This is a genomic window from Streptomyces sp. NPDC086549, assembly GCF_044746205.1.
Taxonomy (GTDB): Bacteria; Actinomycetota; Actinomycetes; order Streptomycetales; family Streptomycetaceae; genus Streptomyces.
On the sequence record NZ_JBIVBS010000006.1, the window covers coordinates 282,935 to 338,675 of the forward strand.

54 protein-coding genes (2 of these 54 cut by a window edge) are annotated in these 55,741 nt (G+C 70.6%); 16 read left to right on the forward strand and 38 right to left on the reverse strand.

Annotation, left to right across the window (positions count from 1 at the left end; genetic code table 11):
• The 3 genes in view from ACIPSA_RS21550 to ACIPSA_RS21560 are tightly spaced (at most 11 nt apart) and all read right to left on the reverse strand, a layout consistent with a single transcriptional unit that may run on beyond the window.
• Positions 1-322, reverse strand: partial view of a 3-oxoacyl-ACP reductase gene (locus tag ACIPSA_RS21550; RefSeq protein ID WP_402637340.1) — the 5' end (the start) only. The gene continues 461 nt to the left of window position 1, outside the view; the window shows 322 of its 783 coding nt (coding positions 1-322); it begins with the start codon at positions 320-322; its stop codon lies off the left edge, out of view.
• A gap of 7 nt (positions 323-329) precedes the next feature.
• Positions 330-1,694, reverse strand: a complete 1,365-nt coding sequence (locus tag ACIPSA_RS21555) for an aldehyde dehydrogenase family protein (protein ID WP_402637342.1) — start codon at positions 1,692-1,694, stop codon at positions 330-332.
• An 11-nt stretch (positions 1,695-1,705) separates the two neighbouring features.
• Complete coding sequence (locus ACIPSA_RS21560; protein WP_402637344.1) at positions 1,706-3,064, reverse strand: glutamine synthetase family protein; 1,359 nt, start codon at positions 3,062-3,064, stop codon at positions 1,706-1,708.
• Between the two features lie 95 nt (positions 3,065-3,159).
• Here ACIPSA_RS21560 and ACIPSA_RS21565 point away from each other — a divergent pair, with 95 nt between their 5' ends.
• The gene (locus tag ACIPSA_RS21565; RefSeq protein ID WP_402637346.1) at positions 3,160-3,897 is read left to right on the forward strand and encodes a FadR/GntR family transcriptional regulator; all 738 of its coding nucleotides are present in this window, start codon (positions 3,160-3,162) and stop codon (positions 3,895-3,897) included.
• Positions 3,898-3,992: 95 nt separating this feature from the next.
• Positions 3,993-4,679 (forward strand): gamma-glutamyl-gamma-aminobutyrate hydrolase family protein, encoded by a 687-nt coding sequence (locus ACIPSA_RS21570; protein WP_402637348.1) that lies wholly within the window; start codon positions 3,993-3,995, stop codon positions 4,677-4,679.
• A gap of 19 nt (positions 4,680-4,698) precedes the next feature.
• Here ACIPSA_RS21570 and ACIPSA_RS21575 read toward each other — a convergent pair whose 3' ends face one another.
• Positions 4,699-5,622: a LysR family transcriptional regulator gene (locus tag ACIPSA_RS21575; RefSeq protein WP_402637350.1), complete on the reverse strand. Its 924-nt coding sequence runs from the start codon at positions 5,620-5,622 to the stop codon at positions 4,699-4,701.
• Positions 5,623-5,692: 70 nt separating this feature from the next.
• Here ACIPSA_RS21575 and ACIPSA_RS21580 point away from each other — a divergent pair, with 70 nt between their 5' ends.
• Positions 5,693-6,820, forward strand: coding sequence for a TDT family transporter (locus ACIPSA_RS21580; RefSeq protein WP_402637352.1), 1,128 nt, complete (start codon positions 5,693-5,695; stop codon positions 6,818-6,820).
• On the opposite strand, the gene ACIPSA_RS21585 is transcribed toward ACIPSA_RS21580, so the two are convergent.
• Entirely contained in the window at positions 6,732-7,451 is a 720-nt protein-coding gene (locus tag ACIPSA_RS21585) for a helical backbone metal receptor (RefSeq protein WP_402637354.1), read from the reverse strand. The two genes, ACIPSA_RS21580 and ACIPSA_RS21585, sit on opposite strands and share 89 nt — an antisense overlap.
• 12 nt (positions 7,452-7,463) lie before the next feature.
• The gene (locus tag ACIPSA_RS21590; RefSeq protein WP_402637356.1) at positions 7,464-8,033 is read right to left on the reverse strand and encodes a helix-turn-helix domain-containing protein; all 570 of its coding nucleotides are present in this window, start codon (positions 8,031-8,033) and stop codon (positions 7,464-7,466) included.
• 375 nt (positions 8,034-8,408) lie between these two features.
• Here ACIPSA_RS21590 and ACIPSA_RS21595 point away from each other — a divergent pair, with 375 nt between their 5' ends.
• The 3 genes from ACIPSA_RS21595 to ACIPSA_RS21605 all read left to right on the forward strand — a co-directional run bounded on the left by ACIPSA_RS21595 (position 8,409) and on the right by ACIPSA_RS21605 (position 10,691).
• Positions 8,409-8,777, forward strand: a complete 369-nt coding sequence (locus ACIPSA_RS21595; protein ID WP_402637358.1) for a hypothetical protein — start codon at positions 8,409-8,411, stop codon at positions 8,775-8,777.
• Positions 8,778-8,798: 21 nt separating this feature from the next.
• Positions 8,799-9,728, forward strand: coding sequence for a 5'-3' exonuclease H3TH domain-containing protein (locus tag ACIPSA_RS21600; protein WP_402637730.1), 930 nt, complete (start codon positions 8,799-8,801; stop codon positions 9,726-9,728).
• 114 nt (positions 9,729-9,842) lie between these two features.
• Positions 9,843-10,691: a siderophore-interacting protein gene (locus ACIPSA_RS21605; RefSeq protein WP_402637360.1), complete on the forward strand. Its 849-nt coding sequence runs from the start codon at positions 9,843-9,845 to the stop codon at positions 10,689-10,691.
• Between the two features lie 67 nt (positions 10,692-10,758).
• Here ACIPSA_RS21605 and ACIPSA_RS21610 read toward each other — a convergent pair whose 3' ends face one another.
• The 3 genes from ACIPSA_RS21610 to ACIPSA_RS21620 form a co-directional block, all read right to left on the reverse strand.
• Entirely contained in the window at positions 10,759-11,535 is a 777-nt protein-coding gene (locus ACIPSA_RS21610) for an ABC transporter permease (protein WP_402637362.1), read from the reverse strand.
• Complete coding sequence (locus ACIPSA_RS21615; protein WP_402637364.1) at positions 11,532-12,554, reverse strand: ATP-binding cassette domain-containing protein; 1,023 nt, start codon at positions 12,552-12,554, stop codon at positions 11,532-11,534. Before ACIPSA_RS21615 ends, ACIPSA_RS21610 begins: the two co-directional genes overlap by 4 nt.
• 175 nt (positions 12,555-12,729) lie before the next feature.
• Positions 12,730-13,362, reverse strand: a complete 633-nt coding sequence (locus ACIPSA_RS21620; RefSeq protein ID WP_402637366.1) for a PadR family transcriptional regulator — start codon at positions 13,360-13,362, stop codon at positions 12,730-12,732.
• Positions 13,363-13,501: 139 nt separating this feature from the next.
• On the opposite strand from ACIPSA_RS21620, the gene ACIPSA_RS21625 reads away from it, so the two are divergent.
• On the forward strand, positions 13,502-15,103 hold the full coding sequence (locus tag ACIPSA_RS21625) for an amino acid permease (protein WP_402637731.1): 1,602 nt from the start codon (positions 13,502-13,504) through the stop codon (positions 15,101-15,103).
• Between the two features lie 6 nt (positions 15,104-15,109).
• Here the strand turns inward: ACIPSA_RS21625 and ACIPSA_RS21630 are convergent, their stop codons facing one another.
• Both ACIPSA_RS21630 and ACIPSA_RS21635 read right to left on the reverse strand, forming a co-directional pair.
• Positions 15,110-15,670 (reverse strand): GNAT family N-acetyltransferase, encoded by a 561-nt coding sequence (locus ACIPSA_RS21630; protein WP_402637368.1) that lies wholly within the window; start codon positions 15,668-15,670, stop codon positions 15,110-15,112.
• A gap of 150 nt (positions 15,671-15,820) precedes the next feature.
• Positions 15,821-16,912 carry a hypothetical protein gene (locus tag ACIPSA_RS21635; RefSeq protein WP_402637370.1) on the reverse strand — a complete coding sequence of 364 codons (1,092 nt, stop codon included), beginning with the start codon at positions 16,910-16,912 and terminating at the stop codon, positions 15,821-15,823.
• Positions 16,913-17,299: 387 nt separating this feature from the next.
• Here ACIPSA_RS21635 and ACIPSA_RS21640 point away from each other — a divergent pair, with 387 nt between their 5' ends.
• A complete protein-coding gene (locus ACIPSA_RS21640; protein ID WP_402637372.1) occupies positions 17,300-18,241 on the forward strand; it encodes an RluA family pseudouridine synthase in 942 nt (313 codons plus the stop codon).
• A gap of 18 nt (positions 18,242-18,259) precedes the next feature.
• On the opposite strand, the gene ACIPSA_RS21645 is transcribed toward ACIPSA_RS21640, so the two are convergent.
• The 6 genes from ACIPSA_RS21645 to ACIPSA_RS21670 form a co-directional block, all read right to left on the reverse strand.
• Positions 18,260-19,735: a cytochrome P450 gene (locus ACIPSA_RS21645; RefSeq protein ID WP_402637374.1), complete on the reverse strand. Its 1,476-nt coding sequence runs from the start codon at positions 19,733-19,735 to the stop codon at positions 18,260-18,262.
• Positions 19,736-19,793: 58 nt separating this feature from the next.
• Positions 19,794-20,414 (reverse strand): GTP-binding protein, encoded by a 621-nt coding sequence (locus ACIPSA_RS21650; protein WP_402637376.1) that lies wholly within the window; start codon positions 20,412-20,414, stop codon positions 19,794-19,796.
• On the reverse strand, positions 20,395-20,811 hold the full coding sequence (locus ACIPSA_RS21655; protein ID WP_402637378.1) for a DUF742 domain-containing protein: 417 nt from the start codon (positions 20,809-20,811) through the stop codon (positions 20,395-20,397). Before ACIPSA_RS21655 ends, ACIPSA_RS21650 begins: the two co-directional genes overlap by 20 nt.
• The gene (locus ACIPSA_RS21660) at positions 20,808-21,215 is read right to left on the reverse strand and encodes a roadblock/LC7 domain-containing protein (protein ID WP_402637380.1); all 408 of its coding nucleotides are present in this window, start codon (positions 21,213-21,215) and stop codon (positions 20,808-20,810) included. Before ACIPSA_RS21660 ends, ACIPSA_RS21655 begins: the two co-directional genes overlap by 4 nt.
• Positions 21,212-22,855, reverse strand: a complete 1,644-nt coding sequence (locus ACIPSA_RS21665) for a sensor histidine kinase (RefSeq protein WP_402637382.1) — start codon at positions 22,853-22,855, stop codon at positions 21,212-21,214. The genes ACIPSA_RS21660 and ACIPSA_RS21665 overlap by 4 nt, the downstream gene beginning before the upstream one ends.
• Positions 22,856-23,170: 315 nt before the next feature.
• Positions 23,171-23,797, reverse strand: coding sequence for a TetR/AcrR family transcriptional regulator (locus ACIPSA_RS21670; protein WP_402637384.1), 627 nt, complete (start codon positions 23,795-23,797; stop codon positions 23,171-23,173).
• A 170-nt stretch (positions 23,798-23,967) separates the two neighbouring features.
• Between ACIPSA_RS21670 and ACIPSA_RS21675 the strand changes: the two genes are divergently transcribed.
• The 4 genes from ACIPSA_RS21675 to atzF are packed head-to-tail and all read left to right on the forward strand — an operon-like array spanning position 23,968 to position 30,665.
• Positions 23,968-24,792 (forward strand): urea amidolyase associated protein UAAP1, encoded by an 825-nt coding sequence (locus tag ACIPSA_RS21675; RefSeq protein ID WP_402637386.1) that lies wholly within the window; start codon positions 23,968-23,970, stop codon positions 24,790-24,792.
• Positions 24,789-25,394: an urea amidolyase associated protein UAAP2 gene (locus tag ACIPSA_RS21680; protein WP_402637388.1), complete on the forward strand. Its 606-nt coding sequence runs from the start codon at positions 24,789-24,791 to the stop codon at positions 25,392-25,394. Before ACIPSA_RS21675 ends, ACIPSA_RS21680 begins: the two co-directional genes overlap by 4 nt.
• A complete protein-coding gene (locus ACIPSA_RS21685; protein ID WP_402637390.1) occupies positions 25,391-28,906 on the forward strand; it encodes a 5-oxoprolinase/urea amidolyase family protein in 3,516 nt (1,171 codons plus the stop codon). The genes ACIPSA_RS21680 and ACIPSA_RS21685 overlap by 4 nt, the downstream gene beginning before the upstream one ends.
• 13 nt (positions 28,907-28,919) lie before the next feature.
• Complete coding sequence (atzF, locus tag ACIPSA_RS21690; RefSeq protein WP_402637392.1) at positions 28,920-30,665, forward strand: allophanate hydrolase; 1,746 nt, start codon at positions 28,920-28,922, stop codon at positions 30,663-30,665.
• Here the strand turns inward: atzF and ACIPSA_RS21695 are convergent.
• The 11 genes from ACIPSA_RS21695 to ACIPSA_RS21745 all read right to left on the reverse strand — a co-directional run bounded on the left by ACIPSA_RS21695 (position 30,647) and on the right by ACIPSA_RS21745 (position 42,068).
• Entirely contained in the window at positions 30,647-33,499 is a 2,853-nt protein-coding gene (locus tag ACIPSA_RS21695; protein ID WP_402637395.1) for a DEAD/DEAH box helicase, read from the reverse strand. The two genes, atzF and ACIPSA_RS21695, sit on opposite strands and share 19 nt — an antisense overlap.
• An 85-nt stretch (positions 33,500-33,584) precedes the next feature.
• Positions 33,585-34,529 (reverse strand): twin-arginine translocase subunit TatC, encoded by a 945-nt coding sequence (gene tatC, locus ACIPSA_RS21700; RefSeq protein WP_402637397.1) that lies wholly within the window; start codon positions 34,527-34,529, stop codon positions 33,585-33,587.
• Positions 34,530-34,577: 48 nt separating this feature from the next.
• Positions 34,578-34,859, reverse strand: coding sequence for a Sec-independent protein translocase subunit TatA (gene tatA, locus ACIPSA_RS21705; protein ID WP_402637399.1), 282 nt, complete (start codon positions 34,857-34,859; stop codon positions 34,578-34,580).
• Between the two features lie 256 nt (positions 34,860-35,115).
• Complete coding sequence (locus tag ACIPSA_RS21710; RefSeq protein WP_402637401.1) at positions 35,116-35,310, reverse strand: hypothetical protein; 195 nt, start codon at positions 35,308-35,310, stop codon at positions 35,116-35,118.
• A 20-nt stretch (positions 35,311-35,330) separates the two neighbouring features.
• Positions 35,331-35,624: a hypothetical protein gene (locus tag ACIPSA_RS21715; RefSeq protein WP_402637403.1), complete on the reverse strand. Its 294-nt coding sequence runs from the start codon at positions 35,622-35,624 to the stop codon at positions 35,331-35,333.
• Positions 35,625-35,635: 11 nt separating this feature from the next.
• A complete protein-coding gene (locus ACIPSA_RS21720; RefSeq protein ID WP_402637405.1) occupies positions 35,636-36,700 on the reverse strand; it encodes a helix-turn-helix transcriptional regulator in 1,065 nt (354 codons plus the stop codon).
• 19 nt (positions 36,701-36,719) lie between these two features.
• Positions 36,720-37,673, reverse strand: a complete 954-nt coding sequence (locus ACIPSA_RS21725; RefSeq protein WP_402637407.1) for a helix-turn-helix transcriptional regulator — start codon at positions 37,671-37,673, stop codon at positions 36,720-36,722.
• Between the two features lie 151 nt (positions 37,674-37,824).
• Entirely contained in the window at positions 37,825-38,196 is a 372-nt protein-coding gene (locus ACIPSA_RS21730; RefSeq protein WP_402637409.1) for an FKBP-type peptidyl-prolyl cis-trans isomerase, read from the reverse strand.
• 93 nt (positions 38,197-38,289) lie between these two features.
• On the reverse strand, positions 38,290-39,294 hold the full coding sequence (locus tag ACIPSA_RS21735) for an FKBP-type peptidyl-prolyl cis-trans isomerase (protein ID WP_402637411.1): 1,005 nt from the start codon (positions 39,292-39,294) through the stop codon (positions 38,290-38,292).
• Between the two features lie 143 nt (positions 39,295-39,437).
• Positions 39,438-40,799, reverse strand: coding sequence for a Pup--protein ligase (gene pafA / locus ACIPSA_RS21740; protein ID WP_263206865.1), 1,362 nt, complete (start codon positions 40,797-40,799; stop codon positions 39,438-39,440).
• A gap of 9 nt (positions 40,800-40,808) precedes the next feature.
• Positions 40,809-42,068: an MFS transporter gene (locus ACIPSA_RS21745; RefSeq protein ID WP_402637414.1), complete on the reverse strand. Its 1,260-nt coding sequence runs from the start codon at positions 42,066-42,068 to the stop codon at positions 40,809-40,811.
• A 109-nt stretch (positions 42,069-42,177) separates the two neighbouring features.
• On the opposite strand from ACIPSA_RS21745, the gene ACIPSA_RS21750 reads away from it, so the two are divergent.
• Positions 42,178-43,194: a LacI family DNA-binding transcriptional regulator gene (locus ACIPSA_RS21750; RefSeq protein WP_402637416.1), complete on the forward strand. Its 1,017-nt coding sequence runs from the start codon at positions 42,178-42,180 to the stop codon at positions 43,192-43,194.
• A 142-nt stretch (positions 43,195-43,336) separates the two neighbouring features.
• On the opposite strand, the gene prcA is transcribed toward ACIPSA_RS21750, so the two are convergent.
• The 6 genes from prcA to arc all read right to left on the reverse strand — a co-directional run bounded on the left by prcA (position 43,337) and on the right by arc (position 49,224).
• Positions 43,337-44,074, reverse strand: a complete 738-nt coding sequence (gene prcA / locus ACIPSA_RS21755) for a proteasome subunit alpha (protein ID WP_402637418.1) — start codon at positions 44,072-44,074, stop codon at positions 43,337-43,339.
• A 61-nt stretch (positions 44,075-44,135) separates the two neighbouring features.
• Positions 44,136-44,981, reverse strand: a complete 846-nt coding sequence (gene prcB / locus ACIPSA_RS21760) for a proteasome subunit beta (RefSeq protein ID WP_402637420.1) — start codon at positions 44,979-44,981, stop codon at positions 44,136-44,138.
• Positions 44,933-45,226 carry an endonuclease domain-containing protein gene (locus tag ACIPSA_RS21765; protein ID WP_402637422.1) on the reverse strand — a complete coding sequence of 98 codons (294 nt, stop codon included), beginning with the start codon at positions 45,224-45,226 and terminating at the stop codon, positions 44,933-44,935. The genes prcB and ACIPSA_RS21765 overlap by 49 nt, the downstream gene beginning before the upstream one ends.
• Before the next feature lie 78 nt (positions 45,227-45,304).
• Positions 45,305-45,523, reverse strand: a complete 219-nt coding sequence (locus ACIPSA_RS21770; RefSeq protein ID WP_402637424.1) for a ubiquitin-like protein Pup — start codon at positions 45,521-45,523, stop codon at positions 45,305-45,307.
• A gap of 189 nt (positions 45,524-45,712) precedes the next feature.
• Positions 45,713-47,224, reverse strand: coding sequence for a depupylase/deamidase Dop (dop, locus tag ACIPSA_RS21775; RefSeq protein WP_402637426.1), 1,512 nt, complete (start codon positions 47,222-47,224; stop codon positions 45,713-45,715).
• 233 nt (positions 47,225-47,457) lie between these two features.
• Positions 47,458-49,224 (reverse strand): proteasome ATPase, encoded by a 1,767-nt coding sequence (gene arc, locus ACIPSA_RS21780; protein WP_402637428.1) that lies wholly within the window; start codon positions 49,222-49,224, stop codon positions 47,458-47,460.
• Positions 49,225-49,467: 243 nt separating this feature from the next.
• On the opposite strand from arc, the gene ACIPSA_RS21785 reads away from it, so the two are divergent.
• Positions 49,468-49,773 carry a ferredoxin gene (locus tag ACIPSA_RS21785; protein WP_402637430.1) on the forward strand — a complete coding sequence of 102 codons (306 nt, stop codon included), beginning with the start codon at positions 49,468-49,470 and terminating at the stop codon, positions 49,771-49,773.
• Positions 49,774-49,865: 92 nt separating this feature from the next.
• Here ACIPSA_RS21785 and ACIPSA_RS21790 read toward each other — a convergent pair whose 3' ends face one another.
• The 3 genes from ACIPSA_RS21790 to ACIPSA_RS21800 form a co-directional block, all read right to left on the reverse strand.
• On the reverse strand, positions 49,866-50,447 hold the full coding sequence (locus ACIPSA_RS21790) for a hypothetical protein (protein ID WP_402637432.1): 582 nt from the start codon (positions 50,445-50,447) through the stop codon (positions 49,866-49,868).
• A gap of 239 nt (positions 50,448-50,686) precedes the next feature.
• The gene (locus tag ACIPSA_RS21795; protein ID WP_402637434.1) at positions 50,687-51,589 is read right to left on the reverse strand and encodes a tRNA (adenine-N1)-methyltransferase; all 903 of its coding nucleotides are present in this window, start codon (positions 51,587-51,589) and stop codon (positions 50,687-50,689) included.
• A gap of 282 nt (positions 51,590-51,871) precedes the next feature.
• Positions 51,872-53,563: a site-2 protease family protein gene (locus tag ACIPSA_RS21800; RefSeq protein ID WP_402637436.1), complete on the reverse strand. Its 1,692-nt coding sequence runs from the start codon at positions 53,561-53,563 to the stop codon at positions 51,872-51,874.
• A gap of 177 nt (positions 53,564-53,740) precedes the next feature.
• On the opposite strand from ACIPSA_RS21800, the gene ACIPSA_RS21805 reads away from it, so the two are divergent.
• Both ACIPSA_RS21805 and ACIPSA_RS21810 read left to right on the forward strand, forming a co-directional pair.
• Positions 53,741-54,703: a RecB family exonuclease gene (locus tag ACIPSA_RS21805; protein ID WP_402637438.1), complete on the forward strand. Its 963-nt coding sequence runs from the start codon at positions 53,741-53,743 to the stop codon at positions 54,701-54,703.
• 72 nt (positions 54,704-54,775) lie between these two features.
• The gene (locus ACIPSA_RS21810) at positions 54,776-55,447 is read left to right on the forward strand and encodes a response regulator (protein WP_402637440.1); all 672 of its coding nucleotides are present in this window, start codon (positions 54,776-54,778) and stop codon (positions 55,445-55,447) included.
• A gap of 69 nt (positions 55,448-55,516) precedes the next feature.
• Here ACIPSA_RS21810 and ACIPSA_RS21815 read toward each other — a convergent pair whose 3' ends face one another.
• On the reverse strand, positions 55,517-55,741 hold the 3' portion of the coding sequence (locus ACIPSA_RS21815) for an ABC transporter substrate-binding protein (RefSeq protein ID WP_402637442.1). The gene runs 1,356 nt beyond the window's last position; only the last 225 of its 1,581 coding nucleotides appear in the window; its start codon lies beyond the right edge, outside the window; the stop codon is at positions 55,517-55,519.

The following is a 55,741-nucleotide window of genomic DNA, read 5'->3' on the forward strand; positions in this document are numbered from 1 at the left end:
CCAGGCCGGTCTCCAGGATGGAGTCGTCGTCGGGCGGGGAGATGCCGGCGTTGTTGAAGGCGATGTCGACGCTGCCGTAGGTGTCGAAGGCCGTCCTGAAGAGGGCCTCGACCTGCTCGGGGTCGGTGACGTCGACCTTCACGAAGAGCCCGCCGACCTCCTCGGCGGCCGCCTTGCCGCGGGCCTCGTCGACGTCGCCGCAGACGACGTGCGCGCCCTCGGAGGCGAGCCGGCGCGCGGTGGCGAGGCCGATGCCGCTGCCGGCTCCGGTGATGACGGCGGTGCGGCCGACGAGGCGGCGGCAGATGCTTTCTTCGGTCATGAGCGGCTCAGGCCTCCGTGCTGATGAAGACGTTCTTGGTTTCGGTGAAGGCGGTCAGGGCGTCCGGGCCCAGCTCGCGGCCGAGGCCGGACTGCTTGAACCCGCCGAAGGGGGTCCAGTAGCGGACGCTGGAATGGGAGTTGACGGACAGGTTGCCCGCGCGGACGGCCCGGGAGACGCGCAGGGCGCGGCCCAGGTCCCGGGTCCACAGGGAACCGGCCAGGCCGTACGGGGTGTCGTTGGCGAGGCGGATCGCGTCCTCCTCGTCGGCGAAGGGCAGGAGCACGGCGACCGGGCCGAAGATCTCCTCACGGGCCGCCCCGGAGTCCGGCCGCTCCCCCGTGAGCACGGTCGGCGCGAACCAGAACCCGGGGCCGTCGGGCGCGCTGCCGCGCAGCGCCTGGGCGTCGTCCGGCACGAAGGACCGTACGCGGTCGAGCTGCTGACGGGAGATCAGCGGGCCCATCTGGGTCTTCTCGTCGGCGGGGTCGCCCACCACCACGGCCTGGAGTGCCTCGGCGAGCAGCGCGTGGACCTCGTCGTACACGGACTCCTGGACGAGGATCCGGGTGCGGGCGCAGCAGTCCTGGCCGGAGTTGTCCAGGAAGGAGAACGGGTCGACGGCGGACTTCAGGTCGGCGTCGGCGAAGACGATGTTCGGGCTCTTGCCGCCGAGTTCGAGGGTGACGGGCTTGACCTGCCGGGCGCAGCGCTCCATGACCTCGCGGCCGGTGCGGGTGGAACCGGTGAACACGATCTTCGCCACGTCCGGGTGGTCGACCAGGGCGCGGCCGGCGATGTGGCCGTATCCGGGGAGGACCTGGAACAACCCCTCCGGCAGGCCCGCCTCCAGGGCGAGCTCGGCGAGGCGCAACGCCGTCAGCGGGGTGGTCTCGGCCGGCTTGAGCACGACGGCGTTGCCCGCGGCGAGCGCCGGGAAGGAGCCCCAGGCGGCGATGGGCATCGGGAAGTTCCAGGGGGCGATCACGCCGACCACCCCGAGGGGTTCCTGGAAGGTGACGTCCCAGCCGCCGGGCACGGGGATCTGCTTGCCGAGGAGGCGTTCGGCGCCGCCGGCCGCGTACAGCAGCAGGTCTCGGGCGTTGCCGGCCTCCCAGCGGGCGTTGCCGAGGAGGTGGCCGGCCTCGCTGACCTCCAGCTGTGCCAGCTCCTCGGCATGGGCGTCGACGACGTCGGCGAAGCGGCGCAGCAGACGGGCGCGGTCGGCGGGGGCCACGGCCGCCCACGCCCGCTGGGCGGCCGCCGCGCGGGCGACGGCACGGTCCACGTCGGCCGCGTCGGCGGCGGGGACGGTGGCGACGACCTCCTCGGTGGCCGGGTTGAGTACCTGGAGCTCGGACTCGTTCGACAAGGAAGGACCTCTCACATGCGTTCGAAGGAGCGGCGCAGCTCCCAGTCGGTCACCGCGGCGTCGAAGGCCTCCAGTTCGACGCGCGCCATGTTGCGGTAGTGCGCGACGACCTCGTCGCCGAAGGCGGCCTTGGCGATCGGACTGTTCTCCCACAGCTCGGCGGCCTCGCGCAGGGTGGTGGGCACGTGCTCGAACTCGGCGGCGTAGGCGTTGCCGGGGCAGGGCTCGGGCAGCTCCAGCTTCTGCTCGATGCCGTACAGACCCGCCGCGACCAGGCCGGCGACGGCGAGGTGCGGGTTGACGTCGCCGCCGGGCAGCCGGTTCTCGAAGCGCAGGGAGCGGCCGTGGCCGACGACCCGCAGGGCGCAGGTGCGGTTGTCGTGGCCCCAGGCGACGGCGGTCGGGGCGAAGGAGCCCGGCTGGAACCGCTTGTAGGAGTTGATGTTGGGGGCGTAGAGGAGGGAGAAGTCCCGGAGGGCGGCGAGCTGCCCGGCGAGGAAGTGCCGCATGACCTCGCTCATCCCGCCGGGTCCGGCCATGGCGTTGTTGCCGTCGGCGTCCGCGAGCGAGAGGTGGATGTGGCAGGAGTTGCCCTCGCGCTCGTTGTACTTGGCCATGAAGGTGATGGACACGCCCTCCTGGGCGGCGATCTCCTTGGTGCCGGTCTTGTAGACGGCGTGCTGGTCGCAGGTGACCAGGGCCTCGTCGTAGCGGAAGGCGATCTCGTGCTGGCCGGGGTTGCACTCGCCCTTGGCGGACTCGACGGTGAGGCCCGCGCCGGCCATCTCGTTGCGGATGCGGCGCAACAGGGGCTCGATGCGGCCGGTGCCGAGCACCGAGTAGTCGATGTTGTACTGGTTGGCCGGGGTCAGGCCGCGGTAGTTCGCGTCCCACGCCTGCTCGTAGGTGTCCTTGAAGACGATGAACTCCAGCTCGGTGCCGACCTGGGCGGTGTAGCCGAGCTCGGCGAGGCGCTCCAGCTGGCGGCGCAGGATCTGGCGGGGCGCGGCGACGACCGGGGAACCGTCGTTCCAGGCGAGGTCGGCGATGAGCATGGCCGTACCGGCGTTCCAGGGGACGCGGCGCAGGGTGGAGAGGTCGGGGTGCATGGCGAAGTCGCCGTAGCCGCGGTCCCAGGAGGACATGGCGTAGCCGTCGACCGTGTTCATCTCGGTGTCGACGGCGAGGAGGTAGTTGCAGCCCTCGGTGCCGTGGTGGAGGACCTCGTCGAGGAAGAAACGGGCGGCGAACCGCTTGCCCTGGAGCCGCCCTTGCATGTCGGGGAAGGCCAGGACGACAGTGTCGATCTCACCGCCGGCGACGAGGGCGTGCAGCTCCTCGACGCCGAGCGGGGGTGTGCGGTCTGCCACGGGAGTGCTCCTTCGGCTTCTTCGCGCTGTTTCGGCCGGGCCGGGAGCCATAAGGTATTGCCGAGAACCATTGCTTGGGAAGGGGGTACGGCCTGATGTCGCGGGACATGGATGCGGGGGGACCGGGCGACCGTCTCACGCCGGTGCTGCGGCCGGTGCGTGCCGGGAACGGTTTCGAGGAGGCACTGGAGCAGATCCTGCAGGTCGTGCGGCTCGGTCTGGTGCCGGGCGGCGAGCGGCTGCCCGCCGAACGGGAGCTCGCCGAGCGGCTCGGGATCAGCCGGGTGACGCTGCGCGAGGTGCTCAAGGTGCTGCAGGACCAGGGACTGGTCGAGGCGCGCCGCGGGCGCTACGGCGGAACGTTCGTGCTGCCGCGGAGCGACGCGGGCGGCGAGGACGAGCTGCGGCGGCGGATCGCGGAGGTCGACATCGAGGACGTGCTCCGGTTCCGGGAGGTCCTCGAAGTGGGTGCGGCGGGGCTGTGCGCGGCGCACGGGCTGACCGACGAGCAGGCGGAGCGGCTGCGCGCGGCGCTGGCCCGCACGCACGACGCCCCGCTGGCCGAGTACCGGCGTCTGGACACCCTGCTCCACCTCACCCTGGCCGAGCTGTGCGGCTCGCCGACGCTGACCGCGCAGTACGCGGCGGTCCGGGCGACGGTGAACGACCTGCTCGACTGCATCCCGCTGCTCGTACGCAACCTGGAGCACTCGCAGCGGCAGCACACCGCGCTGGTGGAGGCCGTGCTGGACGGGGACGCGGACGGGGCGCGGGAGATGATGCGGGAGCACTGCGCGGGCACGGCCGCGCTGCTGCGGGGTTTCCTGGCCTGAGAGCGCGGGGTTCCTCGCCCGGAGTGAGGGCTTGCCGTTCACCGGCACCTCGGCAAAGGTATGAACGCAATCCATTGCGGGGAGCGGGAGGACGTATGGCGGGCAGGCCGCTGATCGGCATCAGTACGTATCTGGAGTCCCGGACGCGCTGGGGCACGTGGGAACTGGAGGCCGCGCTGCTGCCGGCCGGGTATCCGCGGCTGGTGCAGCGGGCCGGAGGGCTGGCCGCGATGCTGCCTCCGGACGAGCCGGAGCATGCGGCGGCGGCCGTGGCGCGGCTGGACGGCCTGGTGATCGCCGGCGGTCCGGACGTCGAGCCGGTGCGGTACGGCGCGCGGCGCGACCCCCGCACGGGGCCGCCGGCCCGCGAGCGCGACGCCTGGGAACTCGCCCTGATCGACGCGGCGCTGGCGGCGGGTGTGCCGCTGCTCGGCATCTGCCGGGGCATGCAACTGCTGAACGTCGCCCTCGGCGGCACACTCACGCAGCACGTCGACGGGCACGCGGAGGCGATCGGGATCTTCGGGCGGCATCCGGTCAAGCCGGTGCCGGGGACGCTGTACGCGGCGGCCGTACCGGAGGAGGCGTCCGTACCGACGTTCCACCATCAGGCGGTGGACCGGCTCGGTGAGGGGCTTGTCGCCTCGGCGCACGCGGCGGACGGCACGGTGGAGGCGGTCGAGCTGTCCTGCGGCGCCGGGTGGGTGCTGGGCGTGCAGTGGCATCCGGAGATGGACGAGGACCTGCGGGTGATGCGGGAGCTGGTGCGGGCCGCCTCGTAGGGTGCGGCCGGCGCGCGGGTCAGCCCCGGGTCAGCGACAGCAGCTCGCGGGCGGGCCCCGTCGGACGATGTCCCGTCGGCCAGACGGCGCGCAGCTCCCTGGCCAGGGAGACACCGTCGACGGGGATGCTGACCAGGCGCCGCATCGCCAGCTCCTCGCGGACGGCGAGTTCGCTGAGGACCGCCGGGCCCGCGCCGCTGACCGCCGAGGCCTTCACCGCCGTGGTGGAGGACAGCTCGATGAGGGGGCGGGCCAGGCCGCCGAGGGCCGCGTCCAGGACCTGGCGGGTGCCGGAGCCGCGCTCCCGGAGGATCAGGGGGGTGGCCGCCAGCTCGGTGGCCGGGAGGGCGTGCCGACGGCGGGCCCAGGGGTGGGCGGGGGCCGCGACGACGATCAGACGGTCGTGGGCGATCACGGCGGAGTCCAGCCCCGGAGGCACCGACAGGCCCTCCACGAAGCCCAGGTCCGCCTCGTCCGCCAGGAGGCGTTCCGCCACCGCCGCCGAGTTCCCCGCCAGCAGCGACACGGCCGTGTCGGGGCGTTCGGCACGCAGGGCCAGCAGCCAGCCCGGCAGCAGGTACTCGGCGATCGTCATGCTGGCCGCGACCCGCAGACGCGAGTCGCGCCGGTCGCGCAGCGCCTGTGCCCCCACGTCGAAGGCCTCCGCCGCCTCCACGACCCGTCTCGCCCAGTCCGTCACCAGCGCGCCGGCGTCCGTGAGCCGGGAGCCACGTGGTGAGCGGTCCACGAGGGCGACGCCCAGCTGACGTTCCATGGAGCGGATCCGGCTGCTGGCGGCCGGCTGGGTGACGCCGAGCTCGCGCGCCGCCGCCCCGAGACTGCCCAGCCGCGCCACCGCCAGCAGCAGTTCCAGGGCGCCGAGGTCCGGGACCCGGTGCGCCAGTGTTCCGGCGGGACCCCGCCGCTCCTCCGCATCGCTCATAACCCCAGCTTATGCCCCCATAGAGACAGACTCCCTGGTCGCGGCCGTCCACCCGCGCGACCGTGGGGTCATGGTCACCGCAGCCGTCCGTCATCTCGGCCCCAACTGGTACGCCTCCGTCATGGGTACGGCGATCGTGGGGGGCGCCGGCGCCGCGCTCCCCCTCCACAGCGACGGGCTGCGCCCCGTGTGCGCTGCCTTCTGGGGGCTCTCCTGCGTGCTGCTGGTGGCCCTGCTGGCCGCCCGCGCCCTGCACTGGACCCACCACCGCGACCAGGCCCGCGCCCACCTCCTCGACCCGGCGACGGCCCCGTTCTACGGCTGCCTGTCCATGGCCCTGCTGGCCGTCGGCGGCGGCGCCCTGTCCGTCGGGCGGGACTGGATCGGGAGCGGCGCGGCGGTCGTCCTCGACGGGGTGCTGTTCGTCGCCGGTACGGTCGTCGGGCTGGCGGCCGCCGTCGCCGTGCCGTACCTCATGGCCGTACGGCATCGGATCGAGCCGGGGCAGGCCACACCCGTGTGGCTGCTGCCGCTGGTCGCTCCCATGGTGTCCGCCGCGCTGGGGCCGGCCCTCGTGCCGCATCTTCCGGCCGGGCAGCCCCGGGAGACCCTGCTGTTCGCCTGCTTCGCCCTGTTCGGGCTCAGCCTGATCGCCACGGCTCTGATGCTGCCCCTCGTCTTCGCGCGGCTGATCGTCTCCGGGCCCCTTCCTCTGGTGCTCACCCCGACGCTGTTCCTGGTGCTGGGGCCGCTCGGGCAGTCCACCACCGCCGTCGCGATGTTCGCGGACGTCGCGCCGGGGGTCGTGCCCGCCCCGTACGACCAGGGCTTCGGTGTGCTCGCCGTCCTCTACGGGGTGCCGGTCATGGGCTTCGCGCTGCTGTGGATCATGCTGGCCGGCGCCCATGTGGTGCGGGCCCGGCGGCGTGGCATGGGGTTCGCGATGACGTGGTGGGCGTTCACCTTTCCGGTGGGCACCTGTGTCACCGGGTCCGCGGCGCTCGCCCGGCACACGGGGCTCGCCGTCTACGACTGGCTCGCGGTGGCGCTGTACGGCGTGCTCGTCGCCGCCTGGGCGGTGGCCTTCGTCGGGACGGCGCGGGGGCTGGTCAGCGGCGAGCTGCTCGCAGGGCCTCGGCCAGTACCCGCGGCGCCTCGGCCAGTGACGGTCCGTACCAGGTCAGGTGCCGTCCGCTGACAAGGGCGCAGGGCAGCCCCGGGAAGGCCTCGGGGCCGTCGTCGGGTGTGAACCGGTACGGCTCGTCCGGCAGGACGACCAGCTCCGGGGCCGCCGCCCGCAGCTCGTCGAGCGGGATGCGCGGGTAGCGGTCCGGGTGGGCCGCTTGGAGGTGGTCGACCCCGAGGCGGCTCAGTACGTCGCCCGCGAAGGTGTCGCGGCCCAGGACCATCCAGGGGCGCCGCCAGACCGGCACGACCGCCGTCGTGCGGTGCGCGGGCGCCGGCAGCGAGGACCAGGTCCGTTCCGCCGCGGTCAGCCAGCGCGGGCGCGCCGGGACACCGCACGCGGCCAGCACCCGGGACAGTTCCCGGAAGGCCTGCGGCACGTCCCGCACCTCGGTGACCAGCACCTCCAGGCCCGCGGCACGCAGGGCGTCGAGGTCGGCGGCGCGGTTCTCCTCCTCGTTGGCGATCACCAGGTCCGGGGCGAGGGCGGCGATCCGGTCGAGCCGGGGGTTCTTGGTGCCGCCCACGCGCGTGACTGCCAGGTCCGCCGGATGGACGCACCAGTCCGTGGCGCCGGCCAGGACGCCGGGAGCGGACACGGCCACCGCCTCGGTGAGCGACGGAACCAGGGAGACGACCCGCACCTGAGGCCTGCCCTAGCGCGAGCGGTCCTGGACCGCCTCGATGTGCTCGGCCACCGCCACGACGATCACCCGGGTGTCGGGAACCGTGGCCCGCCAGCGGTGGCGGACACCGCCCGTGAGGTAGAGGGTGTCGCCGCGGCCGAGCCGGTAGGCGCGGCCCTCCGCCTCGATCTCCACGGCGCCGTCGGCGACATACATCAACTCGTCGTTGCGGTGCTGGAATTCGCGTCCGGCGTCGTGGTCGCCGGTGAACTCCGAGGCGTGCAGCTGGTGGTGACCGCGGACCAGGGAACGCAGCCGGGGAGTGAAGTCCTGTTCGGTGGTGTCGGAGCGGACGACGTCGACACTGCACGCGGGGTCGGCGGCCGCGAGGAGTTCCACGGCCGTCGTGCGCAGAGCGTCGGCGACCTTCTCCAGGGAGCTTCTGCTGGGGCGCGCCCGGTCGTTCTCGATCTGGCTCAGGAAGGGCACCGACAGACCGCTGCGCTCGGCCACGACGGCGAGGGTGAGCTCCAGCGCGCGGCGTCGCCGCCGGACGGCCGCGCCCACGCGCACGGGCTGTTGTTCTTTGTGGTCGCCCATCGCTCCGGCTCCCTCCTTCGCTCGTCGTTGCGCTGCCGGGGTGCCCCGCGTCGGACACACCCCTTCTGATGAGTTCTCTGCACCCTACGCATGTTCGGCAAACCGTTTCATGCGGCCGTCACATCCATGTCACATCGCACCTGCCCGACCTCTACGGTTCGCGCCAGCGGACGAAGCCCTCTCGCCCACTCGGTCAAGGGAATTCGGATCCGTGTCACCCCTTCGGTACCGTGCGTGATCGGCCGCTCCGGCCGGCGGCCGGACAGAGCTTGGGGCAAGGGCGTAGCGCTATGTGGTTGGCCGGATCCTTCTCGTGGGCGCTCGGAATGCCTAGGATCACCGCCGGTGGTGCGCATCGCCGTTTGGGGGACACGTATGGAACGACCGGACGACCGCCTCGCGTCCGCTCTGCGCTTCGCGACGGAGCTCGTGGCCTGGATCGCGACGCCCTGGGCCCTGGCCGGGCACTCCTGGGCGCTCGCCGTGCTGTCGGTGGTGCTGCTGATCGGTCTCCCGACCGTGTTCTCGACGCCGGGGGACAAGTCGAGCGTGATCGTCGCCGTTCCGGGCGAGGTCACCATCCTGCTCGTGCTGCTCCAGTTCGGCGCGGCAGTGATCTCCGCGTGGTACGTGTGGCCCGCCTGGGCGGCTGTCCCGGTCTCCCTCCTCGCTGCCGTCGCCCTCGTCACGGAACACCCGCGCCGGCGGTGGCTGCGGACCCTGCCGCTCCGTGCCGACACCTGACTGTCGGTGCCGTGCGGCATGATGCGAGGCGTGACCGGACGACTGATGCTTCTCGACACCGCCTCGCTGTACTTCCGCGCCTACTTCGGCGTCCCGGACTCCGTGAAGGCGCCGGACGGCACACCGGTGAACGCCGTGCGCGGGCTGCTGGACTTCATCGACCGGCTGGTCAAGGACCACCGGCCCGACCTGCTGGTGGCCTGCATGGACGCCGACTGGCGGCCGCACTGGCGGGTCGACCTCATCCCCTCGTACAAGGCGCACCGCGTCGCCGAGGAGCACGAGGCGGGACCGGACGAGGAGGAGGTGCCGGACACGCTCTCCCCGCAGGTGCCGGTCATCGAGGACGTGCTCGACGCCCTGGGCATCGCGCGGGTCGGGGTCGAGGGGTACGAGGCCGACGACGTGATCGGCACGTTCACCACGCGCGCCGCCGGGCCGGTGGACATCGTCACCGGTGACCGCGACCTGTACCAGCTGGTGGACGACGCGCGCGGGGTGCGGGTGCTGTACCCCCTCAAGGGCGTCGGCACCCTGCAGATGACCGACGAGGCCCTGTTGCGCGAGAAGTACGGAGTCGACGGCAGCGGGTACGCGGATCTGGCGCTGCTGCGCGGCGACCCGAGCGACGGACTGCCCGGCGTGCCCGGGATCGGCGAGAAGACGGCCGCCAAGCTGCTGGCCGAGTTCGGGAACCTGGACGGCATCATGGCGGCGGTCGACGACCCGAAGGCCAGGCTCACGCCGTCGCAGCGCAAGCGGCTGGACGAGGCCCGGCCGTACGTCTCCGTCGCGCCGAAGGTCGTACGGGTCGCCACCGACGTACCGCTGCCGGACGTCGACACGACGCTGCCGCACGCGCCGCGCGACCCCGCGGGGCTGGACCGGCTGGCGATGCGCTGGGGTCTGGGGGGTTCCCTGCACCGGCTTCTGACGACGCTGGAGGCGTGAGGGGCCCGAGTATTTTTCCGGCAAAACACGTTGACCCGTTCTCGATGACGGAGGTGCCGAACAGGAGAGGATGCTAACTTAGGTAAACCTAACCAATGGAGCAGGGAGGCCGTCATGGCAGAGCGCCCGGGACGCAGGCCGCGGAAGCCTCATTCCGCCCAGGTCGTTCGCACGGAACGGCTGACCCCGCACATGCAGCGCGTGGTCCTGGGCGGCGACGGCCTCGCGGACTTCGCGGCGGACACCTGCACCGACCACTATGTGAAACTCCTGTTCGGCCCCGAGGGCGTGACCTATCCGGAGCCCTTCGACATGGAGCGGATCCGTGAGGAGTTCCCGCGCAGCCAGTGGCCGGTGACCCGGACGTACACCGTGCGGAACTGGAATCCCGAAACCCGCGAACTGACCCTGGACTTCGTGATCCACGGCGACGAGGGCCTCGCCGGTCCCTGGGCGCTGCGGGCGCAGCCCGGTGAGATCGTGAGGTTCATGGGCCCCGGCGGTGCCTACGCTCCCGACGGGAGCGCCGACTGGCATCTGCTCGTCGGCGACGAGAGCGCGCTGCCCGCGATCGCCCGCGCCCTGGAGGCGCTGCCCAAGGGTGCCAAGGCCTTTGCCTTCGTGGAGGTGTCCGACCCCGAGGAGGAGCAGAAGATCGACTCCGATGTGGAGGTCGTCTGGCTGCACCGCGGGGGCCGCCCGATCGGCGAGGCCCTGCTGGAGGCCGTACGGGCGCTGGAGTTCCCGGAGGGCCGGGTGCACGCGTTCGTGCACGGCGAGGCGAGCTTCGTGAAGGAGCTGCGCCGGCTGCTGCGGGTCGGGCACGAGGTCCCGCGCGAGGACCTGTCGATCTCCGGCTACTGGCGCCTGGGCCACAACGAGGACGGCTGGCAGGCCTCCAAGCGGGAGTGGAACGCCCGCATCGAGGAGGAGCAGGAGAGCGGCACGGCTGCCGCCGCCTGAGACGCCGGCGGCGACGACACCTGGACGGTGCCGCCGCTGCCGCGTTTTCACTCGCCGGGGCGCTTGCTCACACCGACCGCTGGTACGACCGGAACGTCCGGATCGACAGCCACACGGCCGCGACCGCGAGCGCCAGCAGTGCGCCCCCGCGGCTGAGCACGTCACCCCAGTCGGGGTGCTCGGACATCGCCGAACGACCCGCCACCATGGCCCAGTCGAGCGGATTGAAGTCGGCGATGTGCCGCATCCAGGAGGGCATCTGGGACGGTGCCATGAAGGCGGAGGACAGGAACGTCAGCGGCAGCAGCAGGAAGGTGTTGATGCCGATGATGGACTCCCGCTCCCGCACCAGCATGCCGAGCGCGTTGGACAGCGCCCCGAAGACGGTGCCGAGCAGCACGGCGGCGACGACCAGGATCGCGATGCCGCCGACGCCGCCCGGGTAGTCGGCGCCGCCCAGCAGCCCGAGCAGCACGATGATCACCGACTGCAGGGCGGTGACCAGGCCGTTGTTCACCACGTTGCCGTTCATCAGCGCGGCACGGCTGACCGGGGTGGTCAGGAAGCGGTCGAGGGTGCCGCGCTGGATCTCCTCCAGGGTGCCCATGCCCGCCCACATGTTGGAGCTCAGGGCGCTCATCACGACCACGCCCGGCACCAGGTAGTCCAGGTACGAGGTGGTGCCGAAGCCGCCGAGCTCGACGACCTTCTTGAAGAGGTTGCCGAACAGGAACAGCCAGATCACCGGCTGGATCAGGGTGATGATCGCGTACGCGGGCTGGCGGGCGAACACCATGAGCTGACGCTGGGTCATGTACCAGGTCTGGGAGACGGCGTTGCTCATCGGGCACCTCCGGCCAGGGCGAGAGTGTCGGCGGTACCGGTCGGATCGGCCTCGGCCTCGGCGTAACGGCGGCCCGTGTAACGGAGGTAGACGTCGTCCAGCGAGGGGCGGGCGACGGTCGCCGATGCCACGGCCACTCCGGAGCGTTCCAGTGCGGCGAGGAGGGCGGGCATCGCCGCGGCGCCGTCGTCGGCGCGGGCGCTGATCCGGCACCCGTCGATCAGCACCTCGCGCACGCCCGGCAGCCCCGTCAGCGAGCCTCCGAGCAGCGTACGTCCGGCTTCGCCGACCGTCTCGCGCAGCTCCAGGTGGACGGCGTCACCGCGCAGTTCGCCCTTGAGGGCGTCCGGGGTGCCCGTCACGACGACCCGGCCGCGGTCCACGATGGCGATGCGCTCGGCGAGCCGGTCGGCCTCCTCCAGGTAGTGCGTGGTGAGCAGGATGGTCAGGCCCTCCTCACCGGCCAGGCGGCCGATCTCCTCCCACATCGCGGTGCGGGCCTCCGGGTCCAGGCCGGTCGTCGGCTCGTCGAGGAACAGCACCTCGGGCCGGTGCACCAGGCCGAGGGCCACGTCGAGGCGGCGCCGCATGCCGCCGGAGTAGCCCTTGACCGGGCGCCGGGCGGCGTCCGTGAGCGTGAAGCGCTCCAGCAGCCGGTCCACCCGCGCATTGAGGGCCGCGCCCTTCAACCCGTGGAGCCTGCCCTGCAGTTGGAGGTTCTCGCGGCCGGTGGCGACGGGATCGGCGCCCGAGTTCTGGGCGACCACGCCGATCGCGCGGCGCACCCGGTCCGGGTGGCGCAGCACGTCGTGGCCGGCGACGGTGGCCGTGCCCGAGTCGGGGCGGGCGAGAGTGGTGAGGATCTTGACGGTGGTGGACTTCCCGGCCCCGTTCGGGCCGAGGAGGCCGAAGACGGTGCCCGGCTCGACGGTGACGTCCATGCCGTTCAGCGCCGTGACATCGCCGGGATAGGTCTTGATCAGTTGGCGCGCCTGCACTGCGGGCGCACGGGTGTTCATGTCGGTTGCTCTCCTCGATGAGCGGATGACGACTGATCCGCGTGAAGAGCGCCGGGCTATCCTGGGTGTGCCGCACCTCGATCGCCTGGAGCTGCCTCACGGCGGATTCAGCTCGGGGTTCGAGACCCTGGCGGGGCTGCTGCAACAGCTCCGCCGGGGTCTGTTCCCGCGTGATCTACTTGGTTTCTTGCGTGAACTCCGGTGGCAGTTCCCCCGTTTCATGAAACCGGCGCCACCCTTCGACGCCCGGCAGCGAGCCTTCCCTGATCTCGTCGGCGAAGCCGCGGACCCACTCCATCTGCGCCTCGAGCATGTGCAGGTGGTACTCGACCTCGACGACGAACAGCCGGGGCAGCGATTCGTACAGCTTCTCCAGCACGGCCCGGCCGCCGGTCACCTCGACCTCCAAGGCCCTCACCCGCTCCCCCAGCAGGCGCGCGACCTCGTCGGGGGGCAGGGCGCCGATCAGCGAGAGCGCCGTCTCGAAGATCGGATACTCCTTCACCGGGACGGCCATCAGGTCGGACAGCCAGTGGACCATCTCCTCGCGCCCGGCCTCCGTGATCCCGTAGACCGTGCGCTCGGGGCGGTTGCCGTGGCGCTCCACGTCGGTCACCTCGACGAAACCGTGCTTCTCGAGGTTCTGCATGACCGTGTAGAGCGAGCCGTAGTTGGTTCGCGTGCTGGTGTCCTTGCCCTGCCGGCGCAGGGTCTGGGCGATCTCGTACGGGTGCATCGGCTTCTGCCACAGGGTCGTCAGCACGACGAGCGCCAACGGATTGCTGAGCTTGCGCCGCTTCGCCGCCACACCGACCACCTCGCTTCCGAATATCCGCAGCCGAACATATCGCGATCCGGAAGCCGTCGTCAATAGACACGACATATCGCGATCCGGGTTCCGCCGCAAGGGCGTGAGGACTTGGGCCCGCCCCGGACACGACGACGTGATGGGGCCGAAACACCCCCTCCCTAATTTCTGTCACCCGACAGGAACTACCGCTCCCTTCGTGCCCAAGGCAGGTGCCGTCGTGTCGACATCCGAGGACCACTCCCTGGAGGAGTTCGGCTACCGTCAGGAGCTGCACCGCAGCCTCGGCCGGTACGCCTCGTTCGCCGCCGGGTTCTCCTTCATCTCCGTACTGACGACCGTGTTCCAGTTCTTCGCCTTCGGGTACGCCTTCGGCGGGCCGGTCTTCTTCTGGGCCTGGCCCGCCGTGCTGGCCGGCCAGTTGCTGGTCGCGGCCTGCTTCGCGGAACTGGCCGCGCGCTATCCGATCTCGGGCGCGATCTACCAGTGGTCCTCGCGCCTGTCGAACGCCTCGTTCGGCTGGTTCACGGGCTGGATCATGGTGATCGGGCAGATCGTGGTGGTCGCGGCGGCGGCGCTGGCCCTGCAGATGGTGCTCCCAGCGCTCTGGTCCGGCTTCCAGCTGGTGGGCGCCGACCCGGCGCCGACCTCCCGCGACGGGGCGGCCAACGCCGCCGTCCTCGGTGTGCTCCTGCTGGTCCTGACGACACTGGTGAACGTCGTGGACAACCGCGTGCTGTCCGTGGTCAACCGGGTCGGGGTCACCGCCGAGATCATCGGGGCGGTCCTCATCGTCGTACTCCTGCTGACCCACGCCAAACGCTCTCCCGGCATCACCTTCCACACCGGGACCGCCGCCCAGAGCGGCCTCCTCGGCGCCCTGCTGGTGGGCTCCTTCACGGCGGCGTACGTGATGATCGGCTTCGACAGCGCGGGCGAGATGAGCGAGGAGACGCACAACCCCCGCCGCACCGCGCCCCGCACCATCCTCACCGCGCTCGGCGCCGCGGGGCTGCTCGGCGGCCTGGTGGTGCTCGGCGGGCTGCTCGCCGCACCCAGCCTCACGGACGGGCACCTGGCGGTCGACGGGCTCAGTTACGTCCTGACGAGCACACTGGGCGACGGAGTGGGCCGGGTGCTGCTCGCCGACGTGGTGGTCGCGATCGCCGTGGCGACGCTGGCGATCCAGACGGCGGCCTGCCGGATGCTGTTCTCCATGGCCCGCGACAGGCAGCTGCCGTTCGCGAGGACGCTCGCCCGCGTCAACCCGCGTACCGGCATGCCCGGCGCCCCGGCCGTGGTCGTCGGCGTCCTCGCGGCGGCACTGCTGCTGCTGAACTTCGCCTCGCCGGACGCCTTCCTGGCCATCGGCACCACCTGCATCGTGATGCTGTACCTCGCCTACGCCATGGTCACCGGACCGCTGCTGATCCGCCGGCTGCGCGGCGAGTTCAGCACCGCCGGCACCGACGAGACGGGAGCCCCGCTGTTCTCCCTCGGCCGCTGGGGCATCCCGGTCAACGCGCTCGCCCTCCTCTACGGCCTGGCCATGACCGTCAACCTCGCCTGGCCGCGAGCGGCGGTGTACGACCCGGCGGGCGGGCACTGGTACTTCCAGTGGTTCACGGTACTGTTCCTGGCCGCCACGCTGGTGGCCGGCGCCGGCTACCGGATGTACCGGAAACACACGGCGGTCCGAAGTGCCGTACCTGAAGCGGCGGTTCAGGAGGTGGCCGCGTAGGTCAGGTCAGTCGCCGTGTACGCGCGCGTGCAGGTGCCTGTCGTGCCGGCCGTCCGGGTGGAGGAGGGCGCTGCGTTCGGTGCCCTCCAGGGTGAAGCCGGATTTGGTGGCGACGCGGCAGAAGGCCTGGTTGGCGGTGGCGTGCGTCAGCTCGAGGCGGTGCAGGCCGATCTCGTCGAAGGCCCAGCGGGTCAGGGCGGCCGTCGCGCGGGCGGCGGCTCCCTGACCGCGGGCCGCCGCCGTGGTCCGGTAGGCGACCTCGGCCGTGCCCTCGTTCAGCATGATCTCGCGCAGCGCCATCCGTCCGAGCAGCCGGTCCGTGTCCGCGTCGGCGACGGCCCACTGAGCCGTCCGCTCCGCCGCCCACTCCTTCAGCCACTGCTCGATCCTGCCGACGGCCTCCTCCACCGAGTCACCGCGCCAGATGTGCCACTGATGCATGAGCGGGTCCAGGAAGGCCGCGTGCACGGCGAGTGCGTCCTCGACCCGCCAGGGACGCAGGACCAGTCCGTCGCCTGCGGGAAGCACGGCCTGCGGAGTGCGGGCGAGGGTTCCGGCGGGCAGCACCGGGCTGATGACTAGGGCATGATCCGCATTCTGCCGCTGGGACACGGCCCGGCCAACGGAGTTTCGGGCATGCGAAGCCCCTGGCAGATGCCGATCTCCTGGTCGAAAACCCATCCACCAGGGCTTCACCTGCTGCCGGTCGACTGCCTGTCAGGAAGATATGCACCCCCACCACCAGGCGATGGCGGGAATCCGGGGGGCACCGAGGCGCGGGGTGGACGGTGTGTCGGCCCAGACCGGGACGTCCGGTGCTCCGGGTCCTCCGAACTCGTCGTGGTAGCGGGGCACGCTGTGACTCCACTCGTGGTTTCCGCGCACGTAGTGGTCGAGCTGAGTCAGGTAGGTGCGCAGTTCGGGAACCGCCCACCGCTCCAGGCGCTCGCGCAGGGCGAGGTAGCAGACCATCACGCGGTCGTGCAGCTGGACGGCTTCGACGGCTGCCTCATCGGGCGTGCTGCGGTGATCGCGCATGAGGACGCCGACGATGTTGGAGACGGGAATGCCCAGGGTGCTCTCGCGTCGGAACGAGTACAGGTCGTTCCCGATGGTCACGAGCAGGTGGGCGGCCTGGGTGGCGGCGCGGACAGCCCGCTGTTCCATGAGGCTGGTGGGCAGGCAGGTACCCTCCGCGGTCTCGATGAGGGCCATGGATGCCTTGGCACCGCGGTCGCGCGGCCCGGAAGTGACGTACTCGGCCAGGGTGGGGGCGCTGCCGCGGGCGCGGTGGCCGGCCATGCCGGTGGCGGCGAGAAACCACTCGGCGTTGCCGTCCGCCCACCGGCGCACGACGGTGGGCGAGGCGACTGCGCGGATACGCAGGGAAAGGTCCTGCAGTGCGCGCATGAAGGGGTCACTGCCCGGCTCGGTCTCCGGATGGTCGGCCACGTGCAGGAGTCGTAGGACGACCGGGACGACCTCGTCGGGCTTGACGTTCGTCGGGCCCAGATCGAACAGGGCGTCGTCGAGGGTGAATCCGCAGTAGACCCAGTCCGAAGCGATCTGCAGTCCGTCCCCCGTGCCGTGGGGGGCCAGGCGCGAGATCCACTGGCTCGACTGTGTCCCGATGATCCGGGAGCGCTGGGCATCCTCGTCGCAGAATCCCAGCCGGGTCAGCCACTCGATGCTGCGCCGAGCGAGTTTGTCGGCATCGGGGTGGACAGCGGTCTCCAGGGGGCAGTACAGCGGCGGAATCCGGACGCGGATCTGTTCGTTAGGTTGTGCGTCGATGATTGTCACAGTCACTGCCTCCGTGGGGAACCAGGGGATGTGTGATGCACTTCCTGCGCTCCTAGGTCGGGGCGAGGCCTGATCGGCCGCCTTCAAGGCGTGCTCCCTACCCCTGTCGACGGCTTCGCCTCCCGGACAAATGCGACGACTGCGCCCTTACGAAGGCGCAGTCACGTTCTTCACCCGGTCCGACATGAACGGTCACCAGTCACACCGGGTCGTTCACCTGTTGGCTAAATGTAATCGACTGGGCGGCTCGGGCCCAGGTCCCACCATGGCGCGGGCGCAAACTCCGCACAAAGAGCGCACGTTGGGGGGCGCTCGATGTACTGCCTGCCTGACCTCCGGGCCGTGAATGACGGCTGGGACCGGTGGTGTCGGGACCTCGTACGCTTGATCGTGATGAGACGCCGCACTCCGCCCCCGCCCTCTCCCCTACCGCAGCGCGACGGGGTGGATCCGGTGCGCGTGCGATTGCCGGCCGGGGACGCGTGGGCGACCGTGCGTGATCATCTCGTGGCACGCCTCGCGGCCGGGGCCGGAGTGATCGACGGAATGCTCGACGCGGGGCTGATCGTGGACGCCTCCGGGCAGCCGGTGTCACGGGACATGGCGTACGAGCCGGGGATGTTCGTGTGGTTCCACCGGGAGCTGCCCGACGAGGAGCGGGTGCCGTTCGCGGTGGACGTCGTCTACCGGGACGAGCACGTCGTGGTGGCCGACAAACCACACTTCCTGGCCACCACGCCGCGCGGCAGCCATGTCGCCGAGACCGCCCTGGCGCGGCTGCGGAGGCAGCTGGGGGTCCCGACGCTGGGCGCCGCGCATCGGCTGGACCGGCTGACGGCTGGGCTGGTGCTGTTCACCGTACGGCCACAGGAGCGCGGGGCGTACCAGTCCCTGTTCCACGACAGGCGGGTGACGAAGGAGTACGAGGCGGTGGCCCCGTACGACCCCGGACTGGACCTGCCGCGCACTGTGCACAGCCGGATCGTGAAGGAGCGCGGAGTTCTTGCGGCCCGCGAGGTCGCGGGTGAGCCCAACGCCTCGAGCCGGGTCGAGTTGCTGGAGCACCGTGACGGGCGTGCCCGGTACCGGCTGACGCCGTACACCGGGCAGACACACCAGCTGAGAGTTCACATGAACACGTTGGGGGTGCCGATCCTCGGCGATCCCCTCTATCCGGTGGTGACCGGCCCCGCGGCGGCCGGTGACTTCCGGCGTCCGCTCCAACTACTGGCGCGGGTGCTGGCCTTCACCGATCCGATCACGGGGCGCGAGCACCGGTTCGTCAGCCCGCGCGTGCTGCGGGCCTGGTCGTCGTACGACGAGTGGGCCGGGTAGCCCCGGTGCCCGGTCGGCTCAGTCCCCGCGCCACCAGCGCAGGAGGCGCCGGAACACGCCCGGCCGAGCGGCCGGTTCGGACGTGGGCACCGGCGGCGGAGGGGTGGCCGGCTCGGCGTGTTGCGCAGCCGCCGTCTGCGGCAGTGGCGTGCCGAGCTGCCAGTCGCTGGGGCGCTGCGCCTGCAGCGGGCGTGCGGGGTGCGCCCTGACCTCCCGTTGAGGCTTGGGCTCGAACTTCACCGGCAGTTCCACCAGATGCTGGCTGAAGATGGAGGCCCGCCAGATCAATTCGTCCTCCTCGCAGGCGAGTTGGACGTCGGGCAGGCAGGTCAGCAGCGCGTCGACGCCGACCTCGGCGATGGCGCGGCCGATGTCCTGCCCCGGGCATTCGTGAGGACCGCCACCGAAGGCGAGGTGGGAGCGGTTGCCCATCATGTTGGCCGTGCGGTCGGGCCGGACGCGTGGGTCGACGTTGCCCGGGGCGATGCCGAGGAGGAGAGCGTCGCCCTTGCGGATGCGCCGGCCGCCCAGCTCGCAGTCCTGCTTGGCGACGTAGGGGAGGATGGTGCTGAACGGCGGCTCGTCCCACAGGGATTGCTCGACCGCCTGGGGCACTGTCATCTGACCGCCGTTGAGCTGCGCGCGGAACCCCGGGTCGGTGAGCACCACCCGCAGTACGTTCGCGAGAAGGTTGGCGGTGGCCTCGTACGCGGCGATCAGGACGACGCGCAGGTGCTGGCCGACCTCGTCGTCGTTGAGCCCCGCCGGGTGGTTGATGAGGTGACTGGCGAAGTCGTCCTTGGGTTCGGCCCGGCGTCGGAGGGTGAGCCGCATCAGGACGTCCGTGATGTACGCGTTGCTGGCGATCGCGGTCTCGGTGCCCTTGGGCAGGTCGCGGGCGGCCTCCACGATCCGGTCGTTGTACTCCTCAGGCATGCCGAAGATCTCGCACAGCACGGCCATCGGCAGGTGTTCGGCGAATTGGCTCACCAGGTCGGCCCTGCCCTTCACGCAGAACTCGTTGACGAGCTGCTGGGTCGCTCGGTTGATGTAGCGGCGAATGCCCCGGTGGTCGATCGTCGACATGGCGCCGGTGACCGCGCCGCGCAGCCGTCGGTGCTCGTCGCCCTCGGCGTGGCAGCAGATGGGCTGCCAGGCGAAGTGCGGCATGAGCGGGTGATCGGGCTTGATCGTGCCGTCGTCCAGGGCGCTCCACTGCCGGGGGTCACGGCAGTATTGCGAGGGGGTGCGCACCATGTGCATGTTCTCGCTGTGGCCGAGCACCATCCAGATCGGCACGTCCTCGTGAAGCAGCGCGGGCGCCACGGGGCCGTGTTCCTCCCGAAGTCGCTCGTACAGGTCGCCCAGGTCCTCCGCCTCGGGGCCGTACAGCCGGCGCAGCCCGCCGGGCCCGCGGCCGTGTGCCGGGCAGCCCTGTGGCGGGCCGAGCGTCGGGTCGTCCGTACCGGTGAGGGAGTGGGGTTCAGGCGTCACAGTGGTCGCTCCGAAGCTGAGGTGAAACCCAGGTACAGGGGGTTGGTCGGACAAGGGGTCAGATGAGCACGCCGGACATGGCGAGCGAGTGCAGGAAGCGCATCAGGGTCATCAGGACGTCGCGGCTGGAGGCACGGCGGCGTACGTCGCACTCCACGATGGGGATGTCCTCAGAGAGGTCGAGCGCGGTGCGCAGTTCCTCGATGGGGTAACGGGGCGCGTCCGGGAAGGAGTTGACGGCGACGACGAAGGGGACTCCACGCTCCTCCAGACGTCCTATGACGTCGAAGCTGACCTCCAGGCGCCGGGTGTCGACAAGGACGACCGCGCCGAGAGCCCCCTCGAACAGCCCGTTCCACAGGAACCAGAAGCGTTCCTGGCCGGGGGTGCCGAAGAGGTAGAGCACCAGCCTCTCGGTGATGCTGATGCGGCCGAAGTCCATGGCCACCGTGGTGGCCGTCTTCGAGTCGGAGCCGTAGTTGTCGTCGACGCCGACACCGGCCTGTGTCATGGTCTCCTCGGTGGTCAGCGGCCTGATCTCGCTGACCGAGCCGACCATGGTGGTCTTGCCGACTCCGAAGCCGCCCACGATCACGATCTTCACCGCGGCCTGGGCCGTGTGCGGCAGATGGTCCTCTGTCCGTGGGCCCGGGATGGTGTCAGAGCTTTTGAAGTCCATGCATCACCGCTTCGAGAAGTGAACGGTCGGGGAGCGCCTGACGGACGATCGGGGCGCGCGCCTGCACCAGTTCGGCCGTGATCAGCTCGGTGATCAGCACCGTCATCGCGCTGAACGGCAGGTTGAGATAGGCCGTGAGTTCGGCCACCGACAGGGGGGCGGTGCAGAGCCGGAGTAACACCGCCTGCTCCGGTGTGACGGAGGGCGGTGGATCGGCGCGCGCCACGATCAACGTCACCAGGTCGAGCTCGGCGCGGGGCCCGTCGGCGCCGTCGGCGATGACGTACAGCCGCTCGGGGTTCTTCTTCTCGCCCTGCTGGTCACCTCCCGCCATGGGGGGCGGGGGTGGCGGAGGTTGCTGTGTGGGCTGTCGCCGTTTGCGTTGCGGAGGAGTCATACGGTCTGCCCGTTCCGCCGGGGCGGACTGGTGAGATGGGCGCCGATACGGACGACCAGGTCGCGCATGCGGTTGCTCATCCGGCCGGGTTCGCAGACCACGTCGGCGAGCACGGCGAGATAGGCATTGGCACCGGCCGCCATGAGGTAGAAGTAGCCGCCGTCGATCTCGATGACGACCAGATTCATGGCGCCGCTGCTGCCGGGAAGCTCCTGGGCGACGGCTCCCGCGAGACTCTGCACGCCCGCGCAGGCCGCGGCGAGACGGTCGGCGGAGTCGGGGTCACCGCCGTAGCGGGCGATGCGCAGTCCGTCGGCGGAGAGGACCACGATCATCTCGATGCCGGGTACGCCGTCGGCGAGATCTTTGAGCATCCAATCGAAGTTCGCTCGCTGCTGGATCACTTGAGGTCCCCCTCGTCGTCGGCCTCGCTGGGGGCCGGCTTCTCGATCAGGTGCATGTATGCGGTGGGATTGCGCGTGAAGTCGGTCGGGTGCACGCCCGGGTTGCCCTCCTTCAGGCCCTCCCAGAAGGCCTCGACCCACATGCCGGGCTCGCGGTTGCGCAGCTTCTCGCGCTCGGGGTCGACCTCGGGCTCGGGCTCGGGTGCGGGCTTGCGCTGCGACCAGATGGTCGGCTTGCCCTCGCGTTCGGCCCGCTCGATGGCGGCCTGCTCGACGATCCGCTGGGTCAGCGAGGTCTTCACCTTGCTGCGGCGCTGCGGCAGCCCGCCGGCGGTCCACTCGGTGACCTCGGGGACGTCGTCCTCCATCGAGATCCCGGCGGGGATGCGCGGGCTGGTGGGGCGGCGCTTCTTGGGCGCGCGCTTGGGGCCCTCGAGGGCGCCGAGTTCGGCCTTCGGTACGGCGGTGGCGCCGATGCCGTGGGCGAGCCCGGGGGCGGGCTCGGTGGTCATCATGTTGCTGGGCACGATGAGGATGGCGCGGACTCCGCCGTACGCCGAGGCGCGCAGCGAGACCTGCATGTTGTACGTCGAGCAGAGCCGGCCCACGACCGCGAGGCCGAGGCGCGGGCTCTCGCCGAGGTCGTCCAGGGCGACGCCGGCCTTGGCGCGCTCCAGCATGTTCTCGACCCGGGCGCGAGCCTCCTCGCTGAGGCTGACGCCGCCGTCCTCGATCTCGATCACCACGCCGGTCTGCACCTCGGTGGCGGTGACGTGCACCTTGGTCTGCGGAGGAGAGTAGCGAGTGGCGTTGTCGAGGAGCTCGGCGGCGGCGTGGATGACCGGCTCGACGCAGGTGCCCTTGATGTTGACCTTGGCGATGGAGGCCAGGTCGATGCGCCGGTACTCCAGGATCCGGGACATGGCGCCGCGCAGCACGCTGTACAGGGCCACGGGGTTGGGCCACTGACGGCCGGGGCGGCCGCCGCCGAGGACGGAGATGGAGTCGGCCAGGCGGCCGATCATCGCGGTTCCGTGGTCGATGCGCAGCAGGTCGTCGAAGACCTCGGGGTTGCGGCCGTGGTCCTCCTCCATCTCCCTGAGTTCACTGGCCTGCTGGTGGACGATGGCCTGGACGCGTTGGGCGATGTTGACGAAGGAGCGCTGCGCGGCGTCGCGCATGGACTCCTCGTCATCCACGACCTTGAGCACGGTGCGCAGCAGGTCGCGCTGCGAGGCGGGGACGTGCCGCAGTTCGGGATCGGCGTCGAGGACCGCTTGAATGACCTCGCGGAGGGATTCTCCGGCGCGCAGCCGGAAGAGCGCGGTCGGCATGATCTCCTTGCCGAACCGGACCCACTCCTCGTCGTTGGCGGCGATGCGCCGCTCCAGATGCGCAGCGTGACGGACGTGCTCGGCCCGCAGGCTCTTCAGCCGGCGCCCGCGTCTGACCGCTTCCGCCGCCGTCGCGGTCACCAGCAGCGTGGCGGCGGCTCCGCACCAGCCGACGGCGGCCCGGGCCGGCTCCGCCACCAGGGCGACGGCGGCCCCGGTGGCTGCGGCCATCAGTATGGCCGGCAGCAACAGCACACGCGCATAGGGAAGTTCACGGCCACCGGGAGGCGATTGAACACTCACCATGTATGCCCTCTGAGACGAATCGGCTGGGTGTCGGGGGAGCTTGTGGGGGGGGAAGAGTCATGGAGCTGTCTGGATATTCGTAACCATTGGGAACAAGCGCACGAATTCACCTCAACTCGGCGCGTCGCGGGCGAGCTTAGTCCGACCGGATCATCGCCGTGTCATATTCAGCAAGCACCTGAAATCGCCCGCGCTCCAGGAGTACGCTCGGCCCCATTTATACGCTCGGATTACATTCGCACACGAAGTGTGATGGCGAGCGAGCGTGCGAGGACACCTCACCGTGACGGGTGAGCAAGGCCCCCGGAAGGCGGCTCAGACACCCACGATGCGCAGGGCGGCGTCGGCGGTGGCGCGAGCGAACTCCGAGACGGGCCGCTCCGGATCCGACCGGTGCACAAGGATGACACCCTCGATCAGCCCGAAGACGAGATCCGTACGCAGCTCCAGCTCACTCTTGGCCAGCGCTCCTCCGACGACGGTCGCGGCCAGCAACTGACGGTAGGCCTCCTTCAGTTCGGCGCGCACGGCGTGGAATCCGGCGAAACGCTCGGTGCGCACCTCGGGCAGCAGATAGAGCCCGCCCAGATTGTGCGGCCCGCCGCACAGCAGCTCCACATCCGTCCGGCACAGCTCCCACAGCCGGCCCTCGGCCGGGGTCGCATCGTCCGCGAGCAGCTCACGGGCGCAGGTCAGTGAGGGGGTGACGGTGGACTCCAGCAGCTCGGCGAGCAGCTCCTCCTTGCCGGAGACGTAGTGGTACATGGACGCCTGCCGCATGCCCGCGCGCTCGGCGACGGCCCGGGTCGTCGTGGCGGCATATCCCCGGGTGGTGAACAACTCGGCAGCGGCGGCCAGCAGTTCGGCCCGCGGCTCCAGCCCACTCGCCGGCCGCTGCGCGACCCGTGGCCGACCGACCCGACGGCCACTGCTCGTTCCCATGCGTTCGATCCTCGCACATGCCCCCGGGAGGCAAGCAGCCCACCAGGCCCCCACCACATCCACGTGAGGGCTCGGTAACCGGGCGGCAACGCCGCGGCAATTCCCGTGACCCGTCCCACTCCTAATTTCTGTCGAGCGACAGAAATGACACCTGAGCCGGAGGTCCCGCGATGGCGACAGCGACCACTTACGGAGCCCGTGCCCATGCGCGCGCCCAGGAGGGCGCCCATGCCGAGGCCATGCCCGTCGTACCGGCACGGGAGTGGCCCGCGCCGCCCTGCGAGGCGGGCCGCCTGGTGTGGGCCGAGACCGTGGCGGGCGGCAACTACACGCACCGGGTCCTGGCCCGCGGCACCGAACTGCGCCTGACGGACCCGCGCGGCGACGCCTGCGCCCATCTGCTGCTGTACGTCGCCGAGCGCCCCTGGGAACGGCTGAACGTGGCCGACACGGTCAAGGTCCAGTGGAACGCCTATCCGAGAGAGGGCCGGCTCCTGCTGTCCGACCAGGGGCGCGTGCTCGCCTCCGTCGTCGCCGACACCTCCGGCCGGCACGACGCCCTCTGCGGCACCTCCACCCTCGTACGCAACACCGAGCGGTACGGCGACGGCACCCCGCAGTCCGTCTCCCCCGCCGGCCGTGAGCTGTTCAAGCTGGCCGCCGCCAAGAACGGACTGGAGCCCCGCGACCTCGCTCCCTCGCTCTCGTTCTTCCAAGGCGTCGAGGTACGCGACGACGGGGACCTGGACTTCACCGGCTCGGCCGGCCCCGGCGGCAGCGTCACGCTCCGTGCCGAGCAGGACGTGACCGTACTGATCACGAACGTCCCGCACCCGGCCGACCCGCGCCCCGACTACGTCAGCACCCCCCTGGAGGTCCTCGCCTGGCGCGCCGCGCCCACCGCGCCGGGCGACCCCCTGTGGGAGGCCACGCCCGAGGGCCGCCGCGCCTTCCTGAACACCACCGAATTCCTCGCCGCGAGGGGGCTCGCATGAGCACGACGATCGTTCCCGCCCGTGCCGCCTGGTCGTCCGTCGTCCGCTCCGGCGAGACACTGACCGTCACCGACCTGCACGGCAACCAGGCGGTCGACTTCCTGGTGTACGACGCCCACGACACGTCCGTCCGCTACAGCGCGCCCGACACCATCCACGCGCAGGGCAACATCTTCCTCACCACCGGCAGCGTGCTGCTCTCCAATGAGCACACCGCGCTGATGACCGTCGTCGAGGACGAGGTCGGCCGCCACGACACCGTCGGCGGCGCCTGCTCCAAAGAGTCGAACACCCTTCGCTACGGCCACCACACCTGGTCCCAGCACGCCTGCGTGGACAACTTCCTCGCCGAGGGCGCCAGGCACGGCCTCGGCAAACGCGACCTCGTCTCCAACATCAACTGGTACATGAACGTGCCCGTCGAGAAGGACGGCACCCTCGGCATCGTCGACGGCCTCTCCGCCCCCGGCCGCAGGCTGACCCTGCGCGCCGAGCGCGACGTCCTGGTCCTGGTCTCCAACTGCCCCCAGATCAACAACCCCTGCAACGGCTTCGAGCCGACGGCCGTGGAGATGACGATCACCGGGGCGGACGGCGCATGAGCTTCGACACGCTGCTGGTCGCCAACCGGGGCGAGATCGCCGTCCGCATCATCCGCACCGCCCGCGAACTGGGCCTGCGCACGGTCGCCGTGTACTCCGACCCCGACCGCACGGCACCCCACGTACGGCTCGCGGACGAGGCGGTGCGGCTCGGCCCGGCGCCCGCGAAGGAGTCGTACCTCGACGCCGACCTGGTGCTGAAGGCCGCCAAGGACACGGGTGCGGGCGCGATCCACCCCGGCTACGGCTTCCTGTCCGAGGACGAGGCCTTCGCACGGCGCTGCGAGGACGCCGGGATCGTGTTCGTCGGCCCGACACCGGAGCAGCTGGCGCTGTTCGGCGCCAAGCACACGGCACGGGCGGCGGCCGAGGCGGCCGGAGTGCCGCTCGCGCCCGGCACCGGGCTGCTGGACTCCGTCGCGGAGGCCCACGACGCGGCCGCGCGCATCGGCTACCCCGTCATGCTCAAGGCCACCGGCGGTGGCGGCGGCATCGGTATGTCGGCATGCCGGTCCGCCGACGAACTGACCGAGGCATGGGAGCGGGTGCAGCGCGTGGCGGCCGCCTCCTTCTCCTCCGCCGGGGTGTTCCTGGAGCGGCTCGTGGAGCACGCCCGCCACGTGGAGGTGCAGGTCTTCGGTGACGGCGCCGGCCGAGTCGTCACCTTCGGCGACCGGGACTGCTCGCTCCAGCGCCGCAACCAGAAGGTCCTGGAGGAGGCCCCGGCACCGGGACTGCCCGCACGTGTGCGCGAACGCCTCACCTCCTGCGCCCGCGACCTGTGCGCCTCCGTCGGCTACCGCTCCGCGGGCACGGTGGAGTTCGTGTACGACGCCGCCCGCGAGGAGGCCTACTTCCTGGAGGTCAACACCCGGCTCCAGGTGGAGCACCCCGTCACCGAGGAGGTCTACGGCGTCGACCTGGTCGCCTGGATGCTGCGCCTCGCGCGCGGTGAGAAGGACGTCGTCCGCGACCCGGGCAGCCCGCGCGGCCATGCCGTCGAGGCCCGCCTGTACGCCGAGGACCCCTCCCGCGAACACCGGCCCAGCACCGGCCTGCTGACCCGCGTCGAGTTCCCGGGCGGAGTGCGCGTCGACGGCTGGGTGGAGACCGGCACCGAGGTGACGACGTCGTACGATCCGATGCTCGCGAAGGTGATCGCCTACGGTCCCGACCGGGAGCACGCCCTGCGCCGCCTCGACGAGGCCCTGGCCCGCACCCGCGTCGACGGCATCGAGACCAACCTGGGCCTGGTGCGGGCCGTGCTCGCCGAGCCGGACCTCCGTGCCGCCGTCCACTCCACGGCGACCCTCGCCGGCGTCACCGATCCGACCCCGCGCATCGAGGTCGCCTCCGGCGGTACCCTCACCACGGTCCAGGACTGGCCGGGCCGCACCGGCCACTGGCAGGTCGGCGTACCTCCCTGCGGCCCGATGGACGACCTGTCCTTCCGGCTCGGCAACCGGGCCCTGGGCAACCCCGAGGGCGCTCCCGGCCTCGAATGCACCCTCCAGGGACCCTCCTTGAGGTTCTCCCACCCCACGACCGTGTGCGTGACCGGCGCCCCGGCCCCCGTCACGGTCGACGGCACGCCGGTCCCCCAGTGGGAGCCGGTGACCGTACCGACCGGCGCGGTGCTGGAGATCGGCGCCCCCGGCGGACACGGACTGCGGACGTACGTGCTCTTCGCGGGCGGCGGCCTGGACGTACCGGCGTTCCTGGGCAGCGCGAGCACCTTCACGCCGGGCCGGTTCGGCGGACACGGCGGCCGGGCCCTGCGCACCGGCGACGTCCTGCACGGCGGGACGCTCGCAGAGGGAACGCCGGTACCACCCGCGGACCGCCCCGACTTCACCGCCGTATGGCACGTCGGGACTGTCGAGGGCCCGCACGCCGCGCCCGAGTTCTTCACCGAGGACGACATCCGCGACTTCTACGCGGCCGACTGGAAGGTCCACTTCAACTCGGCGCGCACCGGGGTCCGCCTGGTCGGCCCCAAGCCGCGCTGGGCCCGCGCCGACGGCGGCGAGGCGGGTCTGCACCCGTCCAACATCCACGACACCCCGTACTCGGTCGGCGCCGTCGACTACACGGGCGACATGCCGGTGCTGCTCGGCCCGGACGGCCCCTCGCTCGGCGGCTTCGTGTGCCCGGCGACGGTCCTGCGCGCGGAGCGCTGGAAGCTCGGGCAGCTGCGTCCGGGTGACACGGTGCGGTTCGTGCCGGTGGACCTGGCGGGGGCATCCCGGCCGGTGATCGTCGACGGCGGCGTGCTGGCCCGGGACGGGGACGTGACGTACCGCCGCAGCGGCGACGACAACCTGCTGGTCGAGTTCGGCCCGATGCAGCTGGACCTGGCCCTGCGGATGCGCGTCCATGCCCTGATGGAGGCGGTGACGGACGCGGACCTGGAAGGTGTCACGGACCTCACTCCCGGTATCCGTTCCCTGCAGATCCAGACGGACCCGCATGTCCTCGCCCAGCACGAACTCCTGGCGGCGGTACGGAAGATCACGGCCGCGCTCCCGCCCACCGGCGAACTGCTCGTCCCGTCCCGCACCGTCCACCTCCCCCTGTCCTGGGACGACCCGGCGACCCGCGAGGCGATCGCCCGCTACATGGCCGGCGTCCGCGACGACGCCCCCTGGTGCCCGTGGAACATCGAGTTCATCCGCCGGGTCAACGGCCTGGAGTCGGTCCAGGACGTGTACCGCACGGTCTTCGCCGCGGAGTACCTGGTCCTGGGCCTGGGTGACGTGTACCTGGGCGCCCCCGTGGCCACCCCCCTCGACCCGCGCCACCGCCTGGTCACGACCAAGTACAACCCGGCACGCACCTGGACCGCCGAGAACTCCGTCGGCATCGGCGGCGCGTATCTCTGCGTCTACGGCATGGAGGGCCCCGGCGGCTACCAGTTCGTCGGCCGTACGACCCAGGTGTGGTCGGCATGGCAGCAGCGGGGAGCCTTCGAACCCGGCTCGCCCTGGCTGCTCCGCTTCTTCGACCGCATCAGGTGGTACCCGGTGGAGGCCGACGAACTGCTGGAGCTGCGGTCCGACATCATCTCCGGCCGCTTCGTGCCGCGCGTCGAGGAAGGCACCTTCTCCCTCGCCGAGTACGAGTCCTTCCTCGCCGAACACACCGCTTCCATCGGCGAGTTCAGGGCCCGACAGCGGGCCGCTTTCGCGGCGGAGCGGGACGCGTGGGAGGCCGCGGGCGAGTTCGCGCGGGCGGAGGCGGCGACCGTGCCCACGCCCGCGCCGGCCATGGTGGAGGTGCCGCCGGGAGGCCGGCTGATAGAGGCCGAGTTCGCCGCGTCCGTGTGGCAGCTGAACGTGGCACCGGGCGACGAGGTGACGGCCGGGCAGTCGCTCCTGGCCCTGGAGGCGATGAAGATGGAGTCGAGGGTGCGCGCGCCGGTGCACGGCGTGGTGACCGAGATCCTGGCCCGGCCGGGCGACCAGGTGGAGGCCGGGACGGCACTGGTCGTCCTGGCTCCGACGGCAAGCTGAGAGAGGAGCGCGAATGTCCACCAGCCTGACCCGTGTCCGTGCGGCCTACGCCCGGATCGAGGCCGCGGACCGCCCCGAGGTCTGGATCACCCTGCGCCCGCGGCAGGAGGTCGAGGCCGAGGCCCGGACGATCGACGAGCGGGTCGCCGCGGGCGAGCGGCTCCCCCTCGCCGGGCGGCTGTTCGCCGCGAAGGGCAACATCGACGTGCACGGGATCCCCACGACCGCGGGCTGCCCGGCGTACGCCTACGACCCCCCGGCCGACGCCCCGGCCGTCGCCCGCCTCCGCGCGGCGGGCGCGATCGTCCTGGGGTCGACGAACCTCGACCAGTTCGCCACGGGCCTGGTCGGCACCCGCTCTCCCTACGGCGCCGTACGGGGCGCCCACGCTCCGGAGCGGATCAGCGGCGGCTCCAGCTCGGGCTCGGCGGTGGCGGTGGCCCTGGGCATCGTCGACTTCGCGCTCGGCACGGACACCGCCGGCTCGGGCCGGGTCCCGGCCGCCTTCAACGGCATCGTCGGTCTCAAGCCCACCCGCGGCCTGGTCCCGACGGAGGGGGTGGTCCCGGCCTGCGCCTCGCTCGACTGCGTGACCGTCTTCGCCCGCACGCTGCCGGAGGCCGAGCAGGCGCTGGCGTTCATGGCCTCCCCGCCTGCCCGCGACCTGCCACCCCTCCCCCAGCGGGCCCCGGGCCCCTGGCGCATCGCGGTACCCCCGCTCGACCGGCTCGGCGAGCTGGACGAGGGCTGGGCAGAGGCGTACGAGGCGGCGGCGGCACGGTTCGTCGCCGCCGGCGCCTCGATCCGGACGATCGACCCCACGCCCTTCACCGAGGCCGCGGCGATGTTGTACGAGGGTGCTTTCGTCGCCGAGCGCTACACCGCAGTGGGGAGCTTTGTCGACAAGTTGATCGCCGAGGGAGGTGAGGGCCTCGACCCCACCGTCGCCGGCATCATCACCCGCGCCCGCGACATCCCGGCCCACCGTCTCTTCGCCGACCAGGACCGGCTGGCATCACTGCGCGCCCACGCCCTGGCGGAACTGGCCGACGCGGACGCCCTGCTGCTCCCCACCGCCCCGGGCCACCCCACCCTCGCCGAGGTGACCGCCGACCCCCTGGGCACCAACGCCCGCCTGGGCCGCTTCACCAACTCCACGAACCTCTTCGACCTGGCCGCCGTGGCCGTCCCGGCGGGCCAGGTGAACGGCCTGCCCTTCGGCGTGATGCTGATCGGCCCGGCGTTCACGGACGACCGGCTCGCCGCGATCGCCCGCGCACTGGAGCCGGAGGTGAGCCTCGCGGTGGTGGGCGCCCATCTGACGGGCCAGCCGCTGAATCCTCAGCTGCTCGCCCTGGGCGCCCGACTGGACCGCACGACCACGACGGCACCGGTCTACCGCCTCCACGCCCTGCGCACCACCCCGCCGAAGCCGGGCCTGGTCCACGTGGGCGAGGGCGGCGCGGCCATCGAGGCGGAGGTGTGGCGGCTACCCGCGGATGGCCTGGGCCGCCTCCTGGCCGCGCTCCCCCGCCCGATGGCGCTGGGAAGCGTGGAACTGGCGGACGGCGCCCGGGTACCGGGGTTCCTGTGCGAACCGAGCGCACTCGTAGACACCGAGGACATCACGCGATACGGCAGCTGGCGCGAGTACTTGAAACGCCGGTCAGGACAACTTCCCCAGGGGCGCGGGGAACTGCGCGACCAGCCACGACTCACCCGCACCCGCCCGCAGACCCGTCACCCCACCGACGAGTAGGCGACGACACCCCGCAACAACTGATCAACAGCCTTGCGCGCAACCTTCGCCACCGTCGAGCCCTCCGCAGGAGACGCCGCCGAGATCTGCCCCAGCACGTCGATGACCTGCTTGCACCACCGCACGAAGTCACCGGCCGGCATCTCCGCCTCGCGCAGCACCTCGTCGAGGCCCTTGCCTGAGGCCCACATGTAGGCGGCCCAGGCGAAGCCGAGGTCCGGCTCGCGCTGGCCGACGCCCTCGGTCTGGTTGATGCGGAAGTCCTCCTCCAACGCGTCGAGCCGGCCCCAGATGCGGACCATCTCGCCGAGCGCGGCCTTCGCCTTGCCGGAGGGCAGCTTCGGCGCCATGGCGTCGTCGCCGACCCGCGCCTCGTACACCAACGCGGAGACGCACGCGGCGAGTTCGGCGGGCTCCAGGCCCTCCCAGACCCTCTCGCGCAGGCACTCGCTCGCCAGCAGGTCCAGCTCGCCGTACAGCCGGGCGAGCCGCTTGCCGTGTTCGGTGACCTCGTCGCCGCGCAGATAGTCGAGTTCGGTCAGCAGCGCCACGATCCGGTCAAACGTGCGCGCGATCGTGTTCGTACGGCCCTCGATGCGCCGCTCCAGCTGCGAGGTGTCGCGCAGCAGCCGGTGGTAGCGCTCGGCCCAGCGGGCGTGGTCCTCGCGGTCGTTGCAGCCGTGGCAGGGGTGGGCGCGCAGAGCCGTGCGCAGCCGGGCGATCTCGCGGTCGTCGGCGGCCTGGGACCGCTTCTTGCGGGCCCGCTCCGGCGGGATGTGCCCGGCCTTGGTGCGCAGTGCGGAGGCGAGGTCCCGGCGGGACTGCGGGGAGCGCGGGTTGAAGGACTTCGGGATCCGCATCCGCTCCAGCGGCTCGACGGGCACCGGGAAGTCCATCGACGCGAGCCGCTTGACCTGCCGCTCGGCGGTCAGGACCAGCGGGCGCGGGCCGTCGTGGTGCTCGAAGCCGCGGTGGCCGTTGGAACGCCCGGCGGGCAGGCCGGGGTCCAGGACCAGCGCGAGGCCCGCGTACTTGCCGGTCGGCACGTGGATGACGTCGCCCGGCTTGAGCTTCTCCAGTGCCACGGCGGCCTCGGCGCGCCGCTGGACCGCGCCCTGCCGGGCCAGTTCGGTCTCGCGGTCCTTGAGGTCACGGCGCAGCCGCGCGTACTCCTCGAAGTCGCCGAGGTGGCAGGTCATCGACTCCTTGTAACCCTCCAGGCCCTCCTCGTTGCGCTGTACCTGCCGGGAGATGCCGACGACCGACCGGTCGGCCTGGAACTGTGCGAAGGAGGTCTCCAGCAGCTCGCGCGAGCGGTGCCGGCCGAACTGCTCGACCAGGTTGACCGCCATGTTGTACGACGGCTTGAAGCTGGAGCGCAGCGGGTACGTGCGCGTGCCGGCCAGGCCCGCGAGGTGCTCGGGGCTCATGGTGCGCTGCCACAGCACGACCGCGTGGCCCTCGACGTCGATGCCGCGCCGGCCCGCACGGCCGGTCAGCTGGGTGTACTCGCCCGGGGTGATGTCGGCGTGCTGCTCACCGTTCCACTTGACGAGCTTCTCCAGCACCACGGAACGCGCGGGCATGTTGATGCCCAGCGCGAGTGTCTCGGTGGCGAAGACGGCCTTGACCAGGCCGCGGACGAACAGTTCCTCGACGACCTCCTTGAAGGTCGGGAGCATGCCCGCGTGGTGGGCGGCGATGCCGCGCTCCAGGCCCTCCAGCCACTCGTAGTAGCCGAGGACGTGCAGGTCCTCGGAGGGGATGGCGGCGGTGCGCTCCTCGACGAGGGCGCGGACCTTTTCCCGTGCCTCCTCGTCGTTGAGCCTCAGGCCCGCGTACAGGCACTGCTGGACGGCGGCCTCGCAGGCCGCGCGGCTGAAGATGAAGGTGATGGCGGGCAGCAGCCCCTCGGCGTCGAGCCGCTCGATGACCTCGGGGCGGCCCGGGGTCCACACGCGCGAGCGCTGTCTGCGCTCGCGTTCACGGTCGGCCTCGCGCATGGCGCGGCCGCGTCTGCGGTCCTGGTACGACGGCCGGCTGGCCTCCATCCGGGCCAGGCGGGCGAGGTCGGGGTTGACGGCCTTCTTGTGGCCCTCGCCCTCCTCGAACAGGTCGTACATCCGGCGTCCGGCGAGCACGTGCTGGAACAGCGGCACGGGCCGGTGCTCGGAGACGATCACCTCGGTGTCGCCGCGGACGGTGTCCAGCCAGTCACCGAACTCCTCGGCGTTGGACACGGTCGCCGACAGTGACACCAGAGTCACCGACTCCGGGAGGTGGATGATCACTTCCTCCCACACGGCACCGCGGAAGCGGTCGGAGAGGTAGTGCACCTCGTCCATGACCACATAGCCGAGGCCGAGGAGGGTCTGGGAGCCGGCGTAGAGCATGTTCCGCAGCACCTCGGTGGTCATCACGACCACCGCGGCGTCGGGGTTGATGCTGTTGTCGCCGGTCAGGAGCCCGACCATGCCGTCCCCGTAGCGGCGGCACAGGTCGGAGTACTTCTGGTTCGACAGCGCCTTGATGGGTGTCGTGTAGAAGCACTTCCTGCCCTGCATGAGGGCGAGGTGGACGGCGAACTCGCCCACGATCGTCTTGCCGGAACCGGTGGGGGCGGCCACCAGCACGCCCTTCCCCGCTTCGAGCGCCTGGCAGGCCTCGATCTGGAAGGGGTCGAGGCCGAAGTCGTACATCTCGCGGAAGGACGCGAGCGCGGTGGCCTGCTCGGCTGCCCGCCTGCGGGCGGCCGCGTACCGCTCGGCCGGTGAGAGGTCCTCTGTCATCGTGCTTTCGAGCGTACCGGGCCGCACTGACAACAGGACGATCATTATCCGGAACTGGGACGGACGACAAACAGGAGGTGCCCCCGTCCCGGGGGGACGGAGGCACCTCCTGACGGTGTGGCGATCTCGGTCAGGTCACGTCGTCGTAGCCGTTGACCCGGTCCGTGCTCGCCTGCTCGGGCAGCGCCCGGCTGGCGGAGACGGTCTCGACCTCGCCGATGTCCTCGGGGGTGAGGTCCAGGTCGGAGGCCTCGTCGTCGCCCGGTCCCTCGGCCTCGCGTCGCGCCCGGCGCCGGTCGTTGAGCAGCGCGATGGCCACGGCGAGGAAGTAGAGCCCCCAGATCGGCGCCGCCAGCGCCAGCATCGTCATCGGGTCGGGGCTGGGTGTGGCCACGGCCGCGAAGACGGTGATGCCGATGATCATGCCGCGCCACCAGCCCAGCATGCGCTTCCCCGACAGCACACCGGTGAGGTTGAGCATGACCAGCAGCAAGGGCATCTCGAAGGCGAGACCGAAGACGACGATCATGCGCGTGACCAGGTCCAGCAGATCGTCCAGCGGCAGCAGGTTCTCGGCACCGTCGGGTGTGAGGCCGATCATCACCTTGGCCGTGGTGGGCAACACGTGGAACGCGAGGTAGCCACCGGTGAGGAAGAGCGGGAAGCCGAAGCCGACGAAGGCGTAGGCGTACTTCTTCTCGTTGCGGTGCAGGCCCGGCGCGACGAACGCCCACAGCTGGTACAGCCAGACCGGCGCCGCAAGCACGACACCGGCCATCAGGGCGACCTTCAGGGCCAGGGTGAACGGCGCCAGCAGGCCACTGACGGTGATGTGCGCGCAGTGGGCGTTCTTGGCCTTGGCCAACTCCCCGAAGGACTGGCTACAGCCGATCTCGTCGAGCATCGGCTTGGTGATGACATCGATGATGTCCCTGTAGAAGAAGGCCGCGACGATCGTGACGGCGAGGATCGCCAGGACACCCTTGGCAAGCCGGTTGCGCAGCTCACGCAAGTGATCCGCGAGCGGCATCCGGCCCTCGGGATCCCTCTCCTTTTTGCGGGCAGACTCGGGCAACCCACATCCTCATCTCGTGCAGCGGACCGGAGGTACCCGGTCCTCGCGTCAGCGCTGGGTCGTGTCCGTCGGCTCGTTGACCGGGCGGGAGCTGGTCACGTCGCCGGGCGCGGCCTGGATCGTGCGCTGAGCGGGAGCGGGCTCCTCGGCAGACTCGGCGGTGCCGGGCTGCTTGCCCTCCTCCTTCATCGCCTTCGCCTCGCTCTTCAAGATGCGGGCGGACTTGCCCAGCGAGCGCGCCATGTCGGGCAGCTTCTTGGAACCGAACACGAGGAGGATGACCACAACGAGGATCAGCAGGTGCCACGGCTCAAGTCCGTTGCGGAACATAAATCTTCACCTTCTCACCGAGGCGGGGCGACGGGCCGGTCCGACCAGTCGGACGCTTGTCCGAACATCGTGCTGGCAGCGATCGTAACGCCTGGGGGTGAACGCGGAACAATCCCCGTACGTACTCCTGCCCTGCGGACCGTGCCTCGTTGCCGGGCCGCGATCAGCAGCGTACCTGCCGTTGCGGACAGCATGACAGGGCGAAGTGACGCAAACCGCTTCCGGCGCAGTACTCACAGAGCTTCCACAGTGGTCGTCACAGTGAGTCCACAGCCCGGGCCGTGCTCACGGCCGCCCGTTCCAGGTCCTCGGCCGCCCTGTTGATACGGCGTGCCGAGTCCGCGACCTGCGCTCCGAGGCGCCGCGCCTCCAGAAAAACCCGGACGGCGAGCACACCGAGGACGGCGAGACCCACGAAACCCACAGCTACCGCGAACATCGGCCAGAACATGACGCCGAGCCTAGCCCCAGTCAGACCGTGGAATGCAGCCTCAGCGTCCTGACCCCGCCGCCGGTCAGCAGCTCGACGATGCGTTCACCTGCGGGTTTGCGGACGGAGACCCCGCAGTCCGGGCAGGTGAAGGAGTAGAAGGTCGTACGGCTGCTGGCCCCGATGGCGAGCCGCAGGGCGCTCGCGGAGAGTTCGAAGCGGCCCCGGCAGTCCGGGCAGCCGGCCCGGAACACCACGGGGACCACTCTCTTCATCCCCGCGAACGCTGCCGCGACCGTCATTTCCCTAGCACCGGACACCGGAGACTCGCTCAAAGCTCTCGCTCCTACCTGTCGTACTGCCCGTTGTACTGCCCGTCGTGAACGCCGTGCTCTTCGTGGGCCCCCCGCGATGTGTCCTGCGCCGCCTCGATCCCGTCGTACGCGGCCAGGGCCTCCCGGGCCGCCCGGCGCGCGCTGTTGGCGAGCTCGGGAGGCGAGACGATGCGGCCGTCACGGCCCAGGCGCAGCGCCAGCCGTCTGAGCGATGCCGGGTCGGGGGTGCGCAGAGCAATACGCAGCCCACCGTCGGGAAGCTCATCCGCGCTGTCGTGCGGGTAGTACTCCGCGACCCACCGGCCGCCCGGGCCGACCTCGACCACGACCTCCGGGTCCTCGGCGGCCGGCTGCACCAGGCCCTCCGACAGGTCCCGCAGCTCGACCTCCGGCGGCGCGGCCGGCTCGTCGAGGATCCGGATCTCGGCGACCCGGTCGAGCCGGAAGGTGCGGCGCGCCTCGGAGCGGCGGCACCAGGCCTCCACATACGTGTGGCCGACGCTGACCAGACGGATCGGGTCGATCTCGCGCTCGGTGACCTCGTCACGGGCAGGCGAGTAGTAGCGGATCCACAGGCGGCGGCGCTCGGAGATCGCACGGTCGACGTCGGCGAAGACACCGCCCTCGGACTCGAAGGTCACCGACAGGCGCGCGCTGGCGCCCGCCGCCTCACCGGCCGCCGTCTCCACCTTGGCCGTCGCCCGCAGCAGGGCCTGCCGGTCGCCCTCCCGCAGACCCGGCAGGGTCGACACGGCCCGGGCGGCCACCAGCAGCGCGGTCGCCTCGTCGGCGGCCAGTCTGAGCGGCTCGGCGGCCTCCGCCCCGAGCGCGGCGGGGTTGTGCCACCAGATGCGCTCGCCGTCGGTGTCGATGTCCAGCAGGTCGCCGCCACGGAAGCTGGTGCCGCACATGGGCAGCACGTCGAGGTCGGAGACCAGCTCGTCCTCGGTGATGCCGAAGGCCCGCGCGACGTCCGCGACCCGGGCGCCGGGGCGCTCCCGCAGATAGGTCACCAGGGAGAGCATCCGCCGGGTCTGGTCGATGGCGCTCACAGGTCTGACCGGTTTGCCTGCCACTGTCTTGCTCCGCTCCCCCTCAGCCCTTGGCCACGGCACGCAGCCGGTCCACCACGTCCGCGCGCAGCTCGGCCGGCTCCAGGACCACCACGTCCGGCCCGAACTCCACCAGCCAGGCGTCCAGGCCGTGCCCGTACGGAATCTCCAACTCGTCCCATCCGTCTCCGAGTTCCCGCACCGAGGTGGCTTTCGCCCGAAGGGGGTAGCCCGAGCCCGAGCGCAGCCGGATCAGCGCCGTGCGGTCGGCGATCTCGCCCGCCCAGCTCGCGACGGTCTCGCGCACGGTGACGACATCGGGCACCGGAGCGGTGAAGCGGGCGCCCCGGGAGCGGACCTTGCCGGTGATGCGGGACAGCCGGAAGACACGCTCGGCTCCCCGGTCCCGGTCCCAGCCCGCCAGGTACCAGTGTCCGCGCCAGCACTCGAGGGCCCACGGCTCGACCTGCCGGGTCTCGGGGTGGGCGGCGGTGGCCTTGCGGTAGTCGAAGACCACCGGGCGGCGGTCGCGGCAGGCCAGCATCAGCGGCTCGAAGGCGGCCTCGTGCACCGGGATGCGTGGCTCCAGGGCGCCGTGGACCTCGTACGGGTCGACGTCCTCGGGCAGCCCGGCCGCGCGCAGCTTCTGCAGGGCGCCGCTGGCCGCGCCCGCGAGCCGGGCCTGCTGCCACACCTTGGCGGCCAGCCCCAGGGCGGCGGCCTCCTCGGCGTCCAGGGTGATGGGCGGGAGGCGATTGCTGTCACGGCGGGCCAGGTAGCCGACCTCGCCGTCCAGGTTCTCGACGGTCTCGATGACCAGACCGAGCTCACGCAGGTCGTCCTTGTCCCGCTCGAACATGCGGTTGAAGGAGTCGTCGCTGCCCGCTTCGAGGTAGGCCTCGATGGACTCACGCAGCTCACGCTTGCTGAGCGGCCGCCGCGTCCCCAGCAGACACAGCGCGAGGTTCATCAGCCGCTCGGCCTTGGCAATGGCCATCGACGTCCTTCGCCTTCCTCATGGTGCTTACGACCGATGACCGTACCGCTCCGCAGCGGCACGGCAAAAGCCGAGGGCCCATGCCCGGACAGGCATGGGCCCAGATGATCGGCTCCGATCCGACGACGGTCGGACCGTGATCCGACGGCGATCAGACCCCGAGCAGGTCCACGACGAAGATCAGCGTCTCGCCGGGCTTGATCGCCGGCGTCGGGCTCTGGTTGCCGTAGGCGAGGTGGGCCGGGATGGTCAGCTGGCGACGGCCGCCGACCTTCATGCCCTGCACGCCCTGGTCCCAGCCCTTGATGACGCGGCCCGCGCCGAGCGGGAAGCGGAACGGCGTGCCCCGGTTCCAGCTGGCGTCGAACTCCTCGCCGGTGCTGAAGGCGACACCCACGTAGTGCACGCTGACGGTCTGACCCGCCTGCGCCACCTCGCCGTCGCCCTCCCAGATGTCCTTGATCTCAAGGTCCGCCGGGGGCTCGCCGCCCGGGAAGTCGATCTCGGGCTTGTCGATGCTCACGTCTCTAGCTCCTGCTTGTGTACGACACGGAACGCCGACAGTCTTTCATCCCCGCTCGGGTTGCGCCCGCGGCGGCAGGCCGCACCCGCGGTGCTACATCGCCGCCAGGATGTCCACGGAGAACACCAGCGTGGACCCCTTCTTCACGACACCGCCGCTCGGCGGGGTGTCGCCGTACGCCAGGTCCGGCGGCACGACAATCATGACCCGGCTGCCCACCTTCTTACCGGTCACCCCCTCCGCCAGCCCCTTGATGACCTGCTTCATCTGCTCCAGCGAGAACTGGCTCAGCCGCCCCGAGTCATACGTCTGCTGGAACGTCTTGCCACCGTCCCAGACCACGCCCTTGAACTGGCACAGGATCGTCTGATCCGCCTTGACCTCGGCGCCGTCGCCCTCCAGGACGTAGTTCGACACCAGTTCCTTCGGCGGGTCCGCCTTGGGGATGTCGATCGAGGGAGCCTTGCCGTCGGTGTTGGTACCCACCTTCGGCAGGGCCGCGTCGTTCTGCGGGGCCGGCGTGCCGTGGGAGGAGCTCTTCGAGTTGAAGGAGTCCAGCACGTCGATGACGAAGACCAGCGTGTCGGTGCCCTTGATGCCCGCCTGCGCGTTGCCCGACGTGCCGTAGCCCAACGTCGGCGGCACCGCCATCTCCACCCGGCTGCCGACCTTCTTGCCCGCGAGTCCGTACCGCCAGCCGTCGATGACGCTGCCCTGCGCGAGCTGGATGACGATCGGCCGCTTGCGGTCGTAGGAGTTGTCGAAGACCTTCCCCGTGGCCCAGATCTGGCCCAGGTAGTTCGCCTGGACGAAGTCGTTCTCCGCGATCGTGCGGCCGCTGCCCGCGATGGCCGTCTTCACCGCGAGGTTCGGCGACGGGTCCCCCGACCCCTTGGCGACCGTCGGCTTCTCGTCGAACTTCGTGCCCGCCGTGATGGCCGGCAGCGGACCCTCCACGATCTTCGGTGGCGGCACCGAGGAGGCCGAGGGCGACGGCGACGCACTCGCCTTGCTGGAGTCGGACTTGTCGTCGCCGCATCCGGCGAGCGTGACCAGTCCTGCGGGTACGGCGGCAAGAAGAAGTGAGCGTCGGCGCACGGTCGGGCCTCGTAATCGGTCGATCTTGATGATGGCGTGCGCGCAACTCTACGGCGTGGAACGGGCGCCGTACGGGAAACGTACGGCGCCCGTGTGGCGTTCCGGCACCCTTGTGCGGAAACGCTCCGCTCACCACATGCCGGTCACATTCCGGCGATCAGCTTCTCCACCCGGTCGTCCACCGACCGGAACGGGTCCTTGCACAACACCGTGCGCTGTGCCTGGTCGTTCAACTTCAGGTGCACCCAGTCCACCGTGAAGTCCCGGCGCTGTTCCTGCGCACGGCGGATGAAATCGCCGCGCAACCGCGCCCGAGTGGTCTGCGGCGGCACCGACTTGCCCTCGAAGATCTTCAAGTCGTTGCAGATCCGGGCGGCTTGACCCCTTTTCTCCAGCAGGTAGTACAGGCCCCGACGACGGTGGATGTCGTGATAGGCGAGGTCTATCTGCGCGACCCGCGGATGCGACATCGTCATGTTGTGCTTGGCCCGGTACCGCTCGATGAGCTTGTACTTCATCACCCAGTCGATCTCGGTACCGATCCGGTCCAGATCCTCGGACTCGATCGCGTCCAGAGTGCGGCCCCACAGCTCCAGGACCTGCTCGACCGTCCCGGTGCGGATTCCGCGGCGCTCGCAGAAGTCCACGGCCTTCTCGTAGTACTCGCGCTGCACCTCCAGCGCGGAGGCCTCGCGACCGCTGGCCAGGCGTACCTTGCGGCGCCCGGTGATGTCGTGGCTGACCTCGCGGATCGCCCGGATCGGGTTCTCCAGGGTCAGGTCCCGCATCACCGTGCCCGCCTCGATCATGCGCAGCACCAGGTCCGTCGCGCCGACCTTCAGCAGCATCGTCGTCTCGGACATGTTCGAGTCGCCCACGATGACGTGGAGCCGGCGGTAGCGCTCCGCGTCCGCGTGCGGCTCGTCCCGCGTGTTGATGATGGGCCGGGAACGGGTCGTCGCCGAGGAGACGCCCTCCCAGATGTGCTCCGCCCGCTGGCTCACGCAGTACACCGCACCACGCGGCGTCTGCAGCACCTTCCCCGCACCGCAGAGCAGCTGCCTTGTCACCAGGAACGGAATGAGGATGTCCGCGAGCCGGGAGAACTCCCCGTGGCGCGCGACCAGATAGTTCTCGTGGCAACCATAGGAGTTGCCCGCCGAGTCCGTGTTGTTCTTGAAGAGGTAGACGTCGCCCGCGATTCCCTCCTCGTGCAGGCGTCGCTCCGCGTCCACCAGAAGTCCTTCGAGAATGCGCTCGCCGGCCTTGTCGTGGGTGACCAGTTCGATCACATTGTCACATTCGGGTGTCGCGTATTCCGGATGTGACCCCACGTCGAGATAAAGCCGGGCGCCGTTCCGCAGAAAGACATTGCTGCTACGACCCCATGACACGACACGGCGGAAGAGGTACCGCGCCACCTCGTCAGGCGACAGGCGGCGCTGTCCCCTGAACGTGCACGTGACGCCGTACTCGTTCTCCAGCCCGAAAATGCGGCGGTCCATGACTGAACATTACGCCCGATCCCCTGCGCTGAAACGGGGTTCGACAGCACGATTTGGATCAGTTTCCGATGAAGCCGCAACCACCGCACCCCCGGCGGGAGCTGCGAGGACCCGTCCCGTGGCCACCAGAACCAGCAACGACACGGCCCCCGCCACGCCCGGCACGGCAAAGCCCCACAGCGCGCCACCCGCCTGGACCACCGGGCCCGCCAGGCCCGTTCCCACGGACGCCCCCACTGTGAACGTCGTCACAAACCAGGAGAACGCCTCGGTGACCGTGCCTCTCGGCGCGTGCCGGTCGACGAGGACGAAGGCACAGGCGATGGCCGGCGCCAGGAACACCCCGGCGACCACCGACAGCAGCACCATCGCCACCGCACCCGGCGTCAGCATCAGCGGCAGATAACACACCGCCAGAAGCCCCACCAGCACCCGCAGTCGCCGCTCCGGCGCACCACTCCACCGCCGCGCCCCGTACACCGTCCCGCCCAGCAGCGCGCCCAGCCCCAGAGCCGCCATCAGCCAGCCGTACACCGCGTCGCCGCCGTGGTCGTCGGCGTACGGCACCGAGGCCACCGTGATGGAGCCCATCGCGACGCCCACGAAGAAGAACGCCGCAAGGAGCGCCAGCAGCCCGCGCGACCTGAGCGCACCCAGCCAGTGCGCCTCACGCGGCGCCGACCGCCACGAACGCGAGGGCGGCGAGACGACCACCGAGAGCGCCCCCAGCACGCCGACGACGTTCAGGACGAGCAGCGCGGCCCGCTCCGACCACAGCGACACGCACAGCGTCACCAGCAACGGCCCGACGGTGTACATCACTTCCTGGGCCACGGCGTCCATGGCGTACGCCGTGTGCACCTGTTCCTCCCGGCGCAGGACCGAGGGCCACAAGGCACGCAGACCGCCCTCCAGGGGAGGGGTGAACAGCCCGGCGGCCGCGACGGCGGAGTACGCGAGCGGCAGCGGGTCGATCCCGGAGAAGGCGAAGACCGTCATCGCCAGGGCCGACAGGACCGCGGCGGGCAACTGCACCCGCGGCTGCCCGCACATGTCCACCAGCCGCCCCAGCACGGGCTGACCCACCGCGTTGGCGACCCCGTAGACGGCCGCCAGCGCCCCCGCGAGGCCGTAGCCGCCGCCCTGAGCACGGACGAACAGCACCAGCGCGATCGCCGACGTGGCGTTCGGCAGGCGGCCCACCAGCGTGCCCACCAGCAGCCGTGCCGCGTGCCTCGCCCTGAGGATCTCCAGGTATCCCGCGGCCATGCCCCATCCTCACGTGTTACGTATAACGTCCGGTGTCATACGTACCATGTGCGCTGTTCAGGAGTCCAGACGGCGAACGACACAGAACCCACGAAGGAGCGCACCCACGGTGCCACACAGCAGCACCCGCCCCACGAGCCGTGACGTCGCACAGGCCGCCGGAGTCTCCCAGGCCGCCGTCTCACTCGTACTCGGCGACAAGTGGCGCGGCCGGGTCTCGGAGACCACCGCCGAACGCGTACGAGAGGCCGCACGCGACCTCGGCTACCGGCCCAACCTCGCCGCCCGCAACCTGCGCCTGGGCCGCACCCGCACCGTCCTCCTCGTCGTCCCCGCGCTCACCACCGAGTTCTTCGCCGGCGTCTACACCGGCGCCGCGCGAGTCGCCGCCCAGCACGGCTTCGGCGTCGTCCTCTACCCCTCCCCCGAAGGCATCGGCCCCGCCCGCAACCCCTTCGCCTCCGCCCAGGCCGCCCTCGACGGCGTCATCGCCTCCTCCATGGCCGCCGACGCGCTCACCGCCATCCGCGGCGACCAGCTCCCCCTCGTCATGCTCGACAGCGACCCGGAAGGCAGCCTCGGCGCCGCCACCGTCAACCTCGACATCGCCGACGGCGTCCGCCAGGTCACCGACCACCTCCTCGGCCTCGGCCACCGCCGCTTCCTCCACCTCGCCGCCGACGTCGCCTCCTGGACCTTCGAGGTACGCGCACGCGAACTGGCGGCACGGGTGGCCGCCGTCCCCGGGACGGACGTACGCACCGTCCACGCCCCCATCTCCATCGAAGGCGCCCTGACCGCCACAGAGGCCGCCCTCGCGGCGCCCGGACCCCATCCCACGGCTCTGGTGTGCGACGACGACAAACTGGCGGCCGGCGCCTACAAGGCTCTGCGCCGCCTGGGCCTCCGGATCCCCGACGACATCTCCGTCACCGGCCTGGACGACCTCGCCCTCGCCACCGCCATCGACCCCGAACTCACGACCGTACGCCTCGACGCCGAACTCTTCGGCGAACGTGGCATGCTGGCCCTCCTGGCCGTCCTGGACGGCCGCGAGCCCGAGAGCGGCGACATCCCCGTGGAACTCGTCGTACGAGGCTCCACGGCACCGCCACGAGGCGCCTGACGGCCCCGGCCCACACTTCCTCGGCCCTTCCCACCCGTGCACGACCGCGCCACACCCGTGCACGACCGCGCCACACCTGGGTACGACCGCGCCCCGGCCGAGGACAACCGGCCGGGGCACGCGGGGCGAGGTGAGGCGAGGGCTACTCCTCCTCGGAGCTCTCCGCCTCCGTGGCCGCACCGTCCGCCTCCAGCAGACGGGACAGCTGACGGCCGACGATCCGCTTGAACTTGCGCTGCTGCGGACGCGTCCGGTCCAGTACCGCGACCTCCAGACGCTCCGCGGGAATCTCCCGCTCGGTGCCGTTCGTGTCGCGGGACAAGGCCTGCACGGCCAGCTTCAGCGCCTCCGCCAGACTCATACCGTCCTGGTGACGCTGGTCCAGGAAACTGCTGATCTGCTCGGCATTGCCGCCCACCGCGACCGAGCCGTGCTCGTCCACGATCGACCCGTCATGCGGCAACCGGTAGATCTGGTCACCGTCCGGCGTCTCCCCGACCTCGGCCACGACCAGCTCCACCTCGTACGGCTTCTCGGCCGCACTGGAGAAGATCGTGCCCAGCGTCTGGGCGTAGACGTTGGCGAGACCGCGGGCGGTCACGTCATCCCGGTCGTAGGTGTAACCACGCAGGTCGGCGTAACGGACACCACCGATCCGCAGGTTCTCGTACTCGTTGTACTTGCCGGCGGCCGCGAAGCCGATCCGGTCGTAGATCTCGCTGAACTTGTGCAGCGCGCGGGACGGGTTCTCACCGACGAACACAATGCCGTCGGCGTACTGCAGCACGACCAGGCTGCGGCCGCGGGCGATGCCCTTGCGGGCGTACTCCGCCCGGTCGGCCATCGCCTGCTGAGGTGAGACATAGAACGGCGTCGACACCGGTTATCCGTCCCTTTCTGTCGAAGTCACTGGATCACCTGGACAAGACCCGGGCACCGGGCTAGAGCAGAGCGGCCCGCGGGCCGTCCGGCTCCTCCAGGCGCCGCGCCAGCACCGCACGGGCGATCCCGGAGGACTCGTCCTCGGTGAGCCGGCGGAAACCGTCCTCGGTGATCACGGTGACGATGGGGTAGATCCGGCGGGCGACATCGGGACCACCGGTCGCCGAGTCGTCGTCAGCCGCGTCGTACAGAGCCTGCACCACCAGCGTGGTGGCCTGCTCCTCGGTCAGATCGCCGCGGAACAGCTTCTTCATCGCACCGCGCGCGAAGATCGAACCCGAACCGGTGGCGGCGTAGTTGTGCTCCTCGGAACGGCCGCCCGTCACGTCGTAGGAGAAGATCCGACCCTTGGCCCGGTCCACGTCGAAACCGGCGAAGAGGGGCACCACGGCCAAGCCCTGCATGGCCATGCCCAGGTTGGACCTGATCATCGTCGACAGCCGGTTCGCCTTGCCCTCCAGCGACAGCTGCGCCCCTTCGACCTTCTCGAAGTGCTCCAGCTCCAGCTGGAAGAGCTTGACCATCTCGACGGCGAGACCGGCGGTGCCGGCGATACCGACGGCCGAGTACTCGTCCGCCGGGAACACCTTCTCGATGTCCCGCTGCGCGATGACGTTGCCCATGGTGGCCCTGCGGTCACCGGCGAGCACGACACCGCCGGGGAAGGTCGCGGCGACGATCGTGGTGCCGTGGGGCGCCTCGATCACACCCTGGGTGGGCGGCAGCTGCCGCTTGCCGGGCAGCAGCTCGGGCTGATGCTCCGACAGGAAGTCCATGAACGAAGAGGATCCTGGCGTCAGGAAGGCAGCTGGTAGACGCCCGGTGCCACGAGTATTGGCTTCCACGAGTTTCCTTCCAGATGGGCGGCGGCCCGGCGAGCGGCGTCGGGGTCGTCCCGCAACAGGCCGAGGCCGGAATTGCAGTTGAAGCACATTACGCGAGGGACCCTACCCGTGTTACGGCAGTGATCCACATGCCTTGGAGAGGCAGACGGACGGATACGGCAGAGACCGCCCCTGAAGGCGAACAGCTCGTCACGCCGGGCTTCGGCGAGACCGTACGAAGGCTGCGCGCGGCTCGGCCTCACCACACCGCGCGCAGCGCTTCAGTTCCGGCTCGTCCGCGACCCTGAAACCCCACCGACCTTCGATCCGAAGGAAGAGGCGGCTTACTGGCCGCCCTTCTGAACGAAGGACCGCACGAAGTCCTCTGCGTTCTCTTCGAGCACATCATCGATTTCATCCAGGACGGAGTCCACGTCATCGCTCAGCTTCTCGTGCCGCTCCTTGAGGTCATCCGAAGCCTGCGCATCCTGCACCTGCTCCTCGGCCTCCTCCGTGGAGCGCGTCGCCTTCTGCTGGCCGCCGCCGGTGTCCTTGGTCGCCATAACCCTCACCCCGCTCAGTTCGCCCGACATGGTCGACAGGTCGGCATTCCTGCCGATCGGTGATGATCAGACCCTACAAGCCGGGTCCGACATCGGCCCCGCAGTTTGTCCAACGTGCGGGGGCCACCTCGATGATTCCCGGGCGCCGGGATTTCCACCCCGGGCGCCCAATGCGGTCCGAGTACTTTCTCAGTTGCCCGAGAGGACCCTGACCAGGTCTTCTGCCGTGCGGCAGCGGTCCAGGAGCTCCTTGACGTGATTTCGCGTTCCGCGAAGCGGTTCGAGGGTTGGGACGCGCTGGAGGCTGTCGCGGCCCGGGAGGTCGAAGATGACCGAGTCCCAGGAGGCCGCGGCGACGTCGTCGGCGTACTGCTCCAGGCAGCGGCCGCGGAAGTAGGCGCGAGTGTCCTCCGGCGGCTTCGTACGGGCCCGGTCGACCTCGGTCTCGTCCAGGAGCCGCTTCATGCGTCCGCGGGCCACCAGGCGGTTGTAGAGGCCCTTCTCGGCCCGTACGTCGGCGTACTGGAGGTCGACGAGGTGCAGCCGGGCGGCGTCCCAGTCGAGGCCGTCGCGGCGGCGGTAGCCCTCCATGAGCTCCCGCTTGGCCACCCAGTCCAGCTCCCCCGCCAGGCTCATGGGGTCGTTCTCCAGGCGGTTCAGGGTGTCTTCCCAGCGGCTGAGGACGTCCTTGGTCTGTGCGTCGGCGTCGGCTCCAAAGCGTTCTTCGACGTACTTGCGGGACAGCTCGAAGTACTCCATCTGCAGTTGGACCGCGGTGAGTGTCCGGCCGCTGCGGAGTGTGACCAGGCGCTTCAGTGTCGGATCGTGCGACACCTGGTGCAGAGTCCGTACGGGCTGGTCGACAGCCAGGTCGACCGCGATGAAGCCGTCCTCGATCATGGACAGGACCAGGGCCGTCGTGCCCAGTTTCAGGTAGGTCGAGATCTCCGACAGGTTCGCGTCGCCGATGATCACGTGGAGTCGGCGGTACTTCTCGGCGTCGGCGTGGGGTTCGTCGCGGGTGTTGATGATCGGGCGCTTGAGGGTCGTCTCGAGGCCGACCTCGACCTCGAAGTAGTCGGCGCGCTGGCTGAGCTGGAAGCCGTGTTCGTGGCCGTCCTGGCCGATGCCGACGCGGCCGGCGCCGGTGACGACCTGGCGGGAGACGAAGAAGGGGGTGAGGTGGCGCACGATGTCCGAGAAGGGGGTCTCCCGCTTCATCAGGTAGTTCTCGTGCGTGCCGTAGGAGGCGCCCTTGTTGTCGGTGTTGTTCTTGTAGAGGTGGATGGGCTGGGCGCCGGGGAGCTGGGCGGCACGTTCGGCGGCCTCTGCCATGATCCGTTCGCCGGCCTTGTCCCAGAGGACGGCGTCGCGGGGATTGGTGACCTCGGGGGCGCTGTATTCGGGGTGTGCGTGGTCGACGTAGAGGCGGGCGCCGTTGGTGAGGATCACGTTGGCGAGGCCGATGTCCTCGTCGGTGAGCTGGCTGGCGTCGGCGGCCTCGCGGGCGAGGTCGAAGCCTCGGGCGTCCCGCAGCGGGTTCTCTTCCTCGAAGTCCCAGCGGGCCCGGCGGGCCCGGTGCATCGCCGCCGCGTAGGCGTTGACGATCTGGGATGAGGTGAGCATGGCATTGGCGTTGGGGTGGCCGGGGACGGAGATCCCGTACTCCGTCTCGATGCCCATTACTCGCCGTACGGTCATGCGGCCCTCCTTGCCCGGCGGCACCCTCGGTCGTGGACGCCGCTCAAGTACCGCTGGCGCTCCGGTGCGTGTGCGGTGCCCGTCCCCGCACTGCGCGACTCGGCGGTAGGAAAGAGCCTAGAACGCCTTTGCGCTGGTGGGGAGATCATTTGCGTCATTGCGTGCTCCAGCCGTGGCCTGAAAAACAGACGGCTGCGGGTACCCGGTGGGGGCACCCGCAGCCGCCCTGCCTTTTACAGGTACTGGCCGGTGTTCGCCACCGTGTCGATGGAGCGTCCGGTGTCCGCGCCCTGCTTTCCGGTGATGAGGGTACGGATGTAGACGATCCGTTCGCCCTTCTTTCCGGAGATCCGGGCCCAGTCGTCGGGGTTGGTGGTGTTGGGCAGGTCCTCGTTCTCCTTGAACTCGTCCACGCATGCCTGGAGCAGGTGGGAGACGCGGAGACCCTTCTGGTTGTGTTCGAGGAATTCCTTGATCGCCATTTTCTTGGCGCGCCCGACAATGTTTTCGATCATGGCGCCGGAGTTGAAGTCCTTGAAGTAGAGGACTTCCTTGTCGCCATTGGCGTAGGTGACCTCCAGGAAGCGGTTTTCCTCGGTTTCGGCGTACATGTGCTCGACCGCGGTCTGGATCATGCTCTGGACCGTGACGGACTTGTCGCCGCCGTGTTCGCCGAGGTCGTCCGAGTGGAGCGGGAGGCGCTCGGTGAGGTACTTCCCGAAGATGTCCTTGGCCGCTTCGGCGTCCGGACGCTCGATCTTGATCTTCACGTCGAGGCGGCCGGGGCGCAGGATGGCGGGGTCGATCATGTCCTCGCGGTTGGAGGCACCGATGACGACCACGTTCTGCAGGCCTTCGACACCGTCGATCTCGGCGAGCAGCTGGGGGACGATGGTGTTCTCCACGTCCGAGCTGACGCCGGAGCCTCGGGTGCGGAAGAGGGATTCCATCTCGTCGAAGAAGACGATGACGGGGGTGCCCTCGCTGGCCTTCTCCCGTGCGCGCTGGAAGACGAGGCGGATCTGCCGCTCGGTCTCGCCGACGTACTTGTTCAGGAGCTCGGGGCCCTTGATGTTGAGGAAGAAGCTCTTGCCGGCGGCCTGGCCGGTCACCTCGGCGACCTTCTTGGCCAGAGAATTGGCCACGGCCTTGGCGATGAGCGTCTTGCCGCATCCGGGGGGGCCGTAGAGCAGGACGCCCTTGGGCGGCCGCAGCTCGTGCTCCTTGAACAGGTCGGGGTAGAGGTACGGGAGCTCGACCGCGTCGCGGATGGCCTCGATCTGGCCGCCGAGGCCGCCGATCTGCTCGTAGCCGATGTCGGGGACCTCTTCGAGGACGAGTTCCTCGACCTCGCTCTTGGGGACGATCTCGTAGACGTAGCCGGAGCGGGGTTCGAGCAGGAGAGCGTCGCCGGGGCGGATGGTGACGTCCAGCAGCGGCTCGGCGAGCCGTACCACCCGTTCCTCGTCGGTGTGCCCGAGCACCAGGGCGCGCTCGCCGTCCTCAAGGATCTCCTTGAGGGTGACGATGTCCCCGACGCGCTCGTACTCCATGGCCTCGACCACGTTGAGCGCCTCGTTGAGCATGACTTCCTGGCCGCGCCTGAGGTCGTCGAGGTCGACGCTGGGGCTGACGTTCACCCGGAGCTTGCGGCCGCCGGTGAAGATGTCGGCCGTGCCGTCCTCGTTCGCCGTCAGGAAGACGCCGAAGCCGGCCGGTGGCTGCGCGAGCCTGTCGACCTCTTCCTTGAGGGCCACGATCTGGTCTCGGGCCTCGCGGAGCGTGTTGGCGAGTCGCTCGTTCTGGGCGGACACGCCGGCCAGGTTCGTCTGCAGCTCGACGATCCGCTCTTCGAGAATCCTCGTGTGTCGCGGAGAGTCGGCGAGCTTGCGTCGCAGGACGGCGATCTCCTGCTCAAGGTAGGCAATCTGCCCGGCCGGGTCGTCGGACCCTCGTCCCGGGCGGATGCCGCGGTTCATGTCGTCGTCGTGGGCTGCCACGGTCCTCACCTCCTCCAAGGGGAGCTGGACGCTTCCAGACCCTACCTGGGTGGGTGTCGATTGAAACCCCTAGATCACAAAGACTGTCAAGGAGTGTCCGATCTTCACCCTTGCGCTCTCCCTCACGCCAGGGGAATACCCACCGAACATGATTGGGAAGCCGCCGGAGGTAGGCTCACAGGGTTCAACACCCGTCAGAGCTGGCCGGATTCCCGTCGGCTCGGCGCAGATACGGCAGGAGAGATGACCGTGCAGCAGGAGACCTTGGCCGGCGGTGAGGCGCTGGAGGTCTGGATTGACCAGGACCTGTGTACGGGGGACGGGATCTGTGCCCAGTACGCGCCGGAGGTGTTCGAGCTGGACATCGACGGGCTGGCTTATGTGAAGGGCGCGGACGACGAGCTGTTGCAGGCCAAGGGGGCAGTCGCACCGGTGCCGTTGCCGCTTCTGACGGATGTGGTGGACTCGGTGCGGGAGTGCCCCGGTGAGTGCATTCATGTGCGTCGGGTTTCGGACAGGGCCGAGGTGTACGGGCCCGACGCGGAGTGACGTTCCGGACACTCGCCGTGAACATTGTCTGATTTCTCACACGCCCTGGGTTCCCAGGGCGTGTTTCGTATGTCCGGGTCGTGTGCCGGGGCTCACACGCTGCGGGCGCCGACGGGCGTGGAGCGGACGAACGCACCGCCCTTCCACTGCCACTTGGCCGCGGTCTTCACGTCGGGGCAGCAACTGGGCACGTCGGCCGTGGAGTAGCCGAGGAGGGTCGCGGTGACGGCTCCGGCGCGGACGGTGAAGTCGGTGACGGTGAGCCGGTCCTTGGGGTCGACCAGGGTGGCGACGACGCGGGGCTGTTCGGCGCCGGCGGCCTGGGTGAGGACGTAGACGCCGTCGGGCGGGGTACCCATGGGGGCGTCGCAGTGCACCACTGCGACCGTTTCGGGCCGGCCGTCGCCGTCGAGGTCTCCGGTGGCCTTCTTCTGGACCTTGACCTTCACCGGACCGCATTCCAGGGGGAAGTCGACGCCTTCGGTGTCGGGTGGTGCGGCGGTCGCGGGGGCGGTCTTCGCATCGGTGCCGGGGGCGGGCTGGGCGGCCTTGGCCGAGCCGGGCTGCAGGACGGAGGAGAAGGCCACGACGCCGGCGACAGCGGTTGCGGTGGCGACCCAATGGATGGGGCGGGTGTGCGTGTGTGCCAGTTCCGGGACGGCGGATTGCTGCACTAGGAGTGTCTCCTGCGGTGGCTGTGCCGGGGGGTGGCCAGCATGGTGCCACACGTCACAGTGCGGGGGAACGGCAGGGTCCGTGATTTCCGCAGGCGATGGGCCTGCGGGCCCGGGCAGGCTTACGGCTCCTGGTGCCCTGTCAACGCGCGAGCGCCGTGGCGGAGTTCCGGAAGGGTTCCGGGAACTCGGTCACGGCGCCTGTGCGTTGGTGGAGCAAGGGCGACAAAGGGGGCGGCTCAGCGGCCGGCGCCTCCGTCGGCGTTGGGGCCGGCGTAGTCCTCGCCGTAGGCGCCCTTGGCGGGGCGGCGGCGGCGCATGGGCGGCTCGACGCCGTCGGCGAGGCGGCGGGCGGTGAGGAGGAAGCCGGTGTGACCGATCATCCGGTGGTCAGGGCGGACGGCCAGGCCCTCGATGTGCCAGTTGCGGATCATCGTCTCCCAGGAGGTCGGCTCGTTGAAGCAGCCGATCTCGCGGATGGACTCGACGGTCCGGGCGAGCTGGGTGGTGGTGGCGACGTAGCAGCACAGGATGCCGCCGGGCACGAGTGCCTTGGAGACGGCCTCCAGGCATTCCCAGGGGGCGAGCATGTCGAGGATGACTCGGTCGACGTCGGTGTCGGACAGGTTGTCCTGGAGGTCGCCGACCGTGAGCCGCCAGGCCGGGTGCGGGCCGCCGAAGTAGCGCTCGACGTTCTGCTGCGCGATCTCGGCGAAGTCCTCGCGGCGCTCGTAGGAGTGCAGCATGCCCTGGTCGCCGATGGCGCGCAGCAGGAAGCTGCTGAGCGAGCCGGAGCCGACGCCGGCCTCGACGACGCGGGCGCCGGGGAAGATGTCAGCGAAGGCGAGGATCTGCCCCGCGTCCTTGGGGTAGACGACGGCTGCCCCGCGGGGCATGGACAGGACGTAGTCGGGGAGCAGGGGGCGCAGCGCGAGGTAGGCGACGTTTCCGGTGGTGCGGACAACGCTGCCCTCGGGAGCGCCGATCAGTTCGTCGTGCGGGAAGGACCCCTTGTGGGTGTGGAAGTTCTTCCCGGCTTCGAGCGTGAACGTGTAGTGGCGGCCCTTGGGGTCGGTCAGCTGTACCTGGTCCCCGACCTTGAAGGGCCCGCGCCTGCGGGCGGCACCGGTCGGTTCGGACATGTGAACAGCCTACCGGCGTTTCCGGGGGGCGCCGACCACGGGAGGGCGGCCGGAGGGCCCGAGGGCCTGTCCGGCGGATCATGCCGCAGACACGGGGTCTGGCACGCCCATCTGCGGCGTTGTCGTCGGTTGCCGACTCCCCCACGCTCGGCTGCGCTCGCGCGGGGGGACCCCCATCGCGTCGACGCCCTCCTCCGCCTTGCAGCTGGACGCACCAGACCCCGCTCACCTGGGCTGATACGGCGCCGTTGCTTTCCTGCGACCTGATCCGCCGGACAGGCCCTAGGAGGTGGGGCGGGCCATGGCCTTGACGAAGGCGCGCTCGACGTCGGCGGCGGAGAGCACGCCGTAGATCTCCCCGGTCTCCTCGACCACCAGGTATTCGGTGGCCGGGGTGGCGCGCAGGACGTCGAGGAGTTCCTCGCCGGCCAGTTCCGCGGAGACGCGCATGCCGTCGGTGAGCTCCTGGGCGAGGTCGCTGACGGTGACCCAGGGCCGGCGGTGTTCGGGTACGCCGACGATGGCGGCCTCGCGGACGAGGGAGAGGGGGTTGCCGTCGGCGTCGACGACGACGAGGGCGCGGGCGCCGGCGGTGTTGGCGCGGCGCAGGGCCTCGGAGAGGGGGGTGTCGGTCTGGACGGGGACCGCTCGGCGGGTGAGGGTGCGGGCGCGGAGTTCCGGGAGGTGTTCACGGAGGCGGGCCATGCGGATGCTGTTGCCGGCGCCGGTCCAGATGATCGCGGCGAGGATGGCGGCGAGCAGGGCGTCGGTGACGGTGTCCATGCCGTTGATCTCCTCGTTGCCGGAGCCGAGGGCGCCGGACTGGTTGAGGAGGGGGAGACCGATCAGGACGGAGAGGGCGAGGGCGCGGCCGACCCAGGCGGCGGCGACGGTGCCGCTCATGGGCTTGCCGGTGATCTTCCAGACGACTGCGCGGAGCATGCGGCCGCCGTCGAGGGGGAGGCCCGGCAGGAGGTTGAAGGCGGCGACGATGAGGTTGGAGACCATCAGGCCGGCGAGCAGGACGCCGGGGACGGTGCCGGGTTCCACGGGCTGCATGGCGAGGTAGAAGAGCCCGGCGAGCACGAGGGAGAGCAGCGGGCCGACGAAGGCCAGCACGAATTCGCGCCCGGGTGTTTCGGCCTCCTTCTCGATCTCGGAGACACCGCCGAAGAACTGGAGCTGGATGCGGCGGACCGGGAGCTTGAAGCGGATGGCGGCGACGGTGTGGGCGAGTTCGTGGATCAGGACGGAGGCGTAGAAGGCGACTGCGAAGAAGAGGGAGACGAGGTAGCGGGCGGCGCCGAGTTCCGGGAGCACGCGGTCGAGTTGTCCGCCGAACACCCAGGTGATCAGCGCGGCGACGAGGAACCAGCTGGGTGCCACGTACACGGGCACTCCGAAGGGCCGGCCCATGAGGATCCCGCCGCCCGGTTCCTTGCGCCGCTGGGGCGGGCGCCCCTTGGCGATGCCGGAGTGGGCGTGGGTGCGGGCGGCGTGGTCGGCGGCGGGTTCGTGACTGCCGTCGGGGCCGGGCTGGTGGGAGGTGTGGGGGTGGTGGGCGGTCGCGGCGGTACGGGCGGGTTCCGGGTGCTTGCCGGGTGCGGGCTGCGCGGGTGTGCCGACTGCGGCGTCCCTGTCCGCGCTGCGGGGCTCGGTGTCCGGCTCCGGCGGCCCGTGCTCGGCGGAGGGGGCCGGGGAGCGGTCGGCCGTCCCGCTCTTCTCGGAAGGCGCCGTGGGGGTGTCGGTTCGATCGTTGCCGGCGGGTGCCTGGGGGGCCGGGTTCGGCTCGGCGTCGGTCGTGGTGCCGGAGTCCGGTGTTTCCTCGGCCGGTCCGCCGGAGGCGGTGGTGTCGGGGGCGTCGTCGTGTTGCGGCCCGGGGTGCCGGGTGACCGGGGCCGTAGGACCTGCGGGGTGCTCGGTCGGCCTGTCGTTGCCGGACCGCGGCTGCCCGCTTCCGCCGCTCACGTCCACGGTGTCCCCTCGTTCGAAGCGTCTTCCGCGCCAGCCGGGCGGAAGGGTCTGGTGTCGATGGTATGCGGCCGTCGGGGAGCGTTCCGCCCCGGCACCCCCCGTGTTTGCCCCGCCGTCGTGCGGGGGCGAGGCCCGCGGCTGGGTGACTGTCAGTGGTGGGTCGTATGGTCTGTGGTCATGGACAGCAGCATCGAGGGCGCAGAGGCGGTTTCGCCGGTCATGGCCGAGCCGGTGGCGGCGGCCGAGGACGCGGCGGCGGCCGAGGACGCGGCGGCGGCCGAGGACGCGGCGGCGGCCGCTGCCCGGCCCGTCACCAAGGCGCCTGCCTCTCTGTCGCCGTCGCGGGCGAGTGACTTCATGCAGTGCCCGCTGTTGTACCGGTTCCGGGTGATCGACCGGCTGCCGGAGAAGCCGAGCGAGGCGGCGACCAGGGGGACCCTGGTGCACGCGGTCCTGGAACGGCTCTTCGACGCGCCCGCCGCCGAGCGGACCGCGCCCCGGGCGAAGTCGCTGATCCCGGGCCAGTGGGACCGGCTGCGGGAGACGAAGCCCGAGGTCGTGGAGTTGTTCGCGGACGATCCGGAGGGCGAGCGGCTGGCGCGCTGGCTGAGTGAGGCGGAGCGGCTGGTGGAGCGGTGGTTCACGCTCGAGGATCCGGCCCGGCTGGAGCCCGCCGAGCGGGAGCTGTTCGTGGAGGCCGAGCTGGAGTCGGGGCTGCGGCTGCGCGGGATCATCGACCGGGTCGATGTGGCGCCGACCGGCGAGGTGCGGATCGTCGACTACAAGACCGGTAAGGCACCCCGGCCGGAGTATGCCGAGGGCGCGCTGTTCCAGATGAAGTTCTACGCCCTGGTCGTGTGGCGGCTGAAGAAGGTGATCCCCCGGCGGCTGCAGCTCGTCTATCTGGGCAGTGGTGACGTGCTGACGTACGACCCGGTCCTCGCCGACCTGGAGCGGGTCGAGCGGAAGCTGCTGGCGCTGTGGGAGGCGATTCGACAGGCCACCGAGACGGGTGAGTGGCGACCGCGCCCGACGAAGCTGTGCGGCTGGTGCGATCACCAGGCGCACTGTCCGGAGTTCGGGGGCACTCCCCCGCCGTACCCGTTGCCGGTGAGGGCCGCCGGGTCCGGTGACCTGTGACCCGGCGCCCCGCAGGCGGACCAGGGCCAAGGCGCAGGGCAGAATGGGGCCGGACTAGCGAAGGAGACTTACGTGGCCATCCGCATCCTATTGGTCGACGACCAGCCGCTGCTGCGTACGGGCTTCCGGATGATCCTGGAGGCCGAGCAGGACATCGCGGTCGTCGGTGAGGCCGGAGACGGCCTTCAGGCGCTCGACCAGGTGCGGGCCCTGCAGCCCGATGTGGTTCTGATGGACATCCGTATGCCGCGGATGGACGGTGTGGAGGCGACTCGGCAGATCACCGGGCCGGGCCGGGACGGGCCGGCGAAGGTGCTGGTGCTGACGACCTTCGACCTGGACGAGTATGTGGTGGAGGCGTTGCGGGCCGGGGCCAGCGGATTTCTGCTGAAGGACGCGCCCGCCAATGAGCTCGTGCAGGCGATCCGGGTGGTGGCCGCCGGTGAGGCCATGCTGGCGCCGAGCATCACGCGGCGGCTGCTGGACAAGTACGCCACGCATCTGCCTTCGGGTGACGAGCCGGTGCCGGACACGCTGCACACGCTCACCGACCGCGAGGTCGAGGTGCTGAAGCTGGTGGCGCGCGGGCTGTCGAACGCCGAGATCGCCGCGGACCTGTTCGTCAGCGAGACGACCGTGAAGACGCACGTCGGGCATGTGCTGACCAAGCTGGGTCTGCGGGACCGGGTGCAGGCGGCGGTGTACGCGTACGAGAGCGGGTTGGTGCGTCCCGGCGCGCAGTAGCGCGCGGAGGTCGTACGGCGAGGGCGCCCTCTCGGTGGAGAGGGCGCCCTCGGTGTGTGCCGGCCGTGGTCAGCCCTTGCTGAGTTCCCAGAAGCGGAACACGGTCGAGGCGTCGAGGCAGTACTCCAGGCCGTAGACGCCGTCGCGGGAGACGGCGTACTGCTTGGCCTGCCAGACGGGGAGGACGGGGAGTTCGTCGGCGACGATGTCCTGGAGCCGGCCGAAGTCCTGGTCGGTGGCGGAGCGGTCGCTCTGCGCCGCTGTGCTGGGGATGAGCGAGCCGGTGATGGTGGC

Excerpts from the sequence above, each read along its gene's own strand:
- ACIPSA_RS21565 (WP_402637346.1), top strand. The coding sequence starts at position 3,160 with ATGTCGCGGGACATGGATGCGGGGGGACCGGGCGACCGTCTCACGCCG.
- ACIPSA_RS21570 (WP_402637348.1), top strand. The coding sequence starts at position 3,993 with ATGGCGGGCAGGCCGCTGATCGGCATCAGTACGTATCTGGAGTCCCGG.
- ACIPSA_RS21575 (WP_402637350.1), bottom strand. The coding sequence starts at position 5,622 with ATGAGCGATGCGGAGGAGCGGCGGGGTCCCGCCGGAACACTGGCGCAC.
- ACIPSA_RS21580 (WP_402637352.1), top strand. The coding sequence starts at position 5,693 with ATGGTCACCGCAGCCGTCCGTCATCTCGGCCCCAACTGGTACGCCTCC.
- ACIPSA_RS21590 (WP_402637356.1), bottom strand. The coding sequence starts at position 8,033 with ATGGGCGACCACAAAGAACAACAGCCCGTGCGCGTGGGCGCGGCCGTC.
- ACIPSA_RS21595 (WP_402637358.1), top strand. The coding sequence starts at position 8,409 with ATGGAACGACCGGACGACCGCCTCGCGTCCGCTCTGCGCTTCGCGACG.
- ACIPSA_RS21600 (WP_402637730.1), top strand. The coding sequence starts at position 8,799 with ATGCGAGGCGTGACCGGACGACTGATGCTTCTCGACACCGCCTCGCTG.
- ACIPSA_RS21605 (WP_402637360.1), top strand. The coding sequence starts at position 9,843 with ATGGCAGAGCGCCCGGGACGCAGGCCGCGGAAGCCTCATTCCGCCCAG.
- ACIPSA_RS21610 (WP_402637362.1), bottom strand. The coding sequence starts at position 11,535 with ATGAGCAACGCCGTCTCCCAGACCTGGTACATGACCCAGCGTCAGCTC.
- ACIPSA_RS21615 (WP_402637364.1), bottom strand. The coding sequence starts at position 12,554 with ATGAACACCCGTGCGCCCGCAGTGCAGGCGCGCCAACTGATCAAGACC.
- ACIPSA_RS21625 (WP_402637731.1), top strand. The coding sequence starts at position 13,502 with ATGGGGCCGAAACACCCCCTCCCTAATTTCTGTCACCCGACAGGAACT.
- ACIPSA_RS21640 (WP_402637372.1), top strand. The coding sequence starts at position 17,300 with ATGAGACGCCGCACTCCGCCCCCGCCCTCTCCCCTACCGCAGCGCGAC.
- ACIPSA_RS21650 (WP_402637376.1), bottom strand. The coding sequence starts at position 20,414 with ATGGACTTCAAAAGCTCTGACACCATCCCGGGCCCACGGACAGAGGAC.
- ACIPSA_RS21655 (WP_402637378.1), bottom strand. The coding sequence starts at position 20,811 with ATGACTCCTCCGCAACGCAAACGGCGACAGCCCACACAGCAACCTCCG.
- ACIPSA_RS21665 (WP_402637382.1), bottom strand. The coding sequence starts at position 22,855 with ATGGTGAGTGTTCAATCGCCTCCCGGTGGCCGTGAACTTCCCTATGCG.
- ACIPSA_RS21670 (WP_402637384.1), bottom strand. The coding sequence starts at position 23,797 with ATGGGAACGAGCAGTGGCCGTCGGGTCGGTCGGCCACGGGTCGCGCAG.
- ACIPSA_RS21675 (WP_402637386.1), top strand. The coding sequence starts at position 23,968 with ATGGCGACAGCGACCACTTACGGAGCCCGTGCCCATGCGCGCGCCCAG.
- ACIPSA_RS21680 (WP_402637388.1), top strand. The coding sequence starts at position 24,789 with ATGAGCACGACGATCGTTCCCGCCCGTGCCGCCTGGTCGTCCGTCGTC.
- ACIPSA_RS21685 (WP_402637390.1), top strand. The coding sequence starts at position 25,391 with ATGAGCTTCGACACGCTGCTGGTCGCCAACCGGGGCGAGATCGCCGTC.
- atzF (WP_402637392.1), top strand. The coding sequence starts at position 28,920 with ATGTCCACCAGCCTGACCCGTGTCCGTGCGGCCTACGCCCGGATCGAG.
- ACIPSA_RS21695 (WP_402637395.1), bottom strand. The coding sequence starts at position 33,499 with ATGATCGTCCTGTTGTCAGTGCGGCCCGGTACGCTCGAAAGCACGATG.
- tatA (WP_402637399.1), bottom strand. The coding sequence starts at position 34,859 with ATGTTCCGCAACGGACTTGAGCCGTGGCACCTGCTGATCCTCGTTGTG.
- ACIPSA_RS21710 (WP_402637401.1), bottom strand. The coding sequence starts at position 35,310 with ATGTTCTGGCCGATGTTCGCGGTAGCTGTGGGTTTCGTGGGTCTCGCC.
- ACIPSA_RS21725 (WP_402637407.1), bottom strand. The coding sequence starts at position 37,673 with ATGGCCATTGCCAAGGCCGAGCGGCTGATGAACCTCGCGCTGTGTCTG.
- pafA (WP_263206865.1), bottom strand. The coding sequence starts at position 40,799 with ATGGACCGCCGCATTTTCGGGCTGGAGAACGAGTACGGCGTCACGTGC.
- ACIPSA_RS21745 (WP_402637414.1), bottom strand. The coding sequence starts at position 42,068 with ATGGCCGCGGGATACCTGGAGATCCTCAGGGCGAGGCACGCGGCACGG.
- ACIPSA_RS21770 (WP_402637424.1), bottom strand. The coding sequence starts at position 45,523 with ATGGCGACCAAGGACACCGGCGGCGGCCAGCAGAAGGCGACGCGCTCC.
- dop (WP_402637426.1), bottom strand. The coding sequence starts at position 47,224 with ATGACCGTACGGCGAGTAATGGGCATCGAGACGGAGTACGGGATCTCC.
- ACIPSA_RS21785 (WP_402637430.1), top strand. The coding sequence starts at position 49,468 with ATGACCGTGCAGCAGGAGACCTTGGCCGGCGGTGAGGCGCTGGAGGTC.
- ACIPSA_RS21795 (WP_402637434.1), bottom strand. The coding sequence starts at position 51,589 with ATGTCCGAACCGACCGGTGCCGCCCGCAGGCGCGGGCCCTTCAAGGTC.
- ACIPSA_RS21805 (WP_402637438.1), top strand. The coding sequence starts at position 53,741 with ATGGACAGCAGCATCGAGGGCGCAGAGGCGGTTTCGCCGGTCATGGCC.